This is a genomic window from Methanococcus voltae PS, assembly GCF_024807035.1.
Taxonomy (GTDB): Archaea; AGJL01; Methanococci; order Methanococcales; family Methanococcaceae; genus Methanococcus; species Methanococcus voltae.
In genome coordinates this window covers 346,029-403,699 of sequence record NZ_JANUCQ010000002.1, presented here as the reverse complement: position 1 = coordinate 403,699, position 57,671 = coordinate 346,029, and the positions used below count along the sequence as shown (strand labels likewise).

The 57,671-nt window shown below is 28.3% G+C and carries 60 protein-coding genes and 4 tRNA genes (2 of these 64 cut by a window edge); 32 read left to right on the top strand and 32 right to left on the bottom strand.

Annotated elements, in window-relative coordinates; genetic code table 11:
* Window positions 1-39: the final stretch of a LysO family transporter gene (locus M2325_RS05115; protein WP_209591025.1), read on the top strand. It extends 231 nt beyond the left edge of the window; 39 of the gene's 270 nt are visible here — the last part of the coding sequence; the start codon falls outside the window, past its left edge; the stop codon is at window positions 37-39.
* 16 nt (window positions 40-55) lie between these two features.
* A complete protein-coding gene (locus M2325_RS05110) occupies window positions 56-700 on the top strand; it encodes a LysO family transporter (protein WP_209631737.1) in 645 nt (214 codons plus the stop codon).
* Window positions 701-824: 124 nt separating this feature from the next.
* Here M2325_RS05110 and M2325_RS05105 read toward each other — a convergent pair whose 3' ends face one another.
* The gene (locus M2325_RS05105) at window positions 825-2,351 is read right to left on the bottom strand and encodes a helicase HerA domain-containing protein (RefSeq protein WP_209591023.1); all 1,527 of its coding nucleotides are present in this window, start codon (window positions 2,349-2,351) and stop codon (window positions 825-827) included.
* Window positions 2,352-2,749: 398 nt separating this feature from the next.
* Here M2325_RS05105 and M2325_RS05100 point away from each other — a divergent pair, with 398 nt between their 5' ends.
* Entirely contained in the window at window positions 2,750-2,980 is a 231-nt protein-coding gene (locus M2325_RS05100) for a hypothetical protein (RefSeq protein ID WP_209591022.1), read from the top strand.
* A gap of 346 nt (window positions 2,981-3,326) precedes the next feature.
* The gene (locus tag M2325_RS05095) at window positions 3,327-5,600 is read left to right on the top strand and encodes a DHH family phosphoesterase (protein ID WP_259051729.1); all 2,274 of its coding nucleotides are present in this window, start codon (window positions 3,327-3,329) and stop codon (window positions 5,598-5,600) included.
* Window positions 5,601-5,742: 142 nt separating this feature from the next.
* Here M2325_RS05095 and M2325_RS05090 read toward each other — a convergent pair whose 3' ends face one another.
* The 4 genes from M2325_RS05090 to cbiM all read right to left on the bottom strand — a co-directional run bounded on the left by M2325_RS05090 (window position 5,743) and on the right by cbiM (window position 10,042).
* Window positions 5,743-6,987 carry an ADP-ribosylglycohydrolase family protein gene (locus M2325_RS05090; RefSeq protein ID WP_209631738.1) on the bottom strand — a complete coding sequence of 415 codons (1,245 nt, stop codon included), beginning with the start codon at window positions 6,985-6,987 and terminating at the stop codon, window positions 5,743-5,745.
* 90 nt (window positions 6,988-7,077) lie between these two features.
* A complete protein-coding gene (locus M2325_RS05085; protein ID WP_259051727.1) occupies window positions 7,078-8,382 on the bottom strand; it encodes an aldo/keto reductase in 1,305 nt (434 codons plus the stop codon).
* A 681-nt stretch (window positions 8,383-9,063) separates the two neighbouring features.
* A complete protein-coding gene (locus M2325_RS05080) occupies window positions 9,064-9,417 on the bottom strand; it encodes a PDGLE domain-containing protein (protein ID WP_209591018.1) in 354 nt (117 codons plus the stop codon).
* Window positions 9,410-10,042: a cobalt transporter CbiM gene (gene cbiM, locus M2325_RS05075; RefSeq protein ID WP_259051725.1), complete on the bottom strand. Its 633-nt coding sequence runs from the start codon at window positions 10,040-10,042 to the stop codon at window positions 9,410-9,412. Before cbiM ends, M2325_RS05080 begins: the two co-directional genes overlap by 8 nt.
* A gap of 841 nt (window positions 10,043-10,883) precedes the next feature.
* On the opposite strand from cbiM, the gene M2325_RS05070 reads away from it, so the two are divergent.
* The 4 genes from M2325_RS05070 (at window position 10,884) to M2325_RS05055 (ending at window position 15,184) form a co-directional block, all read left to right on the top strand.
* The gene (locus M2325_RS05070; protein ID WP_209591016.1) at window positions 10,884-11,066 is read left to right on the top strand and encodes a hypothetical protein; all 183 of its coding nucleotides are present in this window, start codon (window positions 10,884-10,886) and stop codon (window positions 11,064-11,066) included.
* Window positions 11,067-11,461: 395 nt separating this feature from the next.
* On the top strand, window positions 11,462-12,730 hold the full coding sequence (gene trpB, locus M2325_RS05065) for a tryptophan synthase subunit beta (RefSeq protein WP_209591015.1): 1,269 nt from the start codon (window positions 11,462-11,464) through the stop codon (window positions 12,728-12,730).
* Window positions 12,731-12,844: 114 nt separating this feature from the next.
* Window positions 12,845-13,654, top strand: coding sequence for a tryptophan synthase subunit alpha (locus M2325_RS05060; protein WP_259051723.1), 810 nt, complete (start codon window positions 12,845-12,847; stop codon window positions 13,652-13,654).
* A gap of 225 nt (window positions 13,655-13,879) precedes the next feature.
* Entirely contained in the window at window positions 13,880-15,184 is a 1,305-nt protein-coding gene (locus M2325_RS05055) for a sodium-dependent transporter (RefSeq protein WP_209591013.1), read from the top strand.
* Between the two features lie 180 nt (window positions 15,185-15,364).
* On the opposite strand, the gene M2325_RS05050 is transcribed toward M2325_RS05055, so the two are convergent.
* A complete protein-coding gene (locus M2325_RS05050) occupies window positions 15,365-16,051 on the bottom strand; it encodes a peptidylprolyl isomerase (protein ID WP_209591012.1) in 687 nt (228 codons plus the stop codon).
* Between the two features lie 467 nt (window positions 16,052-16,518).
* Between M2325_RS05050 and M2325_RS05045 the strand changes: the two genes are divergently transcribed.
* The 4 genes from M2325_RS05045 (at window position 16,519) to hemC (ending at window position 19,829) form a co-directional block, all read left to right on the top strand.
* Window positions 16,519-17,169 (top strand): molybdenum cofactor guanylyltransferase, encoded by a 651-nt coding sequence (locus M2325_RS05045; protein WP_209631742.1) that lies wholly within the window; start codon window positions 16,519-16,521, stop codon window positions 17,167-17,169.
* Window positions 17,170-17,178: 9 nt separating this feature from the next.
* Complete coding sequence (locus M2325_RS05040) at window positions 17,179-17,862, top strand: DUF2119 family protein (protein WP_209591010.1); 684 nt, start codon at window positions 17,179-17,181, stop codon at window positions 17,860-17,862.
* 165 nt (window positions 17,863-18,027) lie between these two features.
* Window positions 18,028-18,678, top strand: coding sequence for a fructose-6-phosphate aldolase (gene fsa, locus M2325_RS05035; protein WP_209591009.1), 651 nt, complete (start codon window positions 18,028-18,030; stop codon window positions 18,676-18,678).
* Window positions 18,679-18,851: 173 nt separating this feature from the next.
* Window positions 18,852-19,829, top strand: coding sequence for a hydroxymethylbilane synthase (gene hemC / locus M2325_RS05030; protein WP_209591008.1), 978 nt, complete (start codon window positions 18,852-18,854; stop codon window positions 19,827-19,829).
* 195 nt (window positions 19,830-20,024) lie between these two features.
* Here the strand turns inward: hemC and M2325_RS05025 are convergent, their stop codons facing one another.
* From M2325_RS05025 to minD, 7 genes are all read right to left on the bottom strand, one after another.
* Entirely contained in the window at window positions 20,025-20,168 is a 144-nt protein-coding gene (locus tag M2325_RS05025; protein WP_157209391.1) for a hypothetical protein, read from the bottom strand.
* A gap of 73 nt (window positions 20,169-20,241) precedes the next feature.
* Window positions 20,242-20,481 carry an Asp-tRNA(Asn) amidotransferase subunit GatC gene (gene gatC / locus M2325_RS05020; protein ID WP_209591126.1) on the bottom strand — a complete coding sequence of 80 codons (240 nt, stop codon included), beginning with the start codon at window positions 20,479-20,481 and terminating at the stop codon, window positions 20,242-20,244.
* 156 nt (window positions 20,482-20,637) lie between these two features.
* On the bottom strand, window positions 20,638-21,504 hold the full coding sequence (gene dapA, locus M2325_RS05015) for a 4-hydroxy-tetrahydrodipicolinate synthase (protein ID WP_209591007.1): 867 nt from the start codon (window positions 21,502-21,504) through the stop codon (window positions 20,638-20,640).
* Between the two features lie 12 nt (window positions 21,505-21,516).
* Complete coding sequence (locus M2325_RS05010; RefSeq protein ID WP_209591006.1) at window positions 21,517-21,714, bottom strand: 30S ribosomal protein S17e; 198 nt, start codon at window positions 21,712-21,714, stop codon at window positions 21,517-21,519.
* A gap of 30 nt (window positions 21,715-21,744) precedes the next feature.
* Complete coding sequence (locus M2325_RS05005; RefSeq protein WP_259051721.1) at window positions 21,745-22,077, bottom strand: chorismate mutase; 333 nt, start codon at window positions 22,075-22,077, stop codon at window positions 21,745-21,747.
* A 279-nt stretch (window positions 22,078-22,356) separates the two neighbouring features.
* Window positions 22,357-23,238, bottom strand: a complete 882-nt coding sequence (locus tag M2325_RS05000; protein ID WP_209591004.1) for a glycosyltransferase family 2 protein — start codon at window positions 23,236-23,238, stop codon at window positions 22,357-22,359.
* 287 nt (window positions 23,239-23,525) lie between these two features.
* Complete coding sequence (gene minD / locus M2325_RS04995) at window positions 23,526-24,326, bottom strand: cell division ATPase MinD (RefSeq protein WP_209591003.1); 801 nt, start codon at window positions 24,324-24,326, stop codon at window positions 23,526-23,528.
* Window positions 24,327-24,987: 661 nt separating this feature from the next.
* On the opposite strand from minD, the gene engB reads away from it, so the two are divergent.
* On the top strand, window positions 24,988-25,698 hold the full coding sequence (gene engB, locus M2325_RS04990) for a GTP-binding protein EngB (RefSeq protein ID WP_374759686.1): 711 nt from the start codon (window positions 24,988-24,990) through the stop codon (window positions 25,696-25,698).
* Between the two features lie 174 nt (window positions 25,699-25,872).
* Here the strand turns inward: engB and M2325_RS04985 are convergent, their stop codons facing one another.
* Together M2325_RS04985 and M2325_RS04980 are read right to left on the bottom strand one after the other, a co-directional pair.
* Complete coding sequence (locus tag M2325_RS04985) at window positions 25,873-27,144, bottom strand: class I SAM-dependent rRNA methyltransferase (protein ID WP_259051719.1); 1,272 nt, start codon at window positions 27,142-27,144, stop codon at window positions 25,873-25,875.
* Between the two features lie 25 nt (window positions 27,145-27,169).
* Entirely contained in the window at window positions 27,170-30,217 is a 3,048-nt protein-coding gene (locus tag M2325_RS04980; RefSeq protein ID WP_259051717.1) for a DUF5814 domain-containing protein, read from the bottom strand.
* Between the two features lie 266 nt (window positions 30,218-30,483).
* Here M2325_RS04980 and M2325_RS04975 point away from each other — a divergent pair, with 266 nt between their 5' ends.
* Window positions 30,484-30,696, top strand: a complete 213-nt coding sequence (locus tag M2325_RS04975; RefSeq protein WP_209591001.1) for a class III signal peptide-containing protein — start codon at window positions 30,484-30,486, stop codon at window positions 30,694-30,696.
* 219 nt (window positions 30,697-30,915) lie between these two features.
* Here M2325_RS04975 and M2325_RS04970 read toward each other — a convergent pair whose 3' ends face one another.
* The 4 genes from M2325_RS04970 to M2325_RS04955 form a co-directional block, all read right to left on the bottom strand.
* A complete protein-coding gene (locus tag M2325_RS04970) occupies window positions 30,916-31,116 on the bottom strand; it encodes a histone family protein (RefSeq protein ID WP_013179533.1) in 201 nt (66 codons plus the stop codon).
* A gap of 182 nt (window positions 31,117-31,298) precedes the next feature.
* The gene (locus tag M2325_RS04965) at window positions 31,299-32,015 is read right to left on the bottom strand and encodes a hypothetical protein (protein ID WP_259051708.1); all 717 of its coding nucleotides are present in this window, start codon (window positions 32,013-32,015) and stop codon (window positions 31,299-31,301) included.
* Between the two features lie 198 nt (window positions 32,016-32,213).
* On the bottom strand, window positions 32,214-32,603 hold the full coding sequence (locus tag M2325_RS04960) for a hypothetical protein (protein ID WP_259051705.1): 390 nt from the start codon (window positions 32,601-32,603) through the stop codon (window positions 32,214-32,216).
* A gap of 118 nt (window positions 32,604-32,721) precedes the next feature.
* Window positions 32,722-33,441, bottom strand: a complete 720-nt coding sequence (locus M2325_RS04955; protein ID WP_259051698.1) for a 2,5-diamino-6-(ribosylamino)-4(3H)-pyrimidinone 5'-phosphate reductase — start codon at window positions 33,439-33,441, stop codon at window positions 32,722-32,724.
* Window positions 33,442-33,824: 383 nt separating this feature from the next.
* Between M2325_RS04955 and M2325_RS04950 the strand changes: the two genes are divergently transcribed.
* Both M2325_RS04950 and M2325_RS04945 read left to right on the top strand, forming a co-directional pair.
* Window positions 33,825-33,895: transfer RNA gene (locus M2325_RS04950), tRNA-Gly, on the top strand.
* Between the two features lie 40 nt (window positions 33,896-33,935).
* Window positions 33,936-34,008: transfer RNA gene (locus M2325_RS04945), tRNA-Gly, on the top strand.
* 110 nt (window positions 34,009-34,118) lie between these two features.
* On the opposite strand, the gene uppS is transcribed toward M2325_RS04945, so the two are convergent.
* Entirely contained in the window at window positions 34,119-34,868 is a 750-nt protein-coding gene (gene uppS, locus M2325_RS04940) for a polyprenyl diphosphate synthase (protein ID WP_209590997.1), read from the bottom strand.
* Between the two features lie 527 nt (window positions 34,869-35,395).
* Between uppS and M2325_RS04935 the strand changes: the two genes are divergently transcribed.
* Complete coding sequence (locus M2325_RS04935; RefSeq protein ID WP_209590996.1) at window positions 35,396-35,953, top strand: AAA family ATPase; 558 nt, start codon at window positions 35,396-35,398, stop codon at window positions 35,951-35,953.
* Window positions 35,954-36,111: 158 nt separating this feature from the next.
* Here the strand turns inward: M2325_RS04935 and M2325_RS04930 are convergent, their stop codons facing one another.
* Window positions 36,112-36,984, bottom strand: a complete 873-nt coding sequence (locus M2325_RS04930) for a serine protein kinase RIO (protein WP_209591124.1) — start codon at window positions 36,982-36,984, stop codon at window positions 36,112-36,114.
* A 90-nt stretch (window positions 36,985-37,074) separates the two neighbouring features.
* Window positions 37,075-37,389, bottom strand: coding sequence for a translation initiation factor eIF-1A (gene eif1A / locus M2325_RS04925; protein WP_209590995.1), 315 nt, complete (start codon window positions 37,387-37,389; stop codon window positions 37,075-37,077).
* A gap of 325 nt (window positions 37,390-37,714) precedes the next feature.
* Here eif1A and M2325_RS04920 point away from each other — a divergent pair, with 325 nt between their 5' ends.
* The 5 genes from M2325_RS04920 (at window position 37,715) to M2325_RS04900 (ending at window position 42,131) form a co-directional block, all read left to right on the top strand.
* Window positions 37,715-38,191: an RNA-binding domain-containing protein gene (locus M2325_RS04920; protein WP_209590994.1), complete on the top strand. Its 477-nt coding sequence runs from the start codon at window positions 37,715-37,717 to the stop codon at window positions 38,189-38,191.
* A 215-nt stretch (window positions 38,192-38,406) separates the two neighbouring features.
* A complete protein-coding gene (locus tag M2325_RS04915; RefSeq protein WP_259051694.1) occupies window positions 38,407-39,069 on the top strand; it encodes a winged helix-turn-helix domain-containing protein in 663 nt (220 codons plus the stop codon).
* A gap of 226 nt (window positions 39,070-39,295) precedes the next feature.
* Window positions 39,296-40,432: a signal peptide peptidase SppA gene (gene sppA / locus M2325_RS04910; protein ID WP_209590993.1), complete on the top strand. Its 1,137-nt coding sequence runs from the start codon at window positions 39,296-39,298 to the stop codon at window positions 40,430-40,432.
* Between the two features lie 182 nt (window positions 40,433-40,614).
* On the top strand, window positions 40,615-41,367 hold the full coding sequence (gene larE, locus M2325_RS04905) for an ATP-dependent sacrificial sulfur transferase LarE (RefSeq protein ID WP_209590992.1): 753 nt from the start codon (window positions 40,615-40,617) through the stop codon (window positions 41,365-41,367).
* A gap of 269 nt (window positions 41,368-41,636) precedes the next feature.
* On the top strand, window positions 41,637-42,131 hold the full coding sequence (locus M2325_RS04900) for a hypothetical protein (RefSeq protein WP_259051690.1): 495 nt from the start codon (window positions 41,637-41,639) through the stop codon (window positions 42,129-42,131).
* An 83-nt stretch (window positions 42,132-42,214) separates the two neighbouring features.
* Here M2325_RS04900 and M2325_RS04895 read toward each other — a convergent pair whose 3' ends face one another.
* The 3 genes from M2325_RS04895 to cgi121 form a co-directional block, all read right to left on the bottom strand.
* The gene (locus M2325_RS04895) at window positions 42,215-42,973 is read right to left on the bottom strand and encodes an undecaprenyl-diphosphate phosphatase (protein WP_209590990.1); all 759 of its coding nucleotides are present in this window, start codon (window positions 42,971-42,973) and stop codon (window positions 42,215-42,217) included.
* A 277-nt stretch (window positions 42,974-43,250) separates the two neighbouring features.
* Window positions 43,251-44,525 (bottom strand): histidinol dehydrogenase, encoded by a 1,275-nt coding sequence (gene hisD, locus M2325_RS04890; protein ID WP_209591122.1) that lies wholly within the window; start codon window positions 44,523-44,525, stop codon window positions 43,251-43,253.
* Window positions 44,526-44,657: 132 nt separating this feature from the next.
* The gene (cgi121, locus tag M2325_RS04885) at window positions 44,658-45,188 is read right to left on the bottom strand and encodes a KEOPS complex subunit Cgi121 (RefSeq protein WP_310572593.1); all 531 of its coding nucleotides are present in this window, start codon (window positions 45,186-45,188) and stop codon (window positions 44,658-44,660) included.
* 197 nt (window positions 45,189-45,385) lie between these two features.
* Between cgi121 and M2325_RS04880 the strand changes: the two genes are divergently transcribed.
* A complete protein-coding gene (locus M2325_RS04880) occupies window positions 45,386-45,637 on the top strand; it encodes a DUF362 domain-containing protein (RefSeq protein ID WP_209590989.1) in 252 nt (83 codons plus the stop codon).
* 88 nt (window positions 45,638-45,725) lie between these two features.
* Window positions 45,726-46,352: an IMP cyclohydrolase gene (locus M2325_RS04875; protein ID WP_259051689.1), complete on the top strand. Its 627-nt coding sequence runs from the start codon at window positions 45,726-45,728 to the stop codon at window positions 46,350-46,352.
* Between the two features lie 141 nt (window positions 46,353-46,493).
* Here M2325_RS04875 and M2325_RS04870 read toward each other — a convergent pair whose 3' ends face one another.
* Window positions 46,494-46,943 carry a MarR family winged helix-turn-helix transcriptional regulator gene (locus M2325_RS04870; protein WP_209590987.1) on the bottom strand — a complete coding sequence of 150 codons (450 nt, stop codon included), beginning with the start codon at window positions 46,941-46,943 and terminating at the stop codon, window positions 46,494-46,496.
* Between the two features lie 595 nt (window positions 46,944-47,538).
* Between M2325_RS04870 and flaK the strand changes: the two genes are divergently transcribed.
* Complete coding sequence (flaK, locus tag M2325_RS04865; protein WP_245314144.1) at window positions 47,539-48,240, top strand: preflagellin peptidase FlaK; 702 nt, start codon at window positions 47,539-47,541, stop codon at window positions 48,238-48,240.
* 59 nt (window positions 48,241-48,299) lie between these two features.
* Entirely contained in the window at window positions 48,300-48,704 is a 405-nt protein-coding gene (locus M2325_RS04860) for an Rpp14/Pop5 family protein (RefSeq protein ID WP_209590986.1), read from the top strand.
* 18 nt (window positions 48,705-48,722) lie between these two features.
* Here the strand turns inward: M2325_RS04860 and surE are convergent, their stop codons facing one another.
* Window positions 48,723-49,532 carry a 5'/3'-nucleotidase SurE gene (gene surE / locus M2325_RS04855; protein ID WP_259051686.1) on the bottom strand — a complete coding sequence of 270 codons (810 nt, stop codon included), beginning with the start codon at window positions 49,530-49,532 and terminating at the stop codon, window positions 48,723-48,725.
* Window positions 49,533-50,094: 562 nt separating this feature from the next.
* Between surE and M2325_RS04850 the strand changes: the two genes are divergently transcribed.
* The 3 genes from M2325_RS04850 to M2325_RS04840 all read left to right on the top strand — a co-directional run bounded on the left by M2325_RS04850 (window position 50,095) and on the right by M2325_RS04840 (window position 51,717).
* Window positions 50,095-50,460 (top strand): PH domain-containing protein, encoded by a 366-nt coding sequence (locus M2325_RS04850; RefSeq protein ID WP_209631745.1) that lies wholly within the window; start codon window positions 50,095-50,097, stop codon window positions 50,458-50,460.
* 217 nt (window positions 50,461-50,677) lie between these two features.
* Entirely contained in the window at window positions 50,678-51,226 is a 549-nt protein-coding gene (locus tag M2325_RS04845) for a methanogenesis marker 17 protein (protein ID WP_259051678.1), read from the top strand.
* Window positions 51,227-51,321: 95 nt separating this feature from the next.
* On the top strand, window positions 51,322-51,717 hold the full coding sequence (locus M2325_RS04840; protein ID WP_209590982.1) for a hypothetical protein: 396 nt from the start codon (window positions 51,322-51,324) through the stop codon (window positions 51,715-51,717).
* A 51-nt stretch (window positions 51,718-51,768) separates the two neighbouring features.
* On the opposite strand, the gene M2325_RS04835 is transcribed toward M2325_RS04840, so the two are convergent.
* The 3 genes from M2325_RS04835 to M2325_RS04825 form a co-directional block, all read right to left on the bottom strand.
* Window positions 51,769-52,023 (bottom strand): DUF2798 domain-containing protein, encoded by a 255-nt coding sequence (locus tag M2325_RS04835; RefSeq protein WP_209590981.1) that lies wholly within the window; start codon window positions 52,021-52,023, stop codon window positions 51,769-51,771.
* 139 nt (window positions 52,024-52,162) lie between these two features.
* Window positions 52,163-52,236: transfer RNA gene (locus M2325_RS04830), tRNA-Ala, on the bottom strand.
* A gap of 76 nt (window positions 52,237-52,312) precedes the next feature.
* Window positions 52,313-52,399: transfer RNA gene (locus tag M2325_RS04825), tRNA-Ser, on the bottom strand.
* A 258-nt stretch (window positions 52,400-52,657) separates the two neighbouring features.
* Here M2325_RS04825 and M2325_RS04820 point away from each other — a divergent pair.
* The gene (locus M2325_RS04820; RefSeq protein ID WP_259051676.1) at window positions 52,658-53,722 is read left to right on the top strand and encodes a phosphoadenosine phosphosulfate reductase domain-containing protein; all 1,065 of its coding nucleotides are present in this window, start codon (window positions 52,658-52,660) and stop codon (window positions 53,720-53,722) included.
* Between the two features lie 45 nt (window positions 53,723-53,767).
* Here M2325_RS04820 and nadC read toward each other — a convergent pair whose 3' ends face one another.
* On the bottom strand, window positions 53,768-54,646 hold the full coding sequence (gene nadC / locus M2325_RS04815; RefSeq protein ID WP_259051672.1) for a carboxylating nicotinate-nucleotide diphosphorylase: 879 nt from the start codon (window positions 54,644-54,646) through the stop codon (window positions 53,768-53,770).
* Between the two features lie 187 nt (window positions 54,647-54,833).
* Between nadC and M2325_RS04810 the strand changes: the two genes are divergently transcribed.
* The gene (locus M2325_RS04810) at window positions 54,834-55,046 is read left to right on the top strand and encodes a hypothetical protein (protein WP_209590978.1); all 213 of its coding nucleotides are present in this window, start codon (window positions 54,834-54,836) and stop codon (window positions 55,044-55,046) included.
* A 76-nt stretch (window positions 55,047-55,122) separates the two neighbouring features.
* Here the strand turns inward: M2325_RS04810 and truD are convergent, their stop codons facing one another.
* Window positions 55,123-56,571, bottom strand: coding sequence for a tRNA pseudouridine(13) synthase TruD (gene truD / locus M2325_RS04805; protein ID WP_259051670.1), 1,449 nt, complete (start codon window positions 56,569-56,571; stop codon window positions 55,123-55,125).
* A 338-nt stretch (window positions 56,572-56,909) separates the two neighbouring features.
* Between truD and M2325_RS04800 the strand changes: the two genes are divergently transcribed.
* On the top strand, window positions 56,910-57,671 hold the 5' portion of the coding sequence (locus M2325_RS04800) for a translation initiation factor IF-2 subunit gamma (protein ID WP_209590976.1). Its footprint extends 468 nt past the window's final position; only the first 762 of its 1,230 coding nucleotides appear in the window; it begins with the start codon at window positions 56,910-56,912; its stop codon lies off the right edge, out of view.

Below are 57,671 nucleotides of genomic sequence, written 5' to 3'. Positions count from 1 at the left end.
ATGAATAAAATGAAAACACGTAAATTATTTAAAAATTAAATAAAAGGATGATTATATGATAAAATCACAATTCACGTCTAAAAATTCAACTCTAAAGAAAATAACAAATAAATTGTCGTTTACTCATATTATGTTATTGGCTTTGATTGTGGGATATGCCGTAGGTAAATATACGTCGATGGATTTTGGAAATACCTATGAGTTAATGCTCTATCTTATGGTATTTTTAATTGGGGTAGATTTGGCAAAAAGTGATGGATTAAAAAGTATAAGGCACGTAGGTAAAATGGGCTTGATACTACCTGCAATAACTATATTCGGGGCAATAGTTTCTGCAATAATTGCAATACCACTTTTTGGTATTCCTTTAAAGTATAGTTTGGCAATTTCTACTAGCGTAGGTTGGTACAGCTTAGCCGGACCTACAATAGCAACTTATTCAACAGAATTCGGGCTTATTGCATTTTTAATGAATTTTATGAGGGAAATATTTACAATGATGGGTTACCCATTAGTCATAAAAAAATTTCCAAAGGATAGTGCCATAACATTGGGCGGTGCAACTTCAATGGACTCTACAATGCCTGTAGTGGCTAAATTTGGTGGTAATGAGTATACAATGCTTTCATTCGTGCACGGGGTTATATTAAGCGCTCTAGTTCCGTTTATATTACCTTTAATACTGATGTTACCAATATAATTGAATTGAAATATTTAACATAATAATAAAATAATAGTAAATAATAAAATAATAGTAAATAATAAAATAATAAATTATTTAAAAAGTTATTGTTAGTTTATACTTATTTTATACTTATTTTAACCTATAATTCATCTTCTTCATCTTCAAAAATACTTTTTCCCAAAGTTTTATTTGATAAATCATTTTCGCTTTTTCCCCATAATTCATCAAACATTACGTCTTCACCGCCATAAACTCCATTAAAACGGTTTACTTTTATAAGTGCGGGTATTTTAAGGGATGGGCCCAATACAATAGCTTCACCAACGTTTAAAGACGGCAATTGGGCAATTAAATCCTCGCTTAAACTTTCGGAAGCCTGTTGAATGTATCTTTGGTCTTTTGGTTCAATTATCTTTGATATTATAAAGTTATTGCATTGTGAGAGTGCCTCCTGGTCAAGTGTCTTAGGACGTTGAGAAACAAGGCAAATACCAACTCCAAATTTTCTACCTTCTCTCGCAATTCTAGAAATAGGCACTTTTGATTTTGTAGGTCTATTTTGTGGTATTATCAAATGCGCCTCCTCATATATTATAAATATAGGATTTGCAGTTTTTGTGCTCCAAAATGATTTTTTCCTGTCTTTTAATATTTCTTTTGAGAAATAAGATATTATTAAATCCGTACTTTCCTCATCAAGTTCGCTAATGTCTACAATGTTAATTCTATTTTCTTTAATGCCTGAAATAGGATTGTAGTTTATTGCAGTAATTTTTGATTTATACGCCAATAAATCTTCAAATCTCATTTTTAATGTTATTAAACTATCTAATTTGTTTTTATATTCGTCCATATCCGCATAAACTTCTATTCTAGTTATTATGGTATTTATATACTCCTCTACGCTATTATATTCAACTTCTTCATGTTCTTTATTTAAACCAATTATTGCACGTCTACCAAATGACCTTTGAATAGATGCTGCAGGGTCTACACCGGCTAAATTCATTAGTGAATCAGGGTGCATATTGTAAATGTTTATTTTTGGTTTAATCGGATTTATTTTTAAATCTGTGCTGTAACTTTCCATATCTAAATATTCACGGTGCATATCAAAAACTATTATTGTAGCGTTTAATTTCTTAAATTGCTCCAATAAAACTGAAATTGTATTTGATTTACCTTGCCCTGTTATCGCTAAAACTGCCAAATGTCTAGAGCATAATTTATTTACGTCTAAAGAAACATCTATATCTGATGATATCAATTTTCCAATTTCTAATTTGCCATTAGAAAATACTTTATCAAGTGTTACTTTGGAAGTCTTATATACTTCGGTTAATGGTTTTGGTGGTCGTCTTGGTATCTGCATATTCCTGGTATCGCCTAAGATTTTTATTGATGAAATTGTGTATATTTCGTCTTCACTTTCAAACTCTTTTATATTGGTAACCGCACCATATTCTTTTAATTCGTTAGTAATCAAATTTCCACGAACTACATTTTCAATCATTCCTAATATTTCTGTTCCTTCATTATATATTGATACATACTCCCCTATTTCCGGAACATCGGATGAAATCATCTGTAAGGCATAGGAAGACGTTTCACCTATTGTATAACCCAAAATTTTTAAATTATTAATTTCTGCACTATTTTGATTCATAATTACCCTCTTATTATCTCATACTTAATTATAATTTATCTAATTATAAATAATCTATTTATTTAAATTTCTACAGAAATATTTCTGATTCTAAAAATCTGCCCTTAAAAAGTAATCAAATGTAAATCAGATACCGAATGTAATTACATATCAAAAACTATATATGTTTTAGAAACAGTTTATAAAATATTGACTAAATAATTGAATAAAACCGTTTTTAGTTTAGAAAATCTAATATATGCGCGATATCTAAACTATAAAAAGGTTTTGAATTAAAAACATTGTAGTAATACTTTATTGAAAATTTAGTAATTATAGTATTAATTTTAAATAACTTACTAATTGATAACGTTATTTAAAGTGATATATACACCCATAAGCTTATTGGGGGATTCATTATGGCAAAAATTTCGAGTTTAGAACGTTCTAAGCTAGATAGACTTGCAATTGATATGTTAATATCCGCCCCACTAATGGATGGGAAGGAAATGGAAGAAACGCTGGAACAATTAAAATACATGGCAATGTTAAAGTCTGGAAAAAGAAAAATAACTAAAGAATTAGATAGTTGGGCTTCATTAGCTTATTTGGAGTCTTTGGGTGAGGATGAGTATACAAAATTAAAATAATTGTGTTTATCTTATAATATAAAATTTAATTGAAAAATAATCAAAAATACCATTATTTACTTTATTTTAAGATATTTTAATTTATTTTTTAATTTTTGGAAATATTTGAAAATGATTTTAAGTAATTTTATATAATTTAAATGCTTTTTTTATTATGGCAAAATTAATAATTTATAAAAATACCTATATATTCGAAATAACTATTTTAACTATAAGATATAATATAAAAATATAAAAATACAAGTGTATGTTAAAATATATGTAAAATTATATATTATATATCAGATGTGATATACGACATACAGCGAGAGCATCACCCGCGTGTATTAAATAATTCAGGTGTAATATGATAAAAGATTGCAAAATATGTGGCGGTACCGGTAAAAAGGTTATAAAATACGATATATGCCCCGATTGTGACGGGACCGGTTACCAGGAAGAATTTGAGACTAAAAAACACTTTAAAGGCGTATCAAAAAATTCAAAATATGATTTTGATGACGCAGAAATACCTTGTTCAAAGTGTGAAGGGACCGGAAAAGTACCAGTTTATGGATTATGTGAATTTTGTGAAGGAACTGGTAAAATTGTAGCATGTGACGAATGCGGGGTTCAGATAGGAAAATATCCTGACGATTCAAATAAAAAATTGTGCAAAAACTGCCAGAAATCTCAAAAAGATGACCAAGAAAATAAAAAGGTAGTTTATGTTTTAGATGATTTTGTAACTATGGAAGACCTTGAAGAAGGTAAGTTTTACAAGGGTAAAGTTTCAAGAGCTGAAAAATACGGGGTTTTTATTCAATTAAATGAAAAAGTTAGGGGATTATTGAGATTTAGGGAAGTTGTAGGTAGGAAAAACAGCGACTTTAAAATCGGTGACGAAGTAGTTGTACAGCTTTCAGAATTGAAACTTGGTAAAAGAGAAGTTGACTTTAGATACATTCCAACAGCCGGTTATGAACTCAAGAAATTTGAAAAAAGCTACGATTTAATACCTATCGCTCAAATATTCGAGAAAGGTCTCGAAAATATGAAAGATAAGGTAATTAAAATTAGAGGAGAAGTTATTCAAGCAGTCCAAACTCCAGGACCTACGGTATTCACCGTTACAGATGGTACAGAAGTAGGATGGGTTGCAGCTTTCGAAAGCGCAGGAGTGAGAGCTAACCCTGAAGTTGAACTTGGTTCAGTCATTGAAGTAGTTGGTTCAGTTGGCGTGAGAGATGGAAAACTCCAAATTGAAAGAATGATGTTATCTTTACTCGAAGGGGATGAAGAAACCACTGTAAAAGACTCCATTGAAAAGCAGTTAGATATAAAGTCTGAAGCTAAAAGTGACATCGAGTTTTTAGTAGAAAGTCCAATCCTTGAAAAATTAAGACCTAAAATGGCAGACGTTGCCAAAAGAATTAGACGTGCAATGTTAGATGGTAGACCTATCATATTAAGACATCACGCTGATACAGATGGTTATTCTGGCGGTATTGCCTTAGAAAAAGCAATTTTGCCCGTATTGAATGAATTCTCATTAGATTCTGGAGCACAATGGCACTACTATAGGAGAAGCCCTTCAAAAGCACCTTTCTATGAATTAGAAGACGTAACAAAAGATATTATATTTTCATTAGAGGATTACATAAGATTCGGTCAAAAGATGCCTTTAGTAATACTCGTAGATAATGGAAGTACAAACGAAGATATACCAGCTATTTCAGAAATTAAAGCTTACGATGTTGAGGTTGTAGTTGTAGACCACCACTACCCTGGCGAAGTAGTTGACGGAAGAGCAGAAATTGATGATTACATCGATGCACACGTAAACCCTTACTTAGTTGGCGGAGACAGTAATTTAACAGCGGGTGCACTTGCAACAGAAGTAGCAAGAATGATAAATGAAGATGTAACTGATGTAATCAAACACTTACCGGGTGTAGCAATGGTTGGTGACCATGCACGTGGTGAGGAAGTAGACCAGTACATAAAATTAGCTTTAGAGACGTTAACTGAAAACAGTAAGACCGCTTCAGCTAAAGAGTTTACATTTGAAGATTTAGATAAAATAGCACTTTGTATGGATTTCGAAGCATTTTATTTAAAATTCATGTCAGGAACTGGAATTGTAGATGACATACTTGCAATAAATAAGGAAGAATTTGCAAGACACGAGCGATTAATCAATATATTATATCATAGGGCTATGAAAATGGTTGATAGACAAATGAAAAGTGTCATACCATCCATTAAAACAAGAGAACTTTCAAACGGTATTTTATTAAACGTTATTGACGTAGAAAAATACGCACACAAGTTTACATTCCCAGCACCTGGTAAAACATGTGGTTTTGCACACGATAGTATCGTAAAACAACACGGCGAAGAAAAACCAATCGTTACACTTGCATATGGTCCAGATTTCGGTGTAGTAAGAGCTACAGACGCAGTGAGTGAAACATTTAGCTTCAACTTGAACTTAATTGTAACACAGTTAATGGAAGAAATACCTGAATCTTCACTCGATGGTGGAGGACACGAATGTGCAGGAAGCCTTAAATTCGTTGAAGGACTTAGAAGCAAGGTATTAGATAGATTCTTTGAAATTGTAGAATCAATGAAATAATTAATATAAAAAATAATAATAAAATAAAACTAATAAAAATAATAATAAAATAAGAATAACTAGATAAATTAATAAATATTTCAGATATTTATTTTTATTATCCTGAATTAAATTATCTTTTTTCAAAATATTGATTAATTTATTAATCCATAACTTTTAAATTATACAAATTAATCGATGTATTTATAATATGTTCGTGATTTGATAAGTCATTTATCCATTTTTTAGGAATTGCATTGAATCCGTAATAGGTACCTGCAAGTGCTCCACACATACTGCCTATACTGTCAGTATCCCCTCCTGCATTTATTGAATTTAATAAGGATGATTCAAAGCTATTGCTTATCATAAAGGAGAATATTGCAGAAGGAACTGCTTCAATAGCGTTAATTCCAGTACCTAATTTATCATAACCTTCCAATATAACTTTTTTATCGTAGTTGTTATTATGAGCGTTTTCACAAATTTCTAAGATGTCCACGATTTTTTCGGAAAATTCAATCGAAGTATCAATTAATAAATGACTACAATCTTCAATTGTTTGCCTAAATTCGGGGTATTCATACGGTCTTTTAATATCCCTTTCTCCGATAAATAATATTGGGTCATAACCTTTTTCCATGCGTTTTTTATCAATTATATTTTTATTATATTCTATAATTTTAGAATATGTAGAATGACTCGCCTCAGGATGCTCATATTTTGAGATATCGTCATCTTCCAAATCCCTATTTAAAAAGGCTCCTACGTCCTTTTCATAGACGTCTCGTAATTTTTCAATAGCACCTAACCCATCATCAAACCCACCTTTTTCAAGTCTGTATTTATCATAGGTATTGTGTGCAATACCATGTATTAAACACTTTGAAACTACGAACGAAATTGAAAGAGCTCCTGCTATTGCATTAGGACTATTATGAGTTAGTTTTGTGACTGAAATACTTTTTTCAACCAATTTGCTTAAATTATCAAAATAAAATAAACCCAATGGAGCTGTTCTCATGGCAGAACCACAAGTTTCAGAGGGCATTCCATTTTTAATCCCTTTTGATAAATTTTCAAGTGCTTTGCTACTTGTAGGTCCAATACCTATAGGGTTGTGGTTGTACCAATAGAGCAAATTTTCAATAAATTTATCTTCGTTATATCCATTCTTATCAAAAGCATTTGCAAGTGCTAAAGTCTGTTCTGTATCGTCCGTATAATCTCCTGCTTTTAATATGTCTTTAAATTTATTTATGGGGTCTATATACTCACTTATTCCGCCCATTTCTTCAATTTGTGACCTTGTAAACCATTCTACGGGCATACCTAAAGCATCACCTATTGATAATCCAACGATACAGCCTTTAAATTTATCTTCGTATGCTTGGGACTTGTCCACCATAAAATCACTTCTTTTTAATTGATAATTATATAATTTGTATAATATAATTAATATTCGAGATTATATTAAATTTTTGATATTATTTTTTAATCATCTAATCATATCATTATTTAACAGGTATTTTATTAATTCAACCTTGTATTCGTAATATTCTTCATTTCCTTCAAATTCTAAAGCTACTTTTTTTAATAAATTTGGTATGTCCAAATGTTGAGGACATTTTTCAATACATTCATTGCATTCAATACATTTTGAAGCATTTTTCCAAACTCCATTTACTCCCCCTATATCTTTCATATAGTCTAATTTAGCGTAGTAAGCTCTTGTATTATCGTTTTCATCTTCAAAAATATGTTTATCGTTGTATAATTCAAATATTCTAGAAATAGCAATATCTGCAGTACAGGGCGAACAATAATTACAATCTGTACAATTTATTTTTGTTTTATCATCATAAATTTGAGCTATTTTAGAAATAAAAGAATTATATTTTAAAGTTGATTCAGAATCCCCATATATATTATACTTTTCTAAATCAAAGTTTTTGGCCAATTCAACGTTTTCAATCAAATGAGGCATGTAATTCATACCTGATAGAACGCAGGTAATTTCAGGATGTCCCCAAAGCCAATTAAACGACCAATCAACAGGATTATCAACAGGATTTGACGAATTTATATCTTTATCATAACTAGTACGATATTCATCCATTATTTTTTTAACTTCTTTAGGTACTTTATATACTAATTTTCCACCTCGAAGTGGTTCCATGATAAAAATACCTAAATTTTTTGATTTTGCGTATTCCAGACCTTTTTTTGTAATCTGCGTATTTTGGTCGATATAATTGTATTGAATAAGGCAAACATCCCAGTCATAAGCATCTACGATTTTTTTAAATGTTTCATAGTCTTCATGAGTAGAAAATCCCGTATTTTTTATTTTTCCTTCTTTTTTTGCTTTTTCCAAAAATTCAAATACGTCTAACGATTTTAATTTTTCCCAACTTTGTTTTGTAATTGCATGAACTAAATAGTAATCAATATAATCCGTTTTCAACTTTTCAAGCTGTTTATCCAAGTAATTTTCCATATCTTCAATATTTTTTAGTTCATTTCCGCCCTCAATTGAGGAACCAAGTGATAATTTTGTAGATATTTTTACTTTATCCCTTAAATCATGTTTGTTAAGAATTTTCCCCACGAATGATTCACTATTACCATTATGGTACGGTACTGCAGTATCTATAAAATTTAACCCATTCTTTATCGCATAAACAAATAATTCTTCGGCTTTTTCTTCATCTATTTTTCCATAATATTCGGGTAGCCTCATCGCACCAAAGCCCAAAATAGATATTTTTTCCCCATTTTTTGGTACAGTCCTATAATACATAATTTCCCCCAAAAATATCGTATTAGTTTTTAAAATTTTTAAAATTTTTAAAAATATTGCATAATTCATTCATTTAATCAAACATTTTAATATAATATATATTTTTGAACGTATTTATTCTATCATATGAAATTATGTAAATTAGAATTTTAAAATAATACATTAAATGGGATAATAAATTATCATTATTTTTAACATAAGAATAATAAAAATTAAAAAAAAGTATTACTAGGTATTTATTAAAAATTATTTTGAAGATAAGATATATTTAAAATTGAATTGCACATACATTTTTAATTTGTGGTATTTTAATTGTATGTTGTAGTTTTGTGTTTTTAATTAATTTTAATGTAATGTTTAGTGTTATATGTTTTCGTGTTTTATTGACCATTTATGTGTTATTTGTTTATGTGATTACCGATTTGTGACTATTATGTGTGTTTGACTATTGATTATGTGACTATTGACTATATGAATATTATTTATGTCCTTTATGTAACTTAACTACTATAGGAGTGATGAGATGTTGATTTAATTTTTTTATTTGTTTATGTTTTATACTCTATTATCGTGCAATATGTTATTATGCCCCATACTAACACCCACTAGTAAGGGGCATATGTTATCATATTACAAACTATGGTAGCTATTTAGGTTTTGAATTTGATTTGAATGATTAAATTAATTGGCAATTTGTTCTTTTTTCTTTAGTATTGCAGCTACGCCGTAACCCAACACCATCATTAGCAGAATACCAATTAACATGGCAGCTATTTCACCGATTTTATCCATTCCAGGAATGGCATAATCTGCAAAAGGTGAAGGAGCTACTGTACCTTCTTCTTCTAAACCAATTTCCTTTAAGTTACTTTCAAGTGCGTTACCATTGATTATTTTTTCCGCAGCACTTTCTAAACCATCAGGGTCACCTGAAGCAATGAAAGGTGCCAATATTCCAATAATAAGGGCGATAATTAAACCACCCATTATAAATTTGCTATTTTTTGAGTTTGTACCGAGGCTACCATTACTCATTTTTACCACCTGCCCACTTTAACATGTCAGGTCGTGCAGATGCAATATAACCCAATACTATCGCAGTAATTGCACCTTCAATTAATCCAATAATGGCATGGTACAACCCCATAGCACTTAATCCCGCAACTAATGGGAATGTTCCAGCAATAGTTAATTCTAATGAACATACTATCGCACTTGTGAATAAGGCTAACCAACCGCCCACGAAAGCAGCGATTGATATTCCCCTGTTTCTTAAGCTTTTGAAAGCATAATATCCAACAAAGGCACATATTACACCCATGTTAAATATATTTGCACCCATTACAAGTATTCCCCCATCTGCAAAGAATAAACCTTGTATAAGTAATACAAGAGCTAACAATAAAATACCTGCATATGGACTGTCAAATATCATAGATGCCATAGCAGCACCCACCATGTGACCACTCGTCCCCATACCTATAGGAACGTTTATAGCTTGAATCGCGAAGATTCCTGCACCAAGAACTGCGAATAACGGTACGGATTTTTCATCCATATTGTTTTTTGCCCACTTGATGGCTAATGCAACAAATATAATGGATATTATCCAAAATATTGCACTTTCCCATGTAGGAATAAATCCATCTGGTATGTGCATATCTAACACCTCAAAGATATGCCAAAATGATAATTAGCTATAATCTATATTCTACAATATTTTTATTGAAATATGGAAATAATATAGTTTTAATATTGTTTCTACATTAGTTATTTATTTATTGATATCATACAATATTACCTAAAATATTATTATGATAAAACTATCATTTTGGTAATTATACTATTATTCTTTAAATATTCTTTAAATTTAGTATTTATTTGTCTGTTGTACGTCTATATTTGTATATTATATATTATTGTATATTAAATATTAGAGAATTTATTGTTTTATTGTATATTATATTAATTTGGAGGTAGTATTTGATACTACAACAATGTTTATCGTTTATTTTCAATATTTCTTTTTATATGTTGATATATTTTAATATTTAAGTATTTTTTGTATCCTAATTTTACTATGAAGTCGTATTTCATATTTAGTTGTTATACTTAATTGTTATGTTACAGTAATACTTATTTTAAAAAAATATTACGTATAATATGTTAGCATATTTTAGTATATATAATTTTCTTTTTTGTATTACATTTTCATAATAATTTTAAATTAATATTACGATTAAATAAAATAGTTCGATAGCTTATATGCAATTTATATATATCATCATACAATTTACATTGAACAATAATGACGTATTACACATCATGATAAAATATAAGTCATAATAAGTATAAGTCATAATAAGTATAAGTCATAATAAGTATAAGTCATAATAAGTATAGGTCATAATAAGTATAAGACATAATAAATTATATATATTAAAATATCCATAGTGAAAATAAATCTAAAAAACGAATATAACATATTGATGGTAGAAACTATGGAATCGAACATGAAAGTAATGTTAAAAAGTAAGCTGAAGGCCGAAGTTTCAAAGAAAACGTCAGTAATGCCTTTATCAAAAGTATCGAAATTATCAATATTATCAACCGTATCAACAGTATCTAATTTATTTTCAAATAGTGTAAACTTTAACGCTTTTTTATTCCAGTGGTGGCACTAACTAATTATCGCTATAGTAATAGCAAGGTTATGTGCAAGAAGTCCCTGAGTAGTATCGATAGTATATCAACAATCTATTAATCAAAGTTATCTGATATGTTAATTTTATGATTTAATATATATATTCATTGTATTATATATCTAAATTAATAAATAAATGAATTATTGAATCAAAAATTAAATCACAAAATATAGTCAATCAGATTTAAATCTAGCTAGATAATGATATCGACTTTTTTGCAATTATTAAACTATAATAACTAGTTAAATTATTAATATATCAAAATTAACAAGTTATTGACCAATATTTTAAATTATATGGCTAATTACCATCTAAAAATTAAAAAATATTAAAAAAAATATTAAAAAAAATGGAAAATTAAAAATGGTGAATTTATGAAAAATGATAAAACTCAAAACACTCAAAAAAGACAATCAAAAAATTTAAAAAGCATCGAAGATTATATTGACGCCGAAAATGGAAAGTTGGGAAAATTCGGGGGTTACGGTGGTCAATACGTACCTGAAACAATGATTCCAGTACTCGAAGAGCTCGAAGAGCAGTATTTTCAATATAGGGATGATGAAGATTTTCAAAATGAGCTTACGTATTATTTAACACAATATGCAGGTAGGGAAACTCCTCTTTATTACGCAAAAGAATTAACCGAGAAACTTGGCGGTGCTAAAATCTACTTAAAAAGAGAGGATTTATTGCACGGTGGCGCTCACAAAACAAATAACACCTTAGGTCAGGCATTACTTGCTAAAAAAATGGGTAAAAAAAGGTTAATTGCTGAAACTGGCGCAGGTCAACATGGCGTTGGTACAGCAATGGTGGGAGCACTATTTGGTTTAAAAACAGAAGTTTTCATGGGTAGAATCGACGTAGAAAGACAACAACCAAACGTTTCAAGAATGGAATTAATGGGTGCAAAAGTAACCCCTGTCGATGAAGGTTCAAAAGTTTTAAAAGATGCCGTAAACAAGGCTTTGGAAGAATTTGTTAAGAATTTTGCAGATACGCACTATTTGGTTGGCTCAGTGGTTGGACCTCACCCATTCCCTTTGATTGTGAGAGATTTCCAATCTGTAATAGGTAAAGAAGCTAAAAAACAAATAATGGAGCAAGAAGGTAGATTACCTGACCATTTAGTAGCTTGTATTGGTGGTGGAAGTAATGCAATAGGTTTATTCCACGCCTTTTTAAATGATAAGGATGTTACGATGACTGGTGTAGAACCTGCAGGAAAAGGTTTAGATACAAAAGAGCACGGTGCAGCAGTTACTAAAGGTAAAAAAGGAGTATTCCACGGTATGATGTCATATTTCATGCAAAATGACGACGGTCAGATTGAAGAAGCTTACAGTATTTCCGCAGGGTTGGATTATCCAGGGGTTGGTCCAGAACATGCACACTTAAATGACATTGGAAGAATTCAGTACACAGGAGCAACGGATAAGGAAGCTTTAAACGCGTTTAAAACACTCTGCCAATGTGAAGGAATTATCCCTGCAATGGAGTCATCACATGCCATAGCTCACGCTATTAATGTAGCGGGAGAAATGGACAAAGACGAAGTAATGGTTGTTAATTTATCTGGTAGAGGGGATAAGGATTTAGATAACGCTTTAAAACACTTAAAAATGTACGATATGATTTAAATTAGATTAATTAATACTAACTTATTAATCAATTAATAACCAATTAATAACTAATTATTAATAATTAAATCATATTTTTAATTTATTTATCCAATTTAAAATTACGGTGATAGCATGGAATCAATTCAAATTACAAAAAAAGAATCAGAAAAACCCGAATTAAAATCGAAAGAAGTATGTGAATATTATTATTCTTATGTTTTAGGATATCCAAATATCAAAGAGTCTGCAAAATTATTAAATAACTTAATAAATTCTGAAACTGGCGAAAAAAACGTAAACTTTGTATTAAAAATACCTTTCAGTGACCCAGGGGCAGAAACTGATGCAGAGAAGTATTTATGTGAAGAAGCTTTAAAAAATGGTTTTGAAGTCAAAAAAATGTTTGATGAATTAAAAAACATTGATTTTAGTAATAAAAATAAAACTGTACTCTATACTTATTACAACATTGCATACGTAAAAGGTTTAGACAATTTTATAAAAACTATTAAAGAAATGGGCTTTACTCATATTCATATCCCCGATATACCTTATAAAGAATCTGAAGAATTATTGAATATCTGTGAAAAATATGGCTTAAAACCAATACTAGCAATATCTCCGAACTTGGATGAATCAAAAATAAAGATAATAAACGATAAAGTAAAATCAATCGACGGAATGTTGTTATTAAATTTAACAACTGGAAATATGATGGATATATTTAATACTGAAATCATGGCTTCACACATGAAAAACATTTCAAATATTTATGATTGTGAAACAATTGTAAACTGTATGTTTGAAAGTGAGTTAGTTGATAAATCGCACGAATATTTTGAAGGTACACTCGTATCTGATAATTTAGCAATTTTATTGAAAGAATATGGTTCAGAAGAAAAAATAGAATTAAAAATTATGGATTATTTATTAAAAAAATAAACTTTTAAAATGAAATAAAATGAAATTATAAACACTAATAAATAATACTTAAAAAATAAATAAATATAATCTAAACTTAATGAAAATTTTTATAATTTAATATAAAAAGTCATTTAAATTATGACTATATTAAAATATATTAACAAGAAAATAATTTTTAAATTTTAATTTCTAATTTTTTTAAAATAATATTTAAATAATCTTCAATTGAAAAAGAGGTTTTAAATGACTCGTGAAACTTGGAATTCTAAAAGAGGTTTTATTGCAACTGCAATTGGTTCAGCAGTTGGTTTGGGCAATATATGGATGTTTCCGTGGAGGGTAGGAACCGAAGGCGGTGCAGCATTCTTAATTCCTTATATTATATTGTTAGTATCAATTGGTATTGTAGCCTTAACCGTAGAATGGACATTAGGTAGAATGACAAAAGGCGGTCCAGTAGTAGCTTTCGAGAAGGCAGGACTTCCATTTGGTAAATATTTTGGAATATTGGGTAATTTTACAATGTTTTTAGTTTTTGCATTTTATTCCCTTATTATCGGTTGGATGATAATGTATTTATCAAATATGCTATTTGGCGGTCTAAGTGCAGTCGACGCAGGTCAATTTTTAGCGTCTCAGGCATTTAGTCCATCAATGGCAATGTGGCAATTTGTAGGGATAGCCATAACGATTTTTATCGTTTCTAAGGGTGTAAAAAGGGGTATCGAGAAAGCAAATAATTTTATGACGCCTGTGTTATATATTTTGCTTATACTCTTAACAATAAACAGTTTAATGTTACCTGGAGTTAATGAAGGACTTTCATTTTACTTATTACCTGATATGGAAAAGTTATTTAGTCCGGGAACTTGGATGATAGCATTATCGCAAATGTTCTTCTCATTGAGCTGTCTAGGTACAACGATGGTTGTTTATGGTAGTTACTTAAAAGAAAAAGAAGATATACCAGTTTCAGCAGTTGTAACAGCCTTTGGGGACACACTAGTGGCATTTTTAGCAGGTTTAATCATTTTCCCGGCTGTATTTTCATTTGGATTTGCACCGGAAGCAGGACCTACTTTAATATTTGCAATCTTACCTGAAGTATTCCAGCAAATGCCGGGCGGTCTATACATTGGAATTTTGTTCTTCCTAGCTTTATTGTTTGCAGGAATTACGTCCTCAGTTTCCATGTTAGAAGTTTGTGTTGAAGCGGTAATGTCAAAAACAAATATTAGCAGGACTTTAGCAGCTATAGGTTTAGGTTTAGCGGTATTTTTGGTAAGCCTGCCATCCCTTTTAGGTGTAACTTTGTTTGGAATGCCATATTTTGACTTTATAATCTACATATCCACTGTACTTATAGGTCCTTTAGGTGCATTACTTGCAGCACTTGCATTGGGCAAAATTGGTATTGATAAGGCATACGAACATATACAACGCGGTGCAAGTGTAAAAATCCCAAAAATATGGAAACCGTGGGCTAAATACTTTTACCCTATAGTAGTGCTCGTAATCTACTTGTATACGTTGGTAAATGGCGGATAAAATTAATAGTATATTAAAATAATAGACTAATAAAATAATAAAATAATAAAATAATAAAATAATAAAATAATACTATATAATTGTATATTAAAAAATAAAATAGGATATATTATAAAATATATTTAAAACGAGAATAAAAATAAAAAATAAAAAAATAATTAAATTAATTATTTAACTCAATTATTCTTTTTCTTCTTTTCTTTTTACGAATGTATCTACTAATGAAACTTTTTCAACTTCTAATCTTTTCATTAATTCGTTTGCAATTCCTAATTTAGCCATTTGAATATTTTCAATGAAAGCAGCTTTTTCAGGAAGTGTTACAGTAACTGTTGATTTTGTAACTTTTGCTTTTAATTCGTCAGCTTTTAATTGTGGCATGAATAATTTTACAACTTCTTTTGCAATGTCTTCTTGTTCTGAAACTACTTCTTCAACTTTAACTTTGTAGTTTACTGTTTTTCCAGCTAATTCGTGGTTGAAATCTACTAAGATTCTACCGCCGTTTACACTTGCGATTTTACCAACTTTACCATCTAAGTTTACAGACATTCCTTGAATAGGTTGTACGTTGTGTTTCTTGAATTCTTTTGCAGGTACGATTTTAACTAATGATGAGTCTCTTTTACCGAAAGCGTTTTCAGGAGCTAATTCAATTTCTTTTTCTTCTCCAACTTCCATTTCAACTACAAGGTCGTCTAAACCTTTTAACATCATTCCTTCACCAGCAGGTATTGTAACAGGTCCATATACCATTTTAGGGTTGTGAATTCCGTTTTCTGTTGCTAACTCTTCACTTGTTGTGTCGAATAATTTACCGTCGGTGTATCCTTCATATGAAATTTTTACAAAGGTTCCTTTTTCCATAAAAAATCACCAAATTTTTCTATATTTAGTTTTTGTGTTTAATGTTATCATACAATAATTTTGCGTCGATATCAAATTTTATTGTATTTTATGAAATTTTTATTTCATATTTCATAGTTATATCCTATTTAGAATATTTTTATTAATTACAAACTAATAATTTAATAATTACATCATACCCATTTAAATATGTTTTGTATGATAAATAGGATTATTGACAATTCAATCGTCTAGATTATCTAATTTAAATTAATTTAAAAAACAATATTACTTCAATTTCTTGGTATATAAATTTTTGTTAAGGTTATCAAAACTATTGATATAGCCATATATAAATAAAGAAAGTATTCTATATATGTATTAACATAAAAAATTATATGTGTAGTATATAAATCAAAATAAGAATAGAATAGAGTATAATAGAGTAAAATAGAGTAAAATAAGAATAAGTGGAAAGATAGATAGTTATGATTTCAGCAATTATATTATCCGGCGGTAAAGCTTCAAGAATGGGTGGCGAAAAGTCATTTAGGAAAACCCCTGACGAAAATAAGTACCTAATTGAAAAGGTTGCCGACATCTTATTAGATATGGATTTACCGTTCGTTACAGTATTTAAAAACCCCAAATTTATGAATGATAACTCTGAAGAAATTGAAAAGCAGACCTATTTTAAAAATAAATACAGACAACCGATAACATGGGATACCATTGCAGGAAAAGGTCCATTAATTGGAATATATGAAGGTATGAAAATCTCGAAAGGAGATTGGATATTGGTATTGCCCTGTGATATGCCTTACATATCAAAAAACGCTATTGAAAAATTAATTAGCAAGGTAGAACTTGCCGAAAAAGGTGGATACGATTGTATAGTTCCAAAACATAAGAATGGGTTTATAGAACCTCTTTTTTCATTGTACCATATATCATCCATTAAAAAACTTGAAAATATCGTTAATGAAATCAAAGAATCTGGAAAATCTGCCCCTATTAGGTTATTAATAGATAGTTTGAATCCACTTTACGTAGATGCTCACGAAATAGATATAAATCAAAAAACTTACGTAAATATAAATACTTTTGAAGATTTCGAGAGTCTAAAAAAATTAAAATAATGTGTAATTATGACTGATTTACAAAAACAAAATTTACAAAAACCCCAAATTAATCACAAATTAATCGTAGGCGGTCTACACGGTGATGAAGGTCAAGATTTAAAGCCAATTTTTGATAAATTTGATAATTACTTATCTATTAAATATAATTTAAATGATAAGTTTATAAATTCAGAAAATTCGGAAATTACGGTAATTCCCCACTTAAATAAAAATTATGACGAGAAATACATATCTACGATTTCAAAAGGTTTTTTAAATACAAATGCAGGTAAAAATTTAACAAAATTGTTAAATGAAAATTCTCCGAATTTCTATATTGAAGTTCATACTTATGAAAAGGCAAGTTATAAAAATTTAACAAATGAACAAAGATATAATAAAACAGGAGTGCCTCCATTAGTAGACATTTCAAATAATATACTAGTCGCATCGGTTAGTCCCTTGTATCGAAATTTATTAAGCAAAAATACTTTTTGTATGACTTTGGAAGTGCCAAAATGGAAACTGAAAGATGATGGAATTAATAACCAAACGGAAAAAGAAGATTTAATCGATGAAATAATTTCTATATTTAAAATGGTTTTAGTTTCAAATTCAAAAGATGAATTAATTAATAAATTGTTTTATGAATATCCAAATATGCAAAAAGCGAAAAATCTTGCAATAAAATACAATATGGTATTTTTATAGTTATTTATATTTGAATTATTAGTGCTAAGCATAAATTTATATATTAATTTAAAATATCTTATCTTATATTTTTAAAAATATATTCTTTTTAGATTACCAATTTAATTTTAACTGTTAATAAATTAATTGTTAATAAATTAAAAGAAACAAGACAGAGGTGTATTTATGAAATTCTTTTTAGATACCGCAAACGTTGAAAAAATTAAAGAATTTAATGACTTAGGTTTAGTTGATGGAGTTACAACAAACCCAAGTTTAGTTGCAAAAGAAGGAAGAGATTTCCACGAAGTTATCACAGAAATCTGCAGTATTGTAGACGGTCCAGTAAGCGCTGAAGTAATCGCTTTAGATGCTGAAGGAATGGTTAAAGAAGCAAGAGAATTGGTTAAAATCGCAGAAAACGTTGTTATTAAAATACCTATGACAAAAGAAGGTATGAACGCTGTAAATACATTGTCAAAAGAAGGCATCAAAACAAACGTTACATTAGTTTTCTCAGCTAACCAAGCTTTATTAGCTGCAAAAGCAGGTGCAACCTATGTTTCACCATTCGTAGGAAGATTGGACGATATCGGACAAGATGGTATGCAATTAATCCAAGAAATAGTTGAAGTATTTTCAAACTATGGAATTGCAACTGAAATTATCGTAGCTTCAGTTAGACATCCTATGCACGTTTTAGAATCAGCAAGAATCGGCGCAGATATTGCAACAATCCCATTCGACGTTTTAGCTAAATTATTCAACCACCCATTAACCGATAATGGTATTGAAAAATTCTTAAAAGACTGGGAAGGACACATGAACAGAAAATAATTAAGTGATTACATAAATACTTAAATATTTACATAACTTTTTTTTAATTTTTATATTAATTTTTATTTTATATTAATTTTAATTTTTTAACTATCCGGTTTTTTATATGATAATCTCAATAGTGTAATTTAATATTTATTCAAATTTATGATTTAATAATTTATGGTGAAAAATTGGCATTAAATATTAGGATAGGTACTAGGGGAAGCAAATTAGCAATGGTACAAACAGATTACGTAAATGAATTGTTAAAAAAAGAAATCAAAAACCAAGATACTAAAATTCAAGGTAACAACGACGATATTACTACTGAAATCATAAAAATTAAGACAGTCGGGGATAAGGACCAAAATAAAAAGCTCGCAGATTTGGGCATTGGTGTATTTACAAAAGAAATCGATAAGAGTATGTTATTGAACGAAACTGATATTGCAGTACACAGTTTAAAGGACGTTCCCACACTTTGGAGCGATGAATTAATTATAAGGTCAGTTCCTCCTAGAGAAAGCCATAACGATTTATTGATTTGGAAGAAAGATAGGGAATTAAACGTTTTCCAGGACGATATCATAGTGGGAACCTCAAGTATAAGAAGAGCTGCATTCTTAGAAGTAAGATACCCAAATTTAAAGGTAAAATTGTTACGTGGTAATGTTCAAACCAGAATGAAAAAATTGGAAGAAGAAGAGTACGACGCAATAATAATGGCAGAAGCTGGTTTAAACAGATTAAATGTCAGCCTAGAAAATTATAATTATGAAGTTTTAGACATGTTACCTGCTCCTGCTCAAGGGGCAATTGGAATTGCTACAAGAAAAGCAGATAAAGAAATAAATGAAATCGTGAAATTATTAGATGATAAAAAAACCCACATTGAAGTATTGGCTGAACGTAGCGCTTTAAAAGAATATGGTGGCGGTTGTCAAGCACCTTTTGGAGCTTTAGCAGTTTATGACACTGAAGAAAACGTTTTATCACTTACCTGCGACTTAGTTTTTGAGGCAAAGGGTAAAAAGGTATTGGTATCTAAAGAAAGCTTCGTGTATTGTGACGTTGATGACTTTGAAAAAGGAATGGATTTAGGTAAAAGTCTCGGAAAATTATTGAAAGACAATGAAAATGAAATTTTAGGAATAAGACCTAGTCAATAATAATATAATAATATAGTAATATAATAATATAATAATATAATAAAAATACTTTTTTTATTTAAATTTTTAAAACATATTTAAAAAACATATTTAAAACAGTAAGTTTAATCGTAAAAAAATACGCGTACATCAAATGTAGCAATAATAAAATAACAAATAAAGTAAAATAGAAATAGCAATAATTGATTAGCTCAATTATTTGTTATCTCTTTTATCTTTTTTCATTCTTCTAAGTCTTTTCTTGTAGTGTTTCCATCTCATTTGTCCTTTCTTTTTCCATCTTCTTGAACTTCTTTTGATAGTACCACGCTCCTTTTTTAGCTTTTTTTTAATATACATTTATAGAATATAAAGGTTAGTATTTATATTGACTAAATTCAATAAATAAATGAATCTATTCAAAAATACAAATTTATTGACTCCATTTACTTTTTTCAACAACAATTGAGCCGTCTTTTGTTTTTGGAGCAACTTTTAATGCGTTTTCTCTGAATGAAGGGTCAAGTTTTGCCTCGTCTCCTTCTCTCAAAACATTTTTATTTTCAAGAATATAATATTCTTCTTCAACATCCAATGAAAAATTTTCAAGAACATCTGAAAACTTTTCAACAATTTCATTGGCCTGTTTTTGAATTTTTTCAATTTCGACCATTTTTATCACATTTGGATTTGATTAACAAGATTATTATTTGATAATTTACTATCGTACTATATATTTAATTATATTTAATAATATATAAATAATATCTAAGTAGCATATAATTAATAATCTCGAATTATAATTTATTATTTATTATTTATTATTTTATTAAATTAATTTCAAATCATTCAAGGATTTTTTAAGAATTTCCCTGTTTGCATCGGCCATTTCTGTTAAAGGTAATCTAAGTTCTCCCGAAGGTTTACTCATCAAGTTCATAGCTGTTTTAATAGGAATTGGGTTTGTTTCTAAGAACATACTTTTCATTAATGGGAACAACTCGTAATGAATTTTCTGAGCTTCTGCGAATTTACCTGCTTTTGCAAGTTCCACCATTTCAACAAATTCCTTAGGAACGATGTTTGCTACAACACTGATAACCCCACTACCGCCTAAAGCCATAATAGGTAATGTTAATTCATCATTTCCAGATAATATGTTTATATCACATAAATCCTTTATTTCTGAAACTTGTGACATACTTGGATTAGCTTCTTTAACAGCTTGAACGGTGTCATACTCATTATATAAGTATTTAACAGTTTCCGGTTCAATGTTAAGTGCAGTTCTTGACGGTACATTGTATAAAACCATTGGGATGTTTGTAGCTTCCGCAATAGCTCCAAAATGCCTTTTTAAACCTTCTTGAGTTGGTTTGTTATAGTAAGGGCTTATCAAAAGAATGCCGTCAGCGCCTACGTCTTCAGCATGTTCTGAAAATTCCATAGCTTCCGCAGTTGAGTTTGAACCCGTACCTGCAATAACTTTTACCCTTCCGTCTGCAAATTCAACAGCTTTTTCAATCACCTGATTATGTTCCACAGATGTTAAAGTAGGGGATTCTCCCGTAGTACCTACTGGAACAATACCACTAACGCCGTTTTCTATTAAAAAATCTATATTACTTTTTAAACCTTCAAAGTCAACCTTTCCTTCTTTGAAAGGAGTAATAATGGCTGGAAATACTCCTTGCATCAAATCACATCCTTATGCTTTTGCTTGCATTTTTTTAACTTTGGCAGTAACGTAACCAGCAACTCTGTTTCTGAGTGTTTTAGTTTCGATTAAAGCCACTTCTTCAACAGCCTTTTTGTTGCTATCGAAGTCGGTTGTGAATTTTTCTGCAAATCTTTCTACGAGTTCATCGCCAGTTCTTTTAATAAATGTTTGTCTTATTCTTCCCAAGGTATCACCTGTTTAATTTTAGGAATAAAATTATTCTGATTTAAGATTAGATTTTGATATTGGTTTTGATTCTAATTTTAATTTTTCCAACTGTTTAAGTTGAAGTTTCTTATTTTGCTCAATTAAAATTTTCATAACTTCAATTGCAATTTCTGAATCAAAGTCGTATTTTTTAGATATTTCACGTGTTTTAGCATATACATCTTTTTCACGAGATGAATCCATTATATCCATATCTAAAGAAAATTTTAAAGTTGCAATCTCTGGCGCTAGTTGTGTTCTTTTCGCCATTAGTTCAATGATTTTTTCATCGATTTCATTTATAGAGTTCCTAACCGTTTGAAGTCTCTTTTTGGAAGACATAGTATCTCCACGATATATTTATTAATATAAATTTTGAATAATTGATTAATTCAAACTTATATTAAAAATTAATCATATCGTAATTTTCATAAAACTTATATTAAAAGCTATTATTTAAAGTTATCTATATCATATACTATTACGTTAATTCTATTTAAACCAAATAGTTCGAATAATGGTTTAAATGTGCTAAAATCGATGTTTAATTGATTATTTAATAATTTAAGAAATCATATGTATTATATTATTTATGGTATTATCATATTATTTTAAAATTATCTAATTTTTATCCGTAGTTTCGTACTCTGCAATATAATTTGATTTACATTTATTATTACATTTAATTTTACATTTATTATTGTTTTTAACGTATTTTATAACTTCTAAAAATATTTCTACTCCTTTTTTGAATGTAATATCAGATACTGCGTTCTCATGATAATTAGTAGATATCGAAACCTGTTCTAATTTGATATTTTTTCTTAGTAATTCTAAAGTTAGGATATGTTCTAAACTATAATTATTACCATAATTTATATTTTCCAAGTGCTTTAATTTAATGGCCTTAAAACCGCATTGTACGTCCTTTAACCATATTTTCTTCTGCAAGTAGTGCGAAGAAATCATAGATATGCTAATATTGGCCATTTGATTAGTTATATTTCTAAAGAATGGTACTTTTGAGTAACTTCTAACTCCAAAAACTGCGTCAACATCTTTTTTACTTAATAAATTTAGTAATTTGGGTACATCATAAGGTTCATGCTGATAATCCGCATCCATATAGACAACCGCTTCATAATTATTTTTTAAAGCGTATTCTGTGCCTAATTTAATAGCATTAGCTTTTCCTTTATTTTTCTTTTCATTTATTAATTTAATGGATATTTCTTTGGATTTTTTGTCTTTTTTAAAGTTATAATCTTCATTTGAAACATTATATCCCGAAAAACTATTTATATTATTTAATTTATTTAATTTATTTAATTTTTTTGAATTAGTATAATATGTATTTATAAATTTTGATGCAATTTCGTAAGTTTTATCTGTACTTCCATCATTGATGACGATAATATCCACACCAACATATGTCAGGTCGTTTAATAGTCCGTATATGTTTTTTTCTTCGTTATATGCAGGTATTACTACTACAGTCTTCATACTACCCCTTTTTTTAGTAATTATATTTATTATTGAATTAAGAGTAATTTAATTGAAATATAGTTAATATTACAATATGATACACAATACCATATTTTATTTTAAAATGGTTATAAAATAGTTTTTAATGTCATATTTATTTAAATTTAAACTTTGAGTTGCCCTTAACTAATAAGTTAAATTAGATTATTAGATTATTAGATTATTAGATTATTAGATTAATTGAGTTAAATTATTAATACTTGAATATATTTGTTAAGACTATATCGTATTATGCCATATGTATCTTATCTTTTAAATAAGCGCTTAATTTTATCAACTAATGATGAACTAGGCCCTTTTTGTGGTATATACCTGTTTCCTGTTAATTTTGCAGCTAATTCCATAATCGAGTTTGATAAACCTGATTCAGGTTGTTTTTCCACTGACAAAACACCATATGCAGCATTCGCTCTAACCGTATCATCCTGCGGTACTGAAGCAACTACTGGAAGTTCCAAAATGGTTTCAATAGCTTTAGTGGTTAATTCTGAACTATCATTTGTTACTTTATTTACAACTGCCCCTAAAACACTAGTTTCTAATTTTGTAGACAAATTTATCAATTTTATTGCATCAGATACTGATGTTATATCTGGGGTAACAATAACAATAACATGGTCCGCGGAAGAAATTATTGAATTAACATCCTGATTTAATCCTGCTGGACAATCTATTAACAATACTTCACACATGGAGTCCAATCTTTCAATAATTATTTCAAGTTCTGCAGAATTGTCAAATTTCAATTCGTCCAGTGAAACACCTGCGGGCACTACTCTCATATTTTCTGAGTATTCATATATTGCCTGGGTAATATCTGCATTACCCGCTATAACTGAGTTTAATGTAATGGGCATTCCTTCCATACCGACAATTAATTCTAAATTTGCCATATTAACGTCGGTATCCACTACTACAACGTCTTTACCATATTTTGATAAAGCGAGTGCTAAATTTGCACATATAGTAGATTTCCCTGTGCCGCCCTTACCCGAAACCATTGCTATCTTAATGGCCTCGTTTTTCTTAGAATCTACCAGATTCATTGCAAACCCCTTTTCGTAATTTTAATAATCCCATAAATATGCTACATAAATATTTTTAATCCACTATATAAATAATAACTAAGTATAATTATTTATATTTTATTATATAATCCTCATTATAATGTATTTTATCTTTTTAAGTTGGTCATATATTATATTTTGTTATATAATTAATGTAATAATGACTTTTTATAATAATTTATCATCTTGTATTATTCTATATTATAATATATGAGATATACTTTATTTATAACATAACCTATAATCATATTATGGAATATTATTTTATAATCGTATTTCAAATTTTATATCTCAAATTTTATATTTTGAAATTAAATATCTAATCAATTTATACTAATTTATAATCTATAATATTTATAATCAGTAATACATGGTGTTATTTATGAGTTCAAATGGTAAATCAGGCAATAGGAGCAATAAGAACAATACTAGCGGTAATAAAAATAATAATAGGAACAATAGTAATGGTACTAGTAAAAGTTCGAAAAAAATGGGCAAGAAACTACAAACAATGAAGCTAACAAAAAGTGATAAGGTTATAATAAGCAGTGAAAAAACCGATAATAAATATAAAGCTAAAAATAACCCCAAAACTAAAACTAAAAGCTTAAACCACAAAGAAGAAAAAAATTTAGATAGAATAATCGATAAAAATTTAAACATCGATATAAATATTGACGATGTACAAAAGTTCAAAAAAATAATTAAAACGAAAAAAGAAGATACAAAACCTAAAGTTATTGTAATGGGTCGTTCGAATGTTGGTAAATCCACATTTGTAAAATCAATGACCGCTGATAAGACAATAAGAGTTGGAAAAAAACCAGGTGTTACGTTAAAGATAGCTGAATATGATATGGGCAACTACTATCTTGTAGATTTGCCCGGATTCGGCTATATGGAAGGTATCGACCAAAAAGGTCAGGAAGAAATAAAGGATAATATCATAAGATACGTAGAGGATAATCAACGTACAATAGCTACAGCAATTCAAATATTAGATGCTAAGTCGTTTGTAGAAATCGTACAGAGATGGGAAGAAACAAGGGAATTACCTATTGATTTAGAAATGGCTGATTTCTTAGAAGAATTAGATTTAAAACCAATTTATGTAATTAATAAGATGGATAAGATAAAGAATTCACAATGGGATGAAGAATTAGATGTAATTTCTGAAAAGTTAGGATTTTTACCACCTTGGAGACAATGGATTGATATTTTAGCCCCTGCAATCTTAAAAGAGGGTCTCGGACTCGAAGAAATAGGTGAGAGAATCAAAAATAATGTTAAACAATATTATGATGATTTGAGAGAGCAGGCTAAAAATAAAGATAAAGAAAATTTAGAATAATAATAAAATAATAAAATAATAAAATAATAATAATAATAATAATAATAAAATAATAATAATAATAATAATAATAAAATAATAATAATAAAATAATAATAATAATAATAATAATAAAATACTAAAGAATAATATAATATTAAAATAGTAAAATAGTAAAATAATAAATAAGAGAATTTAATTGTCTATCGCAAAGAAAAGACATTTTAAATATTCTAAATCTTTATTTGCCATGGTAATAACATGGTCTGGAGCTTGTGTTTTATAATCTCCAATCTGTTTAATTTCTTTTTTAGCCCTATATGACGCTGAAACAACTGTTTTTTTGAATTCTTCACGGTCAACATGATGAGAACAGGAGCAAGTGACTAATATTCTTTTTGCAAGTTTTAAACCTAACACATTCATGGTGTTATATGCGTTAAGTGCATTTTTCAAATCTTTTTTAGAATCGGTAAACGCTGGTGGGTCTAATATTACAACATCAAACTTTTCACCTTTATTTATCATTTCTTTCATTATCGAAAACGCATCTCCACAAATACAGTTATACTTATCGGATTTTATCCCATTCAATTCCATATTTTCTTCTGCAAATTCAAGGGCTTTTTCGGACATGTCAACACTAGTGACGTCTGCACCTTTAATTCCTGCATGAACTGCAAAACCGCCCGTATAACTGCAAATATCGAGTACTTTGTCGTTTTCTTTAACGTAATTTTCTAAATCAATTCTATTATTACGTTGGTCTAAAAAGAAACCTGTTTTATGACCTTTTAAACTAACTTTGAATTTAACGTTTCCCTCTGTTATAATAGTTTCTAAATTATCTTTATTGCCATGAATTAACTTTTCTGCGGTCTCTTTATCATTATCTTTTTTAGATTTGCCATTATATTTGGGGTTAGAACTAGATTTATTTTTATGTTTATTTTTAGATTTATTTCCTTTTACAACACCTAATGTGGTTATATCGGTTAATTCTTCAAGTATTTCAAAAATCATTTTTGAATTATCAAACGCAAAGTTCGAAGAAGCGTGCATTGACCCTATATCGTTATATTTATCCAGTACGATTGTAGGTAATGAGTCAGCTTCTGCATATATCATTCTGTAGGTATCTTTATAGTTTAAAATATCTGTCCTATAGTCATTAGCCTTTTTTATACCATTGTAAAAGTATTCGTAGTCTATATCTTTATCAAAATACTCTGAGAGTGTTGTAAGTATTTTTATAGTTGGAAAGTCCGTGCTGTATATTGCTTTTCCAACAAATTTATCATTATATTCTAAGTTAATTATTTCTTCATTTTTTGAGTTATCTGCCAATTTTTTGTCAAATTCGGACATGTCTTCTCGATTTACTATTGCATTTTTATATAATACCTTTGAAAAATTTTTAATGGATTGATACGCCCTTTTATCAATTTTAAGTGTTTCATACGTCATAATTCACCAATTAATACTCGAATTTTTATTTTTTATCATTATTTCTGTTAGATTTATTTTTTTTATTCCTATTTTTAATTTTAACTTTTATATGGGGATTAACTAATTTTTCAGTATCTGAATTTCCATTATTTATCTCTTCTAATTTATTTCTATCATTATTTCTATCATTATTTCTATCTATATTTTTATTATTCTTATTGAATTTAGCTGTATTTTTACTCACATTCTTATCTTTGCCATTATTTCTTGGGTCTATTTTAATTTTAATTTTTGATTTATATTTTGTATTACCCTTTATTTTTTTATTAAATGGATTTTCAATTTTTAACTTTAATTCTATAGCGTATTTGCTCAAAGCAGGGTAATGAAGTTTGCTAATCCTTTCAATCGCATCAAGTGTATTTACGGTACTTTCAAGATATGAATACACGTCTCCACCATAAGTTTGCAATTTTAACACTTCGTAAAGCGTATTGGTAATTTTTGAAGGCACTTCTCCCATCATCCTGTATCTAATTACTTTTTTGGATACCTCTTGAGCTATATCTTCTTCAATACAGCCATCAAATTCCACTAACCAATTTATAACGTCATCTTTCGTACTATCTTTTAATTTATTAATATTTTCCTTAACTATTTCGAAAGCGTCGGTAAATTTGGACGGTACATTAACGTTAGTTATTTTAGAAATCCGATTTTTTAAATTACCTGGGATATATATACTTTCAAATGGATTGGCACGCACAGCTATGTCTAAAATTTCCTCATAAATTTCCATTCTAGTAATCCTGTTATTTTCTGAATCGCCATCCATTGCTACTTTTTTATTTCCGTTTCCGTTTTCGTTCCCGTTTTCGCCTTTAGATTCGATTATTCTATCTTTATTTCGATTATGGCATTTTTTAAGCAGTTTTTTTATTTCTTCAGCTTTTTGAGGGTATAAGAAAGATAAAGAAACCGCATTACCGTATCGAGTGGTCTTAAGCGCTTTTTTATCCGAAAGACTTATCATTTCAAATTTATCAAGTTGTTCTAATACATAATTAGCATTTAAATTCCTTCCAAGCATTGTCACTTTGTCTATTTCGTATTTGGGATTCTTTTTATCTTTAAGTTTTAATTTTGGGTCATCTGCATTAATTCTTCGTTCATCAAATTCATTAACTATATTTTTACCATATTTTTCAAAAGACGAAATCGTGGCAAGTATTTGCTCAAATTCTTGTTCTTCTTCATAAACGACTTCTACATCTTGAGGTTCTGAACCTAAAAGCCTAAAAGCTATCTCATCTTCAGAAAGCTCCATTTTAGCGTGGTATTTTTTACCCACTTCTACAAGGGTATACACTTTACCAAGGTCATGCATTCCTTTTCTCCCTGCTCTACCACACATTTGCTGGAATTCTGACGCATTTAGCCAATCGCCACCCATTGCCAGGCTTTCAAGTACAACAGCAGACGCTGGGAAGTCTACACCTGCAGCAAGTGCTGCTGTGGTAACTATACATTTAGTTTTTTGAGTCATAAATCTATTTTCAACAGCACGCCTTTTGCCGTATTCCATACCACCGTGGTAGTAATCGGCTTTAATACCCCGCGTATTAAGATAGTTAGCTATATATTCGGCTCTCTTACGCGAAAATGTAAATATAAGGCTTTGACCCCTATAACCGTATTTAGATTTACTGTTAAACTCTATATTAACAATATCTACAATATTATTTAATTTTGCATAGTCGTTTCTTGCAAATATCAAGTGTCTTTCCAGTGGTACAGGTCTACCGGAATATATAACCAGATTTGAACCAAATTGTTTCGATAGTTCTTCAGGGTTTCCAATTGTGGCTGATAAATAAATTATTTGTGCATTAAACAATGTTCTAAGCCTGGAAATTAAACCATCAAGTCTAGCGCCCCTTTCTTCCATATTGAGGGTATGTACTTCATCAATAATAACGGTTCCAACGTCTTTTAATTTACCCGAACGTATTAAATAATCGATACCTTCGTATGTACCAACGATTATATCAGAATTTGGGTCACTGTTTATCTTAATGTTCTTATTTTCCGCTAAACGACCAGTACCTACACGTAAAGCTACTTTGTAGCCTAATTTACTGTACTTTTCTTCAAATTCAATATATTTTTGATTTGCAAGAGCTACAAGTGGTACAAGGAATAAAAACTTTTTCTGACGAGCTGGTGTTTCGTTTTTACCATTTTCAAGGTTTTTAATACCTGCAAGTTCTCCAATAAGTGTTTTTCCTGAAGACGTAGCCGAAGTGATTAGTAAATCGTTATTGTTGGTATTTTTATCATTTTTAGATTTTGTTTTAGAAATTAAGCCCGCTTTAACTGCAAGAGTTTGAACCGGTAATAATTCGTGAATATTTCTACTTTTTAATTCTTTTTTCATCAATTCAGGAATTTCTAAATCTTTTATTTTAAAATTATCGATTTTATCTTCTTCATTACCTGTTAATATATCATAACGTGTTAAATCCGGATTTTTAACTGGATTGGCGGTTGTAAATAAACTTAATACCTTATCGGCATCTTTAAATCGTCTCAATAATTTTTCGATAAATTCCTCATTTATATTAATTTCATGTTTTATTTCGTTTATTGCACATTCTAGGCATACTTCATTAGTTTTGTAAATTTTGTACGTGTTTTTCTTTTCTTTTTTAATTTTTTGAGGTTTTAATTCATTTTCTAATTTATTTGATTTTTTTAATTCTTTAATCGTAGCTATAATATTATATCTTCCATTTAATAAGCAAAATGGACATAATGTAACGATTCCGTAATCTAAATTATTTTCTTCCAAAAATTGTCCAAATTTAATGGATTCATTGTCGTTACTAATGTATATTTTGTTTTCCCTAAGTACTGTCATTAATTTAGATGGTTGAAGGGGTGTTATATTACTTTCAACCTGTTCCTTACATTTATAAAGTGTAATTTTAGTTTTAGTAGGTCTTAAGGTAGCGTAGTAAATTATCTTTGTTTTCAAGTCCGTTATTTGTATTTCGTCTTTCTTTTTTTTAGGTTTTCGAATAATTAGCATTAAATTCACCGATATATGGCACAAGTACCCATAAAATCATAAATCATATGGTTACACCGTTTTTCAAAATTATTATTTTAAATCATTATTTTAAATCATTTTTCAAATCGATTTAAATAGTTTATTTATTATGATATATATTTCTATAGAATAACATATAAAATATTATTATTTTTGAGACTTATATATATTATAATTTACATAATAATTATCATTGAAAAATAATAAAAATAATATGGATTGTCAACTTAAAATGTGGTGTCTTTATGGATTTTATAAATATATCTATTCCTAAAAAATTATTTTCGAAAAAAGCCCAAATTAGCCTTGAATTTTCCATACTAATTGGTGCAGTAATTGCCGCAGCAGCTATTCTAGGATACTATATGATAGATGTTTCCCAAAAAATACAAGATTCAAGTATTAGTTCGATGAACAATACCTCAAATGTGGCATTAGAAGGTTTAAAAAACGTATAATCTAATTTAAAATAAATAAATTATAAAAATAATCTCTTAAAAAATAGGTTCAATTACTTATTGGTATATCATCATATTCATGTTATTATAGTACTATATTATTATTATTATTATTATCATTTTAAACTATTAATAACCAAAATACGCCTTATATGACGTATTTTAGTCAATAGTAGGTAAAATTAATTAATATTAATTATAATTAAATACTAATTAATCTTATTTTAAAGCTAATTTCAAGTCTTCTGCTTTAACTGTTTTTCTACCAGCGTGTACTGATAATTCAACAGCTTCTTTTGCGAATTCCATTGCGATTTCTTCTAATTCTTCTGAGAGCAAAATTGCAGCATCTCTGCTTACTCTTTCAGCTCCTGCCTTTTTTAATATTCTTTCCATTGGTGCTATTGGAAGTTCTGCCATATACTCACCTTCTTTTTGATATTATATAAATAAAAATGGTATTTTCACAGTATTTATAATTTTCGATTTAAATCTTATTTAGATTATAATTTTCACTACATTGTGCCTATTTTTCAATTATACAAGTAATTTATAAAAATATTTATTAATTTGAATTCGTAAATATAACTATTATAACTCAATTAAGAATTCTCATAATGGGCTTTAGCTTGTTTTTCCCACTCTACATCGTAATCTACGTCTTTTCCACGCACTTCAATATTTATAATAGGTTTATTGTCTATTATTTCTTTTTTAACACTTTTGAAACCCTCATCTAGTTTATTATATATTTTTGATAAGGATATTTCCAAATTTTTATAATTTTCGTCGCTTTTGGAGTTATTATCTCCCTTTCCATTGTTATTTAAATTATTTAAACTAATATTTGGATTTTCTTTACTCCCATAATCATACCCAATATATGAGTTAGTTTCTTTGCTTATTTCGTTTAAGGAATGAAAATTATTGACTTTTTCACTATTTAATCTATTTAAATTATATGGCGATTCATATGTATTACTTTTGGGCTTACTTTTTAATAAAACACTTGCAGATGTATTTAAATTTTCCAAAATGTAACTATAGTCTTTGTATACCTTATAATTCTTATATATATTGTAAACTCCATAATTTACAACCGTATTACTTTTATTATCTCCATAGGTACTACTATCGTTCTTGTTATCTGCTTTAACTAGATTAACGCTTTTAGCATTGTTAATTTGTAGATTTTTTAAATTAGCCGGATTATCAAATATTCTTTTAACTTTTCTCAATATTTTTTTTAACTCATCAACTTCAACAAAATATTCCTTGCTTAAATTTACATTTAAGTTTAAATTATCTTCAGATGCCATATTTTTCCTCAAAATTATATATCAATTATAATTTAATAATTTAGCTACATATTTTCATTTTTAAGCCGTAAAGCAAACCCTAAAGTTCTATAAAATTCTCCAAGGTCTTTATTTTTAAGTTCTAATGTTTCAAAAGTGGTTATCTTCAAGTATGATGATACAAGATATATCTCGTAAGCTTCTTCGCTGAAGGCCCACCTAATCCAGAAAGGATTTTTCAGATAAAATATGCTTATATTCTTCCATATAGGCTTTAAATAGTTCTAATTTTACTTTAAAATTCATGTTTTCTATAATTTCCTTATCGAATCCAAAAATAATTGGGAAATACTTTTTAATCCATTCATCTAATGGCATTTCGTCTATATCTTCAAACATTATAAGTTCAGTTTTTCCATCAGGAAGCTTTCCAATAAATTCATTTCCCATTGCATTAATTTTAATTTCGCTCATAAATTCCGTTAATTTTTCTAAAGCTATTTTATTATCCTTTTTTTTAGATTCCCATAAATTATTAATCTTTTTTAGGTCGTCCATTACAGAATTATTTTCCAAGTTATCAACTCTTAATTCTTTAAAAATTTTCATTATATTGAACCAAATATAATGTTATAAAACCTATGACTCTTTATAGTTTTTGAAAATAAATAAAAAAGAAAAAAAGAAAAAAAGAAAAGTTAAAATATAAAAATAAAGAAAAAATATGTTAGTTATCGTTATTATCTACGTTATCTTGATTATTATCCTTTTTTACGAAATATTCTAATACTATTCCTTCATCCATTTGATAATAATCTATTAATTCTAATTCAACGGATTCTTCCAACGTTTTAAATCCTTCTCCGTCCACATAAGTCGGTGCATTACTGCCACCAAATATTTTAGGTGCCACATAAACTCTAACTTCGTCAACTAAATTCTTTTCAAACATTCCCCAGTTTAAAGTTCCTCCGCCTTCTAAAAGAATTGATTTGATATCCATTTTTGATAATTTGCTCATTAAAAGCTCTAAATCTACTTTATCTTCTCCAGAGTAAACTATTTCAACATTTTCGATACTTTCGAGTTCTTTAATTTTCTCAGTTCTTTTATTTTTTTCAGATTCTTCCAAATTATCGAAAGCTGTGGTAGCAATAACAGTTTTTGCATCTTCATTTAGAACTCTAGACGCTAAAGGTATTCTTAATTTGCTATCTACGACAATACGAACTGGGTTTTTGTTATTTTCAAGGGGTATCTTGTGTATTGTAAGTTTGGGGTCATCTTTTAATACTGTGCCAATTCCAACCATTATGGCGTCAACATCCTTTCTAATTTGATGGACTCTTTTTAAGTCATTTTCCCCAGATATTCGAGTATCGTTTTCAACTGTGGATAATTTTCCATCTAACGTCATTCCCACATTTGATATTACATAAGGTTTCATTAAATCACCGTAATCAATTTAAAAATATATTCGATATTGATATTTGAGGACTTTTTTAGTTTTTTATCTTTAATTTTGGTTTTAATTATGATATTGTGTAAGGTTTTTAATTTTAAGCATCTTATTATTTAATAAATGCACGCGTATTATTTATAACTTATCTAAATCAATGTTTAAATCACTTAACCACTTCTACTCATAATTAGATATCTATATATCATTGATTTTCGTATTGAATTCCTATATTTCATTATTTAAGTAATTAAATAGATAAATTAACGAAACATTTATATATTATAACTGTGTATGTGTATATTGCTCTGATGTAAAAGAGAAAGAAAGAGCAATGATTAAGCATTATTAAGCATTATTCTTATGAAAGAGCGGCCTTGATGTAGTGGTATCATACGGCCCTGCCACGGCCGATACCCGGGTTCGAATCCCGGAGGCCGCACTTTTAAATTATCATAAATTCAATGACACATATGACTTATGCGCTAGTGGTGTAGCCTGGTATCACTCTGGCCTTCCAAGCCAGTTACTCGGGTTCGAATCCCGACTGGCGCATTTTATATTAGGCAAATTAATTTATATATTTAAATATATAAATTTTAGTTTATATTAAAAAATAAAATAATATAATAAATAACCTAAATCGATTAATTTTATTTTCAATTTTATTTACCATAACGTCTGTTTCTTTTCTGGTAATCTCTTATAGACCTTAAAAAATCAACTTTTCTAAATTGTGGCCAATTTGATTCGCAAAAATATAATTCAGAATAGCAAGATTGCCAAGTTAAAAAATTGCTAATTCGCTCTTCTCCGGACGTTCTAATGATTAAATCTGGCTCAGGGTGTGGTAAATCTTTTGTATATAGGTTTTTAGAAACTAATTCTTCGTCGATATCATCGATTTTTATATTACCTTCTTTTACATCTTTTGCAATGTTTTTAACCGCATCGATTATCTCTTGCTGTCCACCGTAAGATATTGCAATATTCAAGTAGTAATCATTATTATTTTTGGTAAGTTCTTCTACTTTTTCAATAGACTTTCGTAAATTTTCAGGTAATTTTTCCAATTTTCCAATGGCTTTTACTTTAATTTTTTTATCAAAAATATACTTATTTTTCGAAAGATTTTCAAATTCTTCCTCAAATAGTTTCATTAATATATATACTTCGTTATCCGAACGATTAAAATTTTCCAACGAAAATGCGTAAATTGTTATAACTTTTATATCTAGGAGAACACACCATTCTATTAATTCTTTAACCTTGTTTGCACCTAATTGGTGACCGTTAGTGGCTTCTATACCCAATAATTTAGCTGCTCTTCTATTGCCATCCATAATGACGGCAACGTGTTTAGGAACCTTCTGTTTGGAGATTATTTCAATTAGTACATTTTCGTAAATTTTCATAAAACCCAATTTGCTAAATAAATTATATATTTTAATCCAAAACAATAATACCACCTAAAAGGTATTTTTATAAATTTACTCAAATTTGATTAAATATGGCTAAATTTATTTATATTTAATACTATTTTTGTAATCTATTTTTATATATTTTTATATGAGTAATGATATAATATTTATTATAAAAATAATTTTTAAATATTTATAAAATGCTTATAGTATAATTTAAATATAATAGTATAATAAACACAGATTTAGTATATATTTGTACTTATAAGTATTGTAAATTTAGTATTTTAACGTTAAATAATCGTATATTTTAAATCATTAATTATTTTAACTAAATAGTAGGTATGAATAGTATATAGTTTAACAAAAATAGTGGTAAGCTAGTAAGGATAATTACCATTATATAATTTATAACTTTTTAGGGACTATGAACTATAGCTTATAGGCTATAGGTTATAAGTAGACTATCACTTAATTAATAAATACATAATAAACGATATCAACATTACAAGGGAATTATTATGAAAATTATTGCAATTACAGGAATGCAAGGTTCTGGAAAAAGTTTGGTTCAGGGTGTATGTGATAGCAAGCATATTGCGTATGTTTCAATGGGCGACGTGGTTAGAAGGGAGACTACAAAACGGGGTTTAGAACTTAATCCTGAAAATGTGGGAAATACGGCTAAAAAACTAAGGGAACTTTATGGGGCTGAAGCAGTTGCAGTGCCGTGTATTAATTTGGTAAATGAAGTTGAGGCCAAAAATAAGGAAAACACGCATATTATAGCTGTCGAAGGTGTGAGGAGTATACATGAACTAAATTACTTTAAAAGATATTATGACGTGGAAGTTTTAGCGATACACGCTTCACCTAAAACTAGATTTGAAAGATTAAGAAGTCGTGGTAGGGAAGATGATTCTACAGAATGGGACGTATTCATTGAAAGGGATAATCGAGAGTTGGATTTTACAATTGGAAGCGTTATAGCACTTGCTGATTATATGGTTATTAATGAAGGTACTTATAGTGACGTGTTAAATAATGTTGAAAATATATTTGATAATCTTTTAGAATAATAAAATAAGATAATAAAATAAGATAATAAAATAAAAATAAAGGATAATAAAGTAAAATAATAATAATAATAATAATAATAATAAATTAAAATAAAAAAATATTTTTAAGACATTTTCAACATCTTTTTTATAATATTTTTTGAATTACTAATTGAACCTTAGTAGTTTTTAGCAAGTTCTTCATCTAATAAATGTAATTCAGAACCTGTAACATGCTTGTAAAACTCTTGGTAGTCTGTTTTAACTCCTTTACGCTTGAAAAAGTTGCAAACATTCTTTATATCTCTAATTAGTAATGTTTTAGATAGGGGGTGTTGGGATATAACACCCTGCGAAAAGTCGATGTAAACAGGTTCTTCATCCTGAACAAGAATGTTATACTCGGATAAATCTCCGTGAACTAATTTTGCATCTTGGTATAGAGTTTTTATATCGTCCCTTATTTGTGCGTAGAATTTTTCATAATCGACTTTACAGTCTTTTAACCTTGGACAAGGATTTCCATCTTCATCACATATCAATTCCATTAAAAGCACATTTTCCCTTTTAAGTATTGCAAATGGAGTATTTATATAATCTCCCGCTCTTAATAAGTTCCTAAACTCTTTTTCAACCCAGGCATTTATAATTTGCCTAGTGCTACTTCGTTTAAGGTGGAATCTTGGGTCTCCTTGAATATATTTCCACATAGTTTTAAAGTCACAATTTGAAACACGATATACTTTTACAGCATATTCCTCTAATTCTCCAGTTTCGCTGTCTGTTCCCTCGGCTCGGAATACAACCGCTTCTTTGCCTGAATTAATAATCCCAGAGAGTTCGTCAACATGTTTACCAACAAGTAAGTTGTACAAATTCATTAACGTACGTTTGTCAAAAACTTCATTTTCAGTTTTTAAACTTTCTAAAAACTTCTTTTTCCTTTCAACAATTTTTTTCTGATATTCCTTGTCGATTCTTTGTTGGTCTTTTTTAGTAATATGCTCTTTTTCATTTTCGTTTTTCAAATCATATTCCTTGATATTTTCCATATCCCAACTTATATCCTTATCTAAATCGTCAGATACGGTATTTATGTCATTATTTTTTACGTTTTTCATGATTTCGCCCTATGAACGAAGTTACTGATGCATGAAATCTAAGTATCCTCTTTTATTTAACCAGTCAACTTGTCCTTTTGTGTATCTCCAGATAATATCGCATTTTTCGTCTCCTTGTACTTCCCAAGGGGTTACAATTACAACATCGTTTTCTCTTACCCAGATTTTTCTTTTTAATTTACCAGGAATTCTTCCCATTCTTAATTTACCGTCCATACATCTTACTCTTACTCTACTTGCGCCTAACATTTGTTCGATAATTCCTAAAAGTTCATTTTCTTCTTTTCTTGGAGTTCTAACTCTAGTAGGTTGTGTTTGTTGTTGTCTTGGGTCCATTTATCTCACCTTTTAAGTTTAACAATCTATTAAATCATAACATAATGCAACATAATTATAATTAATATTGTTAAATTTTGTTAATTTATTTATTAATCATTCCTTACTTATTTATATACTTAATTATCATTTTTTAATTGCAAAGAATATTATTTCTTAAAATACCTATTGAAAAATGTAAACTTAATAAACAATGGGGTACTATTACTAGATTATTATAAAATTATTGATTATAATTATTAATTATTAAGCGATACGAATATAGGGGTAATATGATATTATTATTCATTATACAAGATATTATACAAGATTTTGAGGGCATATTATGATTATAAACTTACGAGCATTTTTAAAACCAACTGAAAGCTATGATAAAGTAGCTAAAGCAATAAAAAACATATTTCCTGACGCAGAATTAACTTTGGAAGACCAAAAATATGTTTTAGGAACTGCAAAAGATATTAATGTATTTAAACAATTATTACGAACTGAGGAAATATTGGATACTGGAAGAATGGTTTTAGAAAGAGGAGCTTCAGATAAATTATCTAAATTTTACATAAATAAACAAGCTGCTTTTTCAAATACATTAAATTTCGATAAAGATGTACACGGCGGTATTAGAATATCTATTATAATTGATGAAAAAGACGAAGAAGAGTTTAAATACTCAAAAAACTATAAATATTACGAAGATTATGAAGGAGACGTTAGTCCAGCATTGTTGCATTTAATTAAGAGTATTGCACCAAAAACTAAACACGGATATATAATCAATGAGTACGAATTGGACGAATATTAATCGTAAAAATAAAATTAAAAATAAAAGTAAAACTAATTTTAAATTAATTTAAAATAATAATTTTAATGTGAAAAATAAAAATAAGTAATATTTGGATACAAATAATAATTTATAAAAACAACCAATATTATAAACTAATAGACTAATGGTATAAAAACCAAAATTAATTATGATTTATACAACATAATTATTTATAGTTATTTTAGGGTGAAGTTATGATTAGGTATGTAGCATACAAAATAAAGCCAGAAGAGTTTTTAAACAATGAAATATCGAATAAAGCTTTAAATTTAAATGGAAAATACATTCACAGAGTTAGATTACTAGGAAAAGCTTCTAACATTACGCAAGAAGGCGTAAAAACATTCCAAGTAAACGACGTTGTTGTAAAGGATTTTGAAAATACTTCCGAAAACAAATTCCAAGAAGGCGATTTGGTGGATATAATCGGAAGAATCGGGATATATAATGAAGAAAGATACGTTTCTTTGGAAGTTCTCAGTAATAAATCCGAAAATGCCGAAAAATGGACTCAACTTAGGGAAAAAGAAATCGAAGAAACTAGAAAATACGTGAATGACGAAGGTAATCAAACATACAATAGAGATGAGTACCAAGAAGGCGAGTTTTCCGGTTCCAGCGGTTCATCAGGTGATGGATTTGAAGATATGGAAAACGAAGCTTTGGAAGAACTTTTTGGAGAATTAGATGCTAAAGATAACGTTTTAGATATTATAAAAAATAATAATGAAATAGGTTACTACGATATTTTAGATTTGGCAGAAATCTCTGAAGAGGAGTTAGATGGAATTTTAGAAGAACTAATCGATAATTCCGAAATTTACGAACCAAAACCAAGAGTATATCGTGAAATGTAATTATCTTAAAATTTAGTTTAAATTGCTATTTATAGGGAATTTGTTATTTTTTCTTATTTTTTCTTATTATTTTATCCATTTTATACTTTAATTTAGCATTTTTTTATCATACTTATTTATATTTTGATTAGGATAATAGATATTGTGGATATATTTAAGAATATATGCAAAACCTTAATTTATATGATTAAAACAAATTTACACATACAACATAAAGAGGTACATTATGAAGTTCGAAGATGAATCAAAACCTGATTCCGAAAATAATCAAAATGAATTGAACGATGAACCAAAAGATAATAACAACAATAATATAATTGCAAATACCAATAATACGAATAATAACGATAACGATAAAAATACAAATAAATCTATCGATAAACATGAATCTAAAACTAAAACTAAAAATAAGAATTCTAAAAGTTTAGTGTATTTATTCATTGTAATCATCGTAATTGCAATATTATTAACAAGTTCATTATACTTCGTAAATTTATTAGGGGCTGAAGAAGAACACGCAAACATTGCATTAATTGATTTTAACGGTGCTTTGTATTTAGACACGCCTCAAGATGATTTATTCACAGAATATCCTCCAGATGTTTATGATTACATTGATTGGTTGGACGAAGCTGAAAAAAACCCTGATATCAAAGGTATAATCATAAAAATAAACTCACCTGGCGGTAGTAGCATAGCAAGTACTAAATTAGCTAAAAAAATAAAAGAAGTATCAAAAACTAAACCTACAATAGCATACATTGAAGCTATGGGCGCATCTGCAGCTTATAGTGCCGCTTCATCAACAGGGTATATCATATCCGAAAAAGAAGCGATCGTCGGTAGTATTGGGGTAAGAATGGATATCTTACATTACTATGGATTAATGGAAAAAATAGGCGTAAACTCTACAATTATCAAAGGCGGTAAATACAAAGATATTGCGTCACCATATCGTCCAATGACTGAAGAAGAACATGCAATGTTGCAAAGAATGGTTAATAATTCATACGTGGAATTTGTATCGCAAGTAGCAGAAGATAGGAATATGACCTATGAACAAGCCAATAATCTTGCACAAGGTAAAATTTACGATGGTAGAGATGCTTTAAAGCTCGGTTTAGTTGACGAGAATGGAGATTTCGACCAAGCAGTTAAAGTATTGGCAAAACGTACAAACTTATCACCTAACGATGTATCGATTAAGACCTATTCAAAAGAAGATACTAGAGCCGACACATTATTTGGATTTAGCTCAAAAGAAGCTTTTTATTACGTTGGTAAAGGTATAGGTTCAGAAATGAGCCGTAGTTTTTCACAAGAGATGTATGAAAACTCCTATAATTATGAATTAGTTCAATAATTAAAGATATACTTAAAAATATATTTAAAGATAGAATTAAAAAATACAATTAATTTATTTAAAAATCGAAATATATGCAATATTTGGATTAATGCAATATTTGAGAATATAAAACAGATTATATAATATATTCAAAATGATATGGCATTATTTTAAATATTTTTAATAATTTAGGCGAAAATATGGATAAAGAAAAATTTAAAGATATAAAAAATTTTTTTAGGGGTAAAAAAGTAATTGTTTCTTACTCTGGCGGGATAGATAGTACTTTAGTAGCAAAATTAGCTCAAAATGGAGACGAATGTGTTGCAGTAACTATTGATAATGGATTTTTTTCAAAAAGTGCTTTGAAATACGCTGAAAAAAAGGCAAAACTAATGAATTTAAAACACGTTGTTATCGATGTTAATCAATTGGATGAAAACGCTTGCGTAGAAAATAGATGTTACGAATGTAAAAAGATAATGGCAAAAATTTTAACTGAAATAAAAGACCAATTGGAATATGATATTATCGTTGATGGTACTATTTACGAGGACCTTGTAGAAGATAGACCTGGTTTAGATGCTTATCGTGAGTATGGGGTTGTTTCACCCTTAGCAGATAATAAAATAACAAAAGATGATGTAAAAGAATTTTCATACTATCTGGGATTAGATATTCCAAAAAAAGAAACTTGCATAGCTACAAGAGTCTTGGATACGCCAATAACCAAAGAAAAAATGCAAATGTCAGAACTTGCAGAAGATTTTATAATGAATCTATTGGATATTACGGGTTATTTTAGAGTTAGAACTTTAAAAGACATTGCAATAATTGAAGTAAGCAACAAAGATGCACAGAAATTTTTAAAAACCAATATATTTGAAGAAATTGATACAAAGTTAAAAGAATTAGGTTATCACAGAGTTATGTTGGATTTAAGCTTAAAATAGGGCTAAATAATAAGTAATAAATAATAAATAAATCAATAGAAAATAGAATAAACTCAATAAATATAATACTTTTTTTGTTTGAATTTTTAAAAATCTAACTCTAAATATTAAGTTATAAAAATCATAAAATTCATAAAAATATATAACTATGTAATTATAAATTTGTATTTTTAAATTAACAAATTAACAAATTAACAAATAAGTAAATCAATAACTCAATAATTGAATAGGATAATACTTATATAACAAATGTTGAGGGGGTGTTGCCATTGAGCAAATTAACTGAAATAATTGCTACAGGCATTTTTTTAATAAATTTTCAAACAGCTTTTGGATATCCGATAATTTTAAAAGCCACTGAAGTATCGGGCGGGACTTCAAATAGTATATCATCGTTAGGAAGTTTAGGGGTTTATGAAAAAGAAATTTATTTGTTATTTATTCTATTGCTACTTTTAATAGTTATATTATTGATATGGAAGAGATATAAGACAAGTGAGTTTGGAAAAAAAGGTTCTAAAGACGATAAACTATATAATTACGACGAAGAGACAGAAACTTTAAAAGGTGATATGAAAAAGATGGGGAAATTAAGTGATACGGTTGAAAAAGGGAATAAAGATGTTGATAGTCAAGAAAGTCAGGATATTAAAAAATCAGATAAGGATGACATTAATATGTTTAAAGACTCTAATATTACATATAATTTAAAAAATAGTACTAGCATTGAAGTAATATACGAAAAAGAAGAAGAAAAAAAGTAAAATGGGTAATAATATCGCTAATAATATCAACAATATTGTTACTAATATTGATAATACTAGCAATAATATTGATAATGCCGTTATTATAGGAACATTATTACCAAAATTGACATTATAATACAATAATACCCAAATATTTTTAATTTATTGTTTATTATTAATTTTTTAACAATTGATAAGGCAATTAATCCCGAAAGTGTGGCGAACACTAATCCAACAATTGACTCAAAAGTTAATGCTACGTCGCTTAATTCAAGAACTCCAGCACCTGCTGTAACTGGTAAACTCATTATAAATGAGTATTTAAATGCGTCCTCTTTTTTCATTCCCCTATATACTGAAGTAAATAGGGTAGAACCACTACGTGAAATTCCAGGTAATATTGCAAATGCTTGAGTGATTCCGACCAATAAAGCGTCTTTATGGCTTATATCATACATGGATTTAGTTCCATGGTTTATTTTATCCGACATAATCATCATAATACCAGTAATAGCTAAGAATAAACCGATAAATTTTAAAGAACCGTAAAATGACGTAAAAAAGTTTTTTAACAATAATCCTACGATAACGGCTGGTATGGTTGATATAATCAATTTAAAACTTAAATCCATAGAGGATTTATCTTTTTTAACTAATCCTTTGGTAATTTCTATTACGTCCTCTTTAACGAACATAAAAACTGCCAAAAAAGTAGCAAAATGCAAAGCTGCAAAATAACTTATCTGTGGTTCAATTGACAACAATTTGGAGATAATTGCCAAGTGTCCAGAGCTTGAAACGGGTAAAAATTCTGTAAATCCCTGGACTATACCTAGTATAATTTGTTCAAATCCTAACATGTTTTCACTTTTTTGTAAATCGTAAATTCTTTATTTTTATTTTTAAATTTTTTTTAAATTTTTTAAATTCTTAATGTAAATATTTAAAGGTATTTAAAATCGTATTTAATATATTTTAAATAATCCCATATTTTAAAAAAATAATAATATCAAATAATATTATATTTGCACCATATTGTTGGTATTATTGGTGTTATTAGTATTATTAGTATTATTATTTGATATCCTATCTATTTACGATATTATTTATAGATTAGCATATATTTTATTTTTACATCTATTTTAACCTACCTTTAATTGCTTCAGCGTGGTTATATAAACCTTCTGCTTCTGCAATGGTGGTTACAACATCTGCAATACTTTTTAAGCCATCTCTAGTTAATTCCTGAACTGTAGGCTTTTTAATAAATGTTTCTACGCTAAGTCCTGAGTACATTTTTGCACATCCTGACGTTGGTAAAACGTGATTTGTACCGCTTGCATAATCACCAACCGGTACTGGTGCGTAGTGACCCAAAAATATGCTTCCTGCATTATTAATGTATTTTAAAACTTCTCTTGGGTTTTTGGTCATTATTTCAAGGTGCTCTGGAGCATATTCGTTTGATAAGTCTATACATTGGTCTAAACTACCGTAAACTATTGCGGAATTTTCCAAAGCTTTTACTATTATTTCCTTTCTCTTAGCATTCTGTGCAGTTTCAATTATTCGGTTCTTAATTTCAACCGCTTTATCTTCTGAAGTAGTTGTAATCACACAAGATGCATTAGGGTCGTGTTCAGCCTGTGCTAAGAAGTCAAGAGCCACATAATCCACATTTGTTTCCTCATCGCAAATTATTAAGACTTCTGATGGCCCCGCTGGGAAATCAATTGCTACTTCTCCGTAAACTAATTTTTTAGCGGTTGTAACAAATATGTTACCCGGACCTACGATAATATCAACTTTAGGAATGCTTTCAGTACCATATGCTAAACTTGCAATTGCTTGAGCACCCCCTAGTTTAAAGATGCTATCTACCTTACAAATATCAGAAGCCACTAAGGTTGCATAATTACCCTTGGTTCCATTTGGAGGGGATGTTACAACGACTTCTTTAACGCCTGCAACCTTTGCAGGAATTGTGGTCATTAAGACAGATGATGGATAGAAAGCTTTCCCACCTGGAACGTAGCAACCCGCTTTTTCAATAGGTCTTATGATTTGTCCAGTACTAATTCCATCTTTTTCCAATGCCCATTCTTTTAAATTATCAAGTTGAGCTTTGTGGAACTCGTAGATATTTTCGTGAGCTTGTTCTAAGCTACATACGACTTTAGAATCTACATTTTCATACGCAGTCTCAATTTCTTCTTTAGTAACCCTAAAGTTTTCGATATCGACACCGTCAAACTTTTTTGTATATTCTTTCAATGCAGAATCTTTATTTTCCCTAACATTTTTGAGGATATCGCCGACTATTGGCAATATATTGTCCATATTAGTCTTATTTCTGTCCATTATTTTTTGAATTTCTTCTTCATTTAAATCATCAATTTTTTTAAAAATAATCATAATGTCCCTCAGTTAATTTCTAAGATTAACACATAATTAAAATATAATAAATATATCTAAATTTGTATAGTGATATATAAATATTTACCATATTTTAAGATATTTAAATTTAAAATTTCATTTAGTATTTTAAACTTTACACTCTACAATAGCTATTTCTTCAATAACTCTTTTAATCAAGTTTTCAACTGTGTAAACGTTTTTTAAATCGTATATACTAACTATGTTTTTGAACTTTTCATTGTTAAAATCATCTGATACGTTTAAAAATTCTACAACATCTTTTTGAACGTTTCCGCCAATTTTATCGATAATAACTTCCGCAACTTTTTCATCTTTACAAATAAGGCATACATTTCCGGATTTTGCTCCTAATAATTTAATAGCTGTCGATATTTGACGAGTAGCAGAAGCTCTCACTAATATCTCTACCCAAAAATTATTTGAAATATTTTTTTTAGTCATAGCTTGTACTATACCTTGTTTAATATGGCTAATAGTAGCTATGCAATCCGCATTTAGCATTTGAAATTCAAATTTCTTGTTTAATTGAAATATGTCATTATTAATAGTTGCATTATTAATCCCAAGTATTATAAATGTCTCGCCATTGATTTTAAATTTATTTTTTTCAACTATTTCTTTCATAATTTCATTCATAATATCGCCATATGATAATAAGTGTATAGATAATAATTATAAATAATATTTATAAAATAACACATAGTATATATTAATGTACATTAGTAATTATGTATAATAATTATTTATTAATCAAGTCGAATTAAATTAAAATAAATAAAAATAAATAAAAATAAATCAAATTTGCATTTTTTTTAAAATTAATAGGGTAAATTATGTCAACAGCAGATGATAAATTTGGAAATATAATTGAAGATGAAAATAAAAATACCAATAAAGATTTTTCTTTAGAAATTGGAGATAATTGCGTGGGTTGTGGCGCTTGTGTTCCATTTTGTGAGCAGGAAGCAATAACTGCACTTGGTAATGCTACAATTGATACCGAGAAGTGTATAGAATGTCACGCTTGTGTAGATTACTGTACAATAGGTGCAATAACTATAATAAATAATAATAAAATAATATAATAAATTATAAAATTATAAAATAAAATACTAACATAAAAAATAATAGGATAATATAAAAAGAAATTATTTATTTAATTGGTGATTTATAATGTATCTTGGAAGATTTTTAATACTGGGCAAAACAGAAGAGGGTAATCCTTTTGTAACTTACAGAGTATCAAGCAGAAGTTTCCCAAACAGAGTTTCAAAGGAAATGGATGAAAATACAATAGCAATAATCCCTAAAGATTTGGAAGAAATATTTAAAAATACTTATATTACTTATAATTGTGTTAAAATAGTAAACGATGAAAAAAACGATATGGATACAATCGTAGCTACAAATGGTTCGCAAACTGATATTATCGCAGATAAAATTAAATTAGGCTTACCAATAAGAGACGCACTTTCATTATCTATGATAGGAATGGATTATGAAAAAGACGATTATAATACGCCAAGAATATCCGTAGTTTTGAACAAAGAAGAAGCTTACATGGCTTATGTAGCAAAAGATGATATTAGGATTAAAAAAGTAGATTTGGAAGAGGGCAACGCTTATTATTTAAGTGTTTATGAAGCTTGTAAGATAACAAGTCACCAAAAAATAGCAGTAGATTTAAAAACCGCTGAAGAAATCTCTAAAAACATAATGGAACACGAATATTTCGAGAATCCTGTAACTTGTGCAACAGTTATGATTACAGAAAATGGTATCGAAAAATCATTACTTTAATTTTAAATTTATAAATTTATTTTAAATATGTAAATTTTAAATAAATAATATTTTAATTTATTTAAAAAAATAGAAAATAGTTTTTATTTATATTTTAGTCTATTTTAGTCTATTATATTTTATTTTTTTTAATTTGTTTTATTACTTGTCGTGATTAAGTAATCTTTTGTGAACGTTATCATATAATTTCACAAGTATTTTTTTAACTTCTTCTTTTTCTTGTTCGTCAAAGCCTTCTAAAATATCGTTGTTTAATCCGATAGCTTTTTCCCAACAGCATTCTTTGAATTCAGAACTTTTTTCAGTCAAGTAAATTCTATTTATCCTTGCATCTTCTTTATCAACAACTCTTTTGAGGAAACCTTTTTTCTCAAGACAGTCGATTAATCCTGAAATTGAAGATGGTTTTATGCCCAAGTATTCGTGTATTTCAGACTGTGTTAAACCGTCTTTTACCCATAAGCAAGATAATACTCTAAATTGTGAAGATGTAATTTCGCAATCTTTTAATAAACTGTTGTTTAAAATGTTTAATTCCAAATGTATCAAATAAATGTAGTGGGATATTAAATCATTAGGAGTATATTTCAAATTATCACCTTTTTAAATTATACTTAGTAGTTGATATTTTGTGAGATTGATATACTTTAATAAGTTGTTATGGATATTTTTATGGATTATGCTACATATTTTTCATATCTATAGTATTTTATTTCATGTTTGCCCATACGAATTAATATAAAAATTTTATAATTAATTACTTATAAAACTATTATGTTTATTCATATATTTGAATATACGTTTAAACTATTTAATAGTTTATATTGATTGTGTGAATATATTTAATATTTAATATTTGGGGGTTTTGAGGTTTGCCATTATTATTAATATTTATTAATATAATTTAGAAATCTAATATTAGGATTATAATTTTAATTCTAATTTTTTAAAAAAAATTTAATAATGTGCACCAATAAATACATTCGAATGTAAAATATTTATCCTTATATATATTACTTTCGCTAATAATCCTAAAAAGTTGCTATATATCCAAATTTGTAATATATTAATAATAAATATTAGATAATCCAAATAAACTATAAAACAATAAAACAATAATTTGTATGAATAATATGAATAATATTAAAATATATTATAAAAATTTAAAAATTTAAAAAGTGATAACTTGATAGCATACGCAATAGGACTTTTGGGATTATTAATTGCATCTATACAGGATATCAAATCCCGAGAGATAGAAAATTATATTTGGATAGGGATGGCAGTTATAGGATTGCTTTTATCCACATACTTATCGTTCACAACAGGCAACTTTATGCCAATAATCTCTTCAATATCAGGATTTATAATATGCTTTATAATTGGTTATTTAATGTTTGTATTAGGCATCGGTGGTGCAGATGGTAAAATATTAATGGGAATGGGCGCATTAATTCCAAGCTACGCATTTCCAGTATATTCTTCACTTCAACCGTTATATACAATGGAATATATACCCTGGTTCCCATTGTTGGTTTTCTTCAACGGTGTAATATTAATGATTGTGTTACCTATATATTTGTTCTTTAAAAACCTTTCAAACGGTGTAAAGCCTAAAAAATTGAAAGAATATGTTTTAATGTTAGTTGGTGAATATATAACCGTAGCAGAAGCTAAAAAAGGAAACAAAGTAGTATTGGGAAAAGGAAAAGACGTTAAATTGATACCTTCAGTAAATGACGATAAAAATTATGATTTGTCAAAGTACAAAGATACGCAATATGTTTGGGCAACTCCGGAATTACCTTTATTGGTACCGATTGCACTATCTTACATCATAACGCCGTTTTTAGGTGACAAAATACTTAGCATTATATTGCCCATGTAATTAGTAATAGAATTAGTAATATAATTAGTAGTATAATTTAATAATTTAAAGGTTGAAATATGTTAAAGACATTACCCCCTACATTAAGGGAAAAAAAGAGATATTTGGCTTTTGAAATACTTCACAAGGAAGAACTTTCAAATGACGATGTCATAGGAATAATTAGAAGTTCCATAATCGATTACTGTGGATTTAAAGAATGTGGTATTGCTAATCCCTGGTTAATTGATTATAGCAACGGAATGGGAATTTTAAGGGTCGAAAGAACGCAAGTTGACAACGTAAAAGCTTCTTTAATTATGGTGGGCCATTATAAAAGAAATCCAATAAATATACGAGTTATGGGAATTTCAAATTCTATAAAAAATATCAGAAAAAAATTCTTGCACGTTCCTCATGAGCCATATTATAAGATAATTCAAAGAAAAAAACGAGAATATCAAAATAAGAATAATAGAAAATAAAAAAAAGAAATTAAATATCTAAATTAATTTATCAGAATATTCTTTTTTAAACAATTCTAAATTTTTCAAAGTAGTATCTAAAGTAAGAGGCGTAATTGAAACATTATTTTTATTTCTAACGGCGTGTACGTCTGTACCCTCTTCCTCATCATATACGGGACTACCATCAATCCAATAGTAATCCCTACCCCTAGGGTCTTTTCTTTGGTCAATATGGGTGGTGTACATTTTTTTAGCAAGAGTAGTGATTTCCCAAGGCGTTTTAGTATCTGCTTCATGTGGCACATTTACATTTAAAACGTCACATCCGCTATCGAATACGTCACATTCAATGGATTTTTTAAGTACATTGCTTAATATTTTAGCAGAATTTTTAAACTCAACAGGGGCATGACCTTCATTAAATTTAATATCGTCAGTTTTAACCTGCAATGAACAAGCTATTGATTTAGCACCGTGATGAGCTCCTTCAAAAGCAGCTCCAAGAGTTCCAGAAGTGGTGATTTCAGTACCTAAATTTTCACCAATATTTATTCCAGATACCACGTAATCTGGTATTTTATCAAGTATTTTAAATATTCCAAGAACGACACAGTCCGTAGGCGTTCCAGAAACGGCAAAACCTTCCGTACAGTCTGGAAGCTTAACTTTTGTTATTCTAAGGGGTTCAAATAAACTTATAGCTCTTCCGATACCGCTTTGTTGATTTGAAGGAGCTACAACAGTCACATTTGCATCAAAATTATTTTCTAATGAATTTTTTAATTCTAATAACCCATTTGATTGAATTCCATCGTCATTAACTAATAATATATCAATTTTATCCATATTATCACCAAATATTAGTTTAGCTTATTTTTAGATTTTAGATTATAAATTATTTTAGATTATTTTATTTATGATAGCTATAATTAAAAATATGTCTTTAAATATTATAAATATATTATAAATGTTTAAGTTTTATATAAAATAACAGGTATCTTAAATATACGTCAAAAAATAAAAAAATAACGTAAAAAATAACGTAAAAAATAAAAATGCTCGATGATGATTGTCATCTCTACTGAAGTCAATATTGCTATCATAGTGTATCGGATTATGAGTTTATAGCAATTTGAAAATGATGAATACACAGATACTGAGAGCACTCTTTTTTAAACTTCATTTAACTTGAATTTACTCAAATTTAATTTTTAAAATCTTATAAATTTATTGGTTTTGTCTATCCTATTTTCACTAATCTTATTTTTTAAATATTATGCTATCTAAATTTAAATAAAAAATGTTATATAATAAGAATAATAGAAAAAATGTATATTTAACAGTATATAATGCCAGATTTTATTAAAAATACTGCATTAATAATTCAAAAAATAAATTGAGGGTAAATATGATAAATGTTGTAAAATTGGGATTTTTCGGAAAAGACAACCGAGGGAATGAAAATCCATTTTTTAAAGAATTTTTATTAGATGGGGAAGAAATACTATGTTCATTTAAAGGAGTACGTGATGAATTGGTCTTTACTCCATCAAGGATAATAATGATGAATGCACAGGGATTAACTGGAAAAAAGAAAGAATTTAGGTTTTTCCAATATAGTAAAATTAATAGCTACGCTATCCAAAATTCAGGAACATTTGATTTAGACAGTGAAATAAAGCTCGTAATTGGAAGTGTAGAATACGAATTTGGGTTAGGAAAAGGTGTAGATGTAATATCTATTGGAAAATTAATGAGTGGATTAATCCAATAATTTTTTATTTTCTTTGTATAATTTAAATTAGCATTTTTTTATCTTTTATCTTTTATCTTTTATTTTTTATTTTTTATTTTATCTAACTACTGAATTATATTCTTAACAAAATATTTTTATCAGATTTATTCATAAGTTATTTTAAATAGGATACCTCATATAATATATTATTAAATTACACATTTTATTATTATAATGAGTTAATTAAGGGATATTTATGTCAAAGATAAATGTAGAATGTACTGACCCGGAAGGAAAGCAAATATATGATAGAATAATCCAAACAAACCTTGAAGATTTAGTTTTGGGTAAATCTATACTACAAGTTACTATGATTTGTAATTTGGAAGAACCTTATTTTATAATAGGAGCATTGCCTAAGTCTACCTCTAGAGCAATTAGTTTACGGGATATTGCGGAGATATCGGAAGAGATAAAACAAGATGACAAAGTTATAAAAAAATTAACTATAATTGACGAAACTTATGCTCCAAAACTCCTAGAAAAAATAGCTGTACTCGACCAACCGTCTAGATTGGAGATTGTAACTGATTCAGATATCGAATTAAACACAAAGATTTACGATGCGAAAGATGAATTCATCGATAAAGTGCTAGATTTTATGAATAGAGTATTCCCTGAGGGTATGCGCGTTAGACAAACCTTACACGGAAAATCAATTGCTATGGTGGCATCGGAAAAACCAATAGCTCCAGAATGGTTAAAAGAAGCAAATGATTTAAAAGAAACTTTAGAAAACCAATAATTTGATAAAATATACTAAAATATACTAAAAAATATAAAAAATATAAAAAACTAAAATAAATATCATAATAAAATAAAAAATATAAAAGTGAAATTATGAAGAATACAATCTCAAGAAGCTTTGAATTAAAGGATTACGCTATTCAAGGTACTAAATTCGGCGATTACTGGTTGAAATTAGAAAATCATAAAAAATTAAAAACAGAGATATCTTATATTCCAAAAGATTCAGATTTTTTTACAAAAGAGCAAGCAAAAAACGTTGTAAATAATCTTTTCGAAATTTTAAAAAGTTTTAAAGAACAATTACCCGAAAATATAGAAGTAGACATTTTATTTAAGAGCTTTGACGTTTGTAAGACGATTACGCTATCGAATGACAATACAAGTGATAAAAAAGACTTATACGCTAAAATTGAAGACGAGAATAATATGAATAATATAGATGAAATTCTTGTAAGTGTTTATTTTATTGTAAAATACGACTTATAAATTATTTATCATTTTTATTTTTAATTCAGTTATCATTCTTATTTTTTAAGATTATTCATCTTGTGAGGATGTTTCAACGATTTTTGAGGTTATTATTTTAGCAATTGGTCCTGCAATAAATGAATACGGGATTGCCACTACAATACCTATTAAAAATTTAGATGGCCAAGCACGTAATAAAGCTTCATTAACGCCTAAAACGGAAGCAGTCATTACAAGAGACATACCAAAAGCCATTAAAATTGACATAAAAAGTCCAAAAATCATATTTTGATATTTCTTATTCATTTTTTTTAGTTTAAACATAGTATATTCTCCAAAAAATAATACAAATAGTAATTAAACAATATTGAATGATATGAATATATAAATATTAACTTATTTTAAGTTAAAATAATTCAAAAGATTTAAAATGGTATAATATCTTAAAATATTTTCTAAAAAATGGACTGAGCGGGATTTGAACCCGCGGCATCCGCATAGCCAATGCGGCACTCTCCCAGGCTGAGCTATCAGCCCACTTAAAAAAATCAATTTACAAAGTAGTAATTAATCATTACATTCATATTAATGAATATAACCTTGTATAAAAAAACGCAGAGGAAGGGATTTGAACCCTTGCGGGGCAAAGCCCCATCGGATTTCAAGTCCGACGCCTTTGACCAAGCTCAACCACCTCTGCACATAAAAGAACACCAATAGAGCAATTCCTTAATCTATTGTATCTCTCGCAATATATCATTAAGTATTCTACTATATAAATCTTTCGGAATATATCCTCGAGTGTAGTAATAGGGTGTATTAATATTAAGTAATGATATTAAGTATTAATATAATGAAATTCTATGATTTAGACCATATATAAAATTACAATTATCGATTAAACTTATTAAAATTATTAAATTATTAAGTTATTAAAATTATTAAATACGTGATTATAATGGAAAATACTGCAAAACCCCTAAAATATGAAAATAACACTAAAAACTTAAAATTCACACAATGGACTATCGAAAAACGAAATTTACACGATTTAAACGAATTAAAATCAAATATTATAAAAAATTTAGAAAATAGTGATTTATTGGATAAAAAAGCTCTTTTAATGTTAAGCGGGGGCAAAGATAGTGCCACTGCACTTGCATTATGTAAAGAATTAAATATAAACGTTGAATTATGTATTCATTACGTCCACAACTGGAGCTGGGATATTTCAAAAAACGAAGCCGAAAAGTTGGCTAAAAAATATGAAGTCCCGATTATATTCCCCGATATAACCGAAAAGCTCTCTAAAAAAATTCGCGGTGCAAAAGGTAAAAGTATCTGTAGAATATGTAAAGACATAATGAAAATTAGAGCTGTAGAATATGCACACGAAAATGGATTTGATATCATAATAACTGGTGATACCGCCTTGGAAAAAATCTCGGGGCCAATTTTAGATGATTTAAGGGAAAAAAACCCAAATTCTGAAGATAAAGAATTTTATCATAAAATGGAACTTTCAAAAATCCCAAGACGTTATGATACTTATTTTTTGAGACCTCTCTTAAGATTAAGCCAAAATGATGTTATGGCAATTCACGAGCATTACAATATAAACGTACAACGTGTTCACGAAGTAGGGGATAAAATCGGTCATTGGAGAGAAGGTTGCTGTTTGAAATATTGCGACCCTGAAGAAAAAATATCAACAGATTTATTTAATGAAGTTTTCGAATTGAATAAATATCTTACAGAAGTTGCAAGGGAAAATAACATACGAGCTTCTGTATTATTGCCTTCAAAAGATATATTAGTTTTACCAAAGACAAAAGGTAATGTAAAAATAGTTTTAGATGCAATAAATGGTTTTTATGTATCAAGACGTATATCAACGAATGAAACTTGCGTATGTTCTAAAAATGGCGATGAAAATGAAAATAAAAGTAAAAGTAAAGACGAGAATAAAAATGAAACATTAACTTTAGATAATTTTAGTTATTCAAGATGGCAAGGTTGGTAATGAAAATAAAAGAAATAAAAAAAGAATATTATTTTTAAATTTTTTCTAAATTTTTTCTAAATCCAAGCCCATATCCACAGATTTTGCAGAATGTATCAAACAACCCATGGAAATAACATCAACAGGGTGTTTTGCATAGCTTAAAACATTTTTTTCCGTAATTCCGCCACTTAATTCTATAATAGGTTTGAAATTGTATAATTTATTACAATCTTCAACAATACGTAGGGCTTCTTCAATTTTTAAGTCGTTATAATTATCGAGCATAATTATATCGGGATGATAGTTTATAACTTCTCGAAGTTGAGTGTTATTATCAACTTCTACCTCAATTTTTTTACTAAAACTAACTTTTTTAACCCTTTTCATACATTCGGCAATACCTAAAGCTTCAATATGGTTATCTTTAATCATAATCATGTCATCAAGTCTATATCTGTGCGTATCTCCGCCCCCTACCTTAACAGCGTATTTTTCAACTATCGATAAAAGTGGTAGAGTTTTTCGGGTGCAAGCAATTCTAACATTTGGATTGATTTTTTTAACAATTGAAACGATTTGATGAGTTTTTGTTGCAATTCCCGATAAATGCATCATAAAATTTAAAATCGTCCTTTCAAATGTAATTATTTTTTGAGCGTTACCGCTAATTTCCAATATTTTAATTCTTTTTCCAGATTTTCCAGATTTATTTGAAAAATCAATATAATCTCCTTCATCATATAATTTTTTACAAGAAATACCATTTTTTTCCAAAAATTCAACTACAAAATCCATTCCACAAATTTTGGTATTTTCCTTAACAACTACAAAAGCTTTACAGTTTAAATCTTTTGGTATCAACGTTTCAACGGTTAAATCGCCAAAACCAACGTCGTAAGTTAATGATTTTTCCAATATTTCAATCGCGTGTTTTTTTATCATAATATCACGTTTATCATAATTTTAAGTTTCCTGGTTATTTCTTTATTGCATCATTTATTTAAATTATTTGACCTATTCTCTTACAATTTATTGTACAGTATGGATTAATTAGGGTAAAAAATTATATATATCGGGTATTTTAAATTATTTTATTATTAGCTATATTATTAACCTTGAGGGGCATATTATGAAAAATAAACTTTATTTAATTCTTTCTTTATCTTGTATGTTAATGTTATCTGGATGTATTGGTGTAACAGTGTGTTCTGACGAAGTGCTAAATGAAGATATTACAACAGATAGTGATTATAAAGATATTTCAAAAAATAATGGTAACAATTTAAAATCTAACGTTAGGACAACTAATGGCCAATTTAAAATAGCATGGATAAACTATTAAGTTAATGAAATAAAAAATATAAAGAATATAAAAAATATAAAGAATATAAAGAATATAACTGGTAAATTCTCTTAAATTAGGATAATTTACCCGTAAATTCCCTAGTTACAATTGTAGCATAATTTCCTTTTTCTAATTCAAAAGATAATTTCAAAATTGGATTATCATTTGAATTTTCAACATTTTCTTCATTTTCATATATTTTTTTAATTTTAAAGTTATAAACTGGAGTAATCATTTTACGTCTAAATCCTGAGAAATTACCGTAATCTTCAATTCTAAACTTCTTAAAGTCGATATTGTACTTTTCAAATACTTCTTTCTCAATTTCTCCAGCTATGCCTCCGGAGTATTCTGTTTTATACCCACAAAGTGGTGCAGTAGGTATTCCATCTTCTAATACGTCCCCTTCAAGAGTTTTATATCCGTAATCATATCTTTTATTCAATATTTCATTAAATAAATAAGATTGATAAGCGTTTACAAATAAACTTCTAAGCTGTGGGGCAAATGCGTAAAAAGCTTTCTTATAGTCTTTATACTTTAAATACTGCTGTATAAGTCTTTTCTCGTACTCACTTTCCCTAGGGAATAATTTTAAAGCTAATTTGAAATCGCCATTTTCAACAGCTTCTCTTGCATCTTTTTTAAGCCCTTTTTCATGTATTGGGGTACCACAGTATATATAAAAAGCCGTTTCAAAGTCTCTTTCATAAATATGTTTACCTACAAGATGAGTAATTGGTCTATATAGCCCGAAACGTTGAATTCCAAAATAATTGAGCACATAATCTAACTTTGTATCCTCAATAGGGTTATTTTCACATTCATTCTCGTTTTCTTCAAAATCTCTAATTTTTATTGTAAATTTATTACCCCATAAGTTACCCATTCTCAACTTTTTATTTGACTTACAGACATCTTTTACTATAAATTGACCCCCTCTTTTTTTTACGAGTCCATTTTTACCAACTGCTTCCAAAACCTCTGGTTTAATCCCAAAACAACCCATTCTTTGGGTCGTTAAAGCGTATTTATCCTTGGTACCTGCAAAACCAAAATTTTTTCTTTTAGTTTTAGTAAGTCTTGCTAAGTCCTTTATCACATCAATGGTGTTATAATTAAGTTTTTCAACTGTAAAATGCAAAAAAGACCCATTCCAACGCTCTACGTCTTTGAATTCTTCAGGAATATTTAAATTATCTTCTTTATTTTCATTATTTTTATTATTTTCATTAGTTTCACTAATTTCTTTATTTTTTAAGCTTTTCCCAGCTTCTAAAACCAAGTCTTTTTCTAAAATTTCCTCAACAATAAAATCTTCGGGATTTTCTTTTACTAGCCCATCATTTCGCCTAAAATCTGTAATAAAATGTTCAATGTTTATTTTTAAATCGGTTAAGTCATTTGTAACTTTTTTATTTCTAAACTTTCGCCTAAAATTATTTCTAAATTTAGAGATATTTTCATTACTTTCTCTTTTTCTTTCTTCCATAACATATTCAAATTTTTTATAAGTTTCCATGTGTTTCCAATCTCCGTGTATAATTATAATGTATTAAATTACTAATTTTCGTCAATGTATTTTAATTTTACAAACCTATATAAACTATAAATAACTATCTTCTTTTAATCTAACTATTATTATTTAGGTGTACGCCGATAATTTTTAGTATGCTATTTAGTATATTGTTTAGTATATTAGTACTTGTACATAAATTTATAATTATTTTATGAGACATATAAATATATTATTTTATTTTCAAATGTACGTTAGAATTTGCATAAATTGCATAAAGCCAATTTAAGATTTAATTAAGAATCAAATTAAGAATAATAAATTACACGTTACGGAGGGAAACAGTGACAGGAACGAAACAATCAGAAGTAAATATTGGAATGGTTGGACACGTAGACCACGGTAAAACAAGTTTAACAAGAAAATTAACCGGTGTTTGGACAGATACTCACAGTGAAGAATTGAAAAGGGGTATTTCAATTAGATTGGGTTACGCAGATTGCGAGATTAAAAAATGTCCAGAATGTGAGGGCGCTGAATCTTACACCATCACAAACAAATGTGAATGCGGTGGAAAACCAGAAGTTTTAAGAAAAATCTCCTTTGTAGATGCACCAGGACACGAAACACTTATGGCAACTATGTTATCAGGAGCTTCTTTAATGGATGGCGCTATTTTAGTTATCGCAGCAAGTGAAACATGCCCACAACCGCAAACAAAAGAGCACTTAATGGCTTTAGACGCTTTAGGTGTTAAAAACATTTTAATCGTCCAAAACAAAATCGATTTAGTTTCACGTGAAAAAGCAGTCGAAAACTACGAAGAAATAAAAGAATTCGTAAAAGGTACTGTAGCAGAAGACGCACCTATAATTCCAGTTTCTGCACACCATGGTGCTAACTTAGACGTTTTATTAAGTGCAATCCAGGAGTACATCCCAACACCTGAAAGAGACGATACTTTAGATGTAAGAATGCACGTTGCAAGAAGTTTTGACGTAAATAAACCAGGTTCCCCTATTAAAAACTTAAAAGGTGGAGTTATCGGTGGAAGTATCATCCAAGGTCTCTTAAAAACAGGTGCAGACATTGAAATAAGACCTGGT

Bases quoted from the DNA above. Each gene is read 5' to 3' on its own strand.
- minD (WP_209591003.1), bottom strand. From the start codon at position 24,326: ATGAATCTGGTAGATTCTAAGAAAAACGAGGCCATTAAGATAGCAATG.
- surE (WP_259051686.1), bottom strand. From the start codon at position 49,532: ATGGATAAAATTGATATATTATTAGTTAATGACGATGGAATTCAATCA.
- M2325_RS04955 (WP_259051698.1), bottom strand. From the start codon at position 33,441: ATGAAACCTTATGTAATATCAAATGTGGGAATGACGTTAGATGGAAAA.
- nadC (WP_259051672.1), bottom strand. From the start codon at position 54,646: ATGATAAAAAAACACGCGATTGAAATATTGGAAAAATCATTAACTTAC.
- M2325_RS05040 (WP_209591010.1), top strand. From the start codon at position 17,179: ATGACTGATTTACAAAAACAAAATTTACAAAAACCCCAAATTAATCAC.
- trpB (WP_209591015.1), top strand. From the start codon at position 11,462: ATGAAAAATGATAAAACTCAAAACACTCAAAAAAGACAATCAAAAAAT.
- M2325_RS05000 (WP_209591004.1), bottom strand. From the start codon at position 23,238: ATGAAGACTGTAGTAGTAATACCTGCATATAACGAAGAAAAAAACATA.
- sppA (WP_209590993.1), top strand. From the start codon at position 39,296: ATGAAGTTCGAAGATGAATCAAAACCTGATTCCGAAAATAATCAAAAT.
- M2325_RS05025 (WP_157209391.1), bottom strand. From the start codon at position 20,168: ATGTATATTAAAAAAAAGCTAAAAAAGGAGCGTGGTACTATCAAAAGA.
- M2325_RS04915 (WP_259051694.1), top strand. From the start codon at position 38,407: ATGATTAGGTATGTAGCATACAAAATAAAGCCAGAAGAGTTTTTAAAC.
- cgi121 (WP_310572593.1), bottom strand. From the start codon at position 45,188: ATGAATGAAATTATGAAAGAAATAGTTGAAAAAAATAAATTTAAAATC.
- M2325_RS05070 (WP_209591016.1), top strand. From the start codon at position 10,884: ATGGAATCGAACATGAAAGTAATGTTAAAAAGTAAGCTGAAGGCCGAA.
- M2325_RS04985 (WP_259051719.1), bottom strand. From the start codon at position 27,144: ATGACGTATGAAACACTTAAAATTGATAAAAGGGCGTATCAATCCATT.
- M2325_RS05005 (WP_259051721.1), bottom strand. From the start codon at position 22,077: ATGTCTTCCAAAAAGAGACTTCAAACGGTTAGGAACTCTATAAATGAA.
- M2325_RS04875 (WP_259051689.1), top strand. From the start codon at position 45,726: ATGTATCTTGGAAGATTTTTAATACTGGGCAAAACAGAAGAGGGTAAT.
- M2325_RS05080 (WP_209591018.1), bottom strand. From the start codon at position 9,417: ATGAGTAATGGTAGCCTCGGTACAAACTCAAAAAATAGCAAATTTATA.
- M2325_RS04935 (WP_209590996.1), top strand. From the start codon at position 35,396: ATGAAAATTATTGCAATTACAGGAATGCAAGGTTCTGGAAAAAGTTTG.
- M2325_RS05105 (WP_209591023.1), bottom strand. From the start codon at position 2,351: ATGAATCAAAATAGTGCAGAAATTAATAATTTAAAAATTTTGGGTTAT.
- M2325_RS05110 (WP_209631737.1), top strand. From the start codon at position 56: ATGATAAAATCACAATTCACGTCTAAAAATTCAACTCTAAAGAAAATA.
- M2325_RS05045 (WP_209631742.1), top strand. From the start codon at position 16,519: ATGATTTCAGCAATTATATTATCCGGCGGTAAAGCTTCAAGAATGGGT.
- M2325_RS04980 (WP_259051717.1), bottom strand. From the start codon at position 30,217: ATGCTAATTATTCGAAAACCTAAAAAAAAGAAAGACGAAATACAAATA.
- truD (WP_259051670.1), bottom strand. From the start codon at position 56,571: ATGGAAACTTATAAAAAATTTGAATATGTTATGGAAGAAAGAAAAAGA.
- M2325_RS05100 (WP_209591022.1), top strand. From the start codon at position 2,750: ATGGCAAAAATTTCGAGTTTAGAACGTTCTAAGCTAGATAGACTTGCA.
- M2325_RS05060 (WP_259051723.1), top strand. From the start codon at position 12,845: ATGGAATCAATTCAAATTACAAAAAAAGAATCAGAAAAACCCGAATTA.
- M2325_RS04975 (WP_209591001.1), top strand. From the start codon at position 30,484: ATGGATTTTATAAATATATCTATTCCTAAAAAATTATTTTCGAAAAAA.
- M2325_RS04810 (WP_209590978.1), top strand. From the start codon at position 54,834: ATGAAAAATAAACTTTATTTAATTCTTTCTTTATCTTGTATGTTAATG.
- M2325_RS05090 (WP_209631738.1), bottom strand. From the start codon at position 6,987: ATGGTGGACAAGTCCCAAGCATACGAAGATAAATTTAAAGGCTGTATC.
- M2325_RS04895 (WP_209590990.1), bottom strand. From the start codon at position 42,973: ATGTTAGGATTTGAACAAATTATACTAGGTATAGTCCAGGGATTTACA.
- cbiM (WP_259051725.1), bottom strand. From the start codon at position 10,042: ATGCACATACCAGATGGATTTATTCCTACATGGGAAAGTGCAATATTT.
- dapA (WP_209591007.1), bottom strand. From the start codon at position 21,504: ATGCAAGGAGTATTTCCAGCCATTATTACTCCTTTCAAAGAAGGAAAG.
- M2325_RS04960 (WP_259051705.1), bottom strand. From the start codon at position 32,603: ATGAAAATTTTTAAAGAATTAAGAGTTGATAACTTGGAAAATAATTCT.
- larE (WP_209590992.1), top strand. From the start codon at position 40,615: ATGGATAAAGAAAAATTTAAAGATATAAAAAATTTTTTTAGGGGTAAA.
- M2325_RS05095 (WP_259051729.1), top strand. From the start codon at position 3,327: ATGATAAAAGATTGCAAAATATGTGGCGGTACCGGTAAAAAGGTTATA.
- M2325_RS04840 (WP_209590982.1), top strand. From the start codon at position 51,322: ATGAAGAATACAATCTCAAGAAGCTTTGAATTAAAGGATTACGCTATT.
- M2325_RS04965 (WP_259051708.1), bottom strand. From the start codon at position 32,015: ATGGCATCTGAAGATAATTTAAACTTAAATGTAAATTTAAGCAAGGAA.
- M2325_RS04820 (WP_259051676.1), top strand. From the start codon at position 52,658: ATGGAAAATACTGCAAAACCCCTAAAATATGAAAATAACACTAAAAAC.
- M2325_RS04920 (WP_209590994.1), top strand. From the start codon at position 37,715: ATGATTATAAACTTACGAGCATTTTTAAAACCAACTGAAAGCTATGAT.
- M2325_RS04930 (WP_209591124.1), bottom strand. From the start codon at position 36,984: ATGGAAAATATCAAGGAATATGATTTGAAAAACGAAAATGAAAAAGAG.
- M2325_RS04860 (WP_209590986.1), top strand. From the start codon at position 48,300: ATGTTAAAGACATTACCCCCTACATTAAGGGAAAAAAAGAGATATTTG.
- M2325_RS04845 (WP_259051678.1), top strand. From the start codon at position 50,678: ATGTCAAAGATAAATGTAGAATGTACTGACCCGGAAGGAAAGCAAATA.
- M2325_RS04850 (WP_209631745.1), top strand. From the start codon at position 50,095: ATGATAAATGTTGTAAAATTGGGATTTTTCGGAAAAGACAACCGAGGG.
- M2325_RS05085 (WP_259051727.1), bottom strand. From the start codon at position 8,382: ATGTATTATAGGACTGTACCAAAAAATGGGGAAAAAATATCTATTTTG.
- M2325_RS05050 (WP_209591012.1), bottom strand. From the start codon at position 16,051: ATGGAAAAAGGAACCTTTGTAAAAATTTCATATGAAGGATACACCGAC.
- fsa (WP_209591009.1), top strand. From the start codon at position 18,028: ATGAAATTCTTTTTAGATACCGCAAACGTTGAAAAAATTAAAGAATTT.
- eif1A (WP_209590995.1), bottom strand. From the start codon at position 37,389: ATGGACCCAAGACAACAACAAACACAACCTACTAGAGTTAGAACTCCA.
- gatC (WP_209591126.1), bottom strand. From the start codon at position 20,481: ATGGTCGAAATTGAAAAAATTCAAAAACAGGCCAATGAAATTGTTGAA.
- M2325_RS04835 (WP_209590981.1), bottom strand. From the start codon at position 52,023: ATGTTTAAACTAAAAAAAATGAATAAGAAATATCAAAATATGATTTTT.
- M2325_RS04880 (WP_209590989.1), top strand. From the start codon at position 45,386: ATGTCAACAGCAGATGATAAATTTGGAAATATAATTGAAGATGAAAAT.
- M2325_RS05055 (WP_209591013.1), top strand. From the start codon at position 13,880: ATGACTCGTGAAACTTGGAATTCTAAAAGAGGTTTTATTGCAACTGCA.
- M2325_RS04970 (WP_013179533.1), bottom strand. From the start codon at position 31,116: ATGGCAGAACTTCCAATAGCACCAATGGAAAGAATATTAAAAAAGGCA.
- uppS (WP_209590997.1), bottom strand. From the start codon at position 34,868: ATGAAAATTTACGAAAATGTACTAATTGAAATAATCTCCAAACAGAAG.